General features: G+C 68.3%; 55 protein-coding genes and 1 pseudogene (1 of these 56 running past the window's edge). 23 read left to right on the forward strand and 33 right to left on the reverse strand.

The window, feature by feature from the left end; genetic code table 11:
• Nucleotides 1-102: 102 nt before the first annotated feature.
• Nucleotides 103-936: a class I SAM-dependent methyltransferase gene (locus ACZ5ZX_RS31575; RefSeq protein WP_465505627.1), complete on the reverse strand. Its 834-nt coding sequence runs from the start codon at nt 934-936 to the stop codon at nt 103-105.
• A gap of 129 nt (nt 937-1,065) precedes the next feature.
• Between ACZ5ZX_RS31575 and ACZ5ZX_RS31580 the strand changes: the two genes are divergently transcribed.
• Nucleotides 1,066-1,320: a hypothetical protein gene (locus ACZ5ZX_RS31580; protein ID WP_465505628.1), complete on the forward strand. Its 255-nt coding sequence runs from the start codon at nt 1,066-1,068 to the stop codon at nt 1,318-1,320.
• A 35-nt stretch (nt 1,321-1,355) separates the two neighbouring features.
• Nucleotides 1,356-1,820, forward strand: a complete 465-nt coding sequence (locus tag ACZ5ZX_RS31585; RefSeq protein ID WP_465505629.1) for a peroxiredoxin — start codon at nt 1,356-1,358, stop codon at nt 1,818-1,820.
• 5 nt (nt 1,821-1,825) lie between these two features.
• Here the strand turns inward: ACZ5ZX_RS31585 and ACZ5ZX_RS31590 are convergent, their stop codons facing one another.
• Complete coding sequence (locus ACZ5ZX_RS31590; protein WP_465505630.1) at nt 1,826-2,557, reverse strand: MerR family transcriptional regulator; 732 nt, start codon at nt 2,555-2,557, stop codon at nt 1,826-1,828.
• Nucleotides 2,558-2,619: 62 nt separating this feature from the next.
• Here ACZ5ZX_RS31590 and ACZ5ZX_RS31595 point away from each other — a divergent pair, with 62 nt between their 5' ends.
• Nucleotides 2,620-3,090, forward strand: a complete 471-nt coding sequence (locus tag ACZ5ZX_RS31595) for a DUF6194 family protein (RefSeq protein ID WP_465505631.1) — start codon at nt 2,620-2,622, stop codon at nt 3,088-3,090.
• Between the two features lie 6 nt (nt 3,091-3,096).
• Here ACZ5ZX_RS31595 and ACZ5ZX_RS31600 read toward each other — a convergent pair whose 3' ends face one another.
• Entirely contained in the window at nt 3,097-3,648 is a 552-nt protein-coding gene (locus ACZ5ZX_RS31600) for a putative immunity protein (RefSeq protein ID WP_465505632.1), read from the reverse strand.
• A 58-nt stretch (nt 3,649-3,706) separates the two neighbouring features.
• Here ACZ5ZX_RS31600 and ACZ5ZX_RS31605 point away from each other — a divergent pair, with 58 nt between their 5' ends.
• Together ACZ5ZX_RS31605 and ACZ5ZX_RS31610 are read left to right on the forward strand one after the other, a co-directional pair.
• Entirely contained in the window at nt 3,707-4,432 is a 726-nt protein-coding gene (locus ACZ5ZX_RS31605) for a TioE family transcriptional regulator (protein ID WP_465505633.1), read from the forward strand.
• A gap of 218 nt (nt 4,433-4,650) precedes the next feature.
• Nucleotides 4,651-5,799 (forward strand): S1 family peptidase, encoded by a 1,149-nt coding sequence (locus ACZ5ZX_RS31610; protein WP_465505634.1) that lies wholly within the window; start codon nt 4,651-4,653, stop codon nt 5,797-5,799.
• 47 nt (nt 5,800-5,846) lie between these two features.
• Here ACZ5ZX_RS31610 and ACZ5ZX_RS31615 read toward each other — a convergent pair whose 3' ends face one another.
• The 4 genes from ACZ5ZX_RS31615 to ACZ5ZX_RS31630 are packed head-to-tail and all read right to left on the reverse strand — an operon-like array spanning nt 5,847 to nt 8,438.
• Nucleotides 5,847-6,284: an SRPBCC family protein gene (locus ACZ5ZX_RS31615; RefSeq protein WP_465505635.1), complete on the reverse strand. Its 438-nt coding sequence runs from the start codon at nt 6,282-6,284 to the stop codon at nt 5,847-5,849.
• A 51-nt stretch (nt 6,285-6,335) separates the two neighbouring features.
• Nucleotides 6,336-7,328, reverse strand: a complete 993-nt coding sequence (locus ACZ5ZX_RS31620; protein ID WP_465505636.1) for an alpha/beta fold hydrolase — start codon at nt 7,326-7,328, stop codon at nt 6,336-6,338.
• Between the two features lie 22 nt (nt 7,329-7,350).
• Nucleotides 7,351-7,821 (reverse strand): DinB family protein, encoded by a 471-nt coding sequence (locus ACZ5ZX_RS31625; protein ID WP_465505637.1) that lies wholly within the window; start codon nt 7,819-7,821, stop codon nt 7,351-7,353.
• Nucleotides 7,818-8,438, reverse strand: coding sequence for a class I SAM-dependent methyltransferase (locus ACZ5ZX_RS31630; protein WP_465505638.1), 621 nt, complete (start codon nt 8,436-8,438; stop codon nt 7,818-7,820). The genes ACZ5ZX_RS31625 and ACZ5ZX_RS31630 overlap by 4 nt, the downstream gene beginning before the upstream one ends.
• Before the next feature lie 89 nt (nt 8,439-8,527).
• Here ACZ5ZX_RS31630 and ACZ5ZX_RS31635 point away from each other — a divergent pair, with 89 nt between their 5' ends.
• Entirely contained in the window at nt 8,528-9,109 is a 582-nt protein-coding gene (locus ACZ5ZX_RS31635) for a helix-turn-helix domain-containing protein (protein WP_465505639.1), read from the forward strand.
• Here the strand turns inward: ACZ5ZX_RS31635 and ACZ5ZX_RS31640 are convergent.
• Nucleotides 9,106-10,569: an alpha/beta hydrolase gene (locus tag ACZ5ZX_RS31640; RefSeq protein ID WP_465505640.1), complete on the reverse strand. Its 1,464-nt coding sequence runs from the start codon at nt 10,567-10,569 to the stop codon at nt 9,106-9,108. The genes ACZ5ZX_RS31635 and ACZ5ZX_RS31640 overlap by 4 nt on opposite strands.
• Nucleotides 10,570-10,845: 276 nt before the next feature.
• Nucleotides 10,846-11,154 (reverse strand): DUF2695 domain-containing protein, encoded by a 309-nt coding sequence (locus ACZ5ZX_RS31645; protein ID WP_465505641.1) that lies wholly within the window; start codon nt 11,152-11,154, stop codon nt 10,846-10,848.
• Between the two features lie 135 nt (nt 11,155-11,289).
• Here ACZ5ZX_RS31645 and ACZ5ZX_RS31650 point away from each other — a divergent pair.
• Nucleotides 11,290-12,470: pseudogene (locus ACZ5ZX_RS31650) on the forward strand (IS256 family transposase); the annotation flags it as partial.
• A 100-nt stretch (nt 12,471-12,570) separates the two neighbouring features.
• Here the strand turns inward: ACZ5ZX_RS31650 and ACZ5ZX_RS31655 are convergent.
• From ACZ5ZX_RS31655 to ACZ5ZX_RS31680, 6 genes are all read right to left on the reverse strand, one after another.
• Nucleotides 12,571-13,827 (reverse strand): HNH endonuclease signature motif containing protein, encoded by a 1,257-nt coding sequence (locus ACZ5ZX_RS31655; RefSeq protein ID WP_465505642.1) that lies wholly within the window; start codon nt 13,825-13,827, stop codon nt 12,571-12,573.
• Between the two features lie 514 nt (nt 13,828-14,341).
• A complete protein-coding gene (locus ACZ5ZX_RS31660) occupies nt 14,342-15,130 on the reverse strand; it encodes an ABC transporter permease (RefSeq protein WP_465505643.1) in 789 nt (262 codons plus the stop codon).
• Nucleotides 15,127-16,077 carry an ATP-binding cassette domain-containing protein gene (locus ACZ5ZX_RS31665; RefSeq protein ID WP_465505644.1) on the reverse strand — a complete coding sequence of 317 codons (951 nt, stop codon included), beginning with the start codon at nt 16,075-16,077 and terminating at the stop codon, nt 15,127-15,129. Before ACZ5ZX_RS31665 ends, ACZ5ZX_RS31660 begins: the two co-directional genes overlap by 4 nt.
• 33 nt (nt 16,078-16,110) lie before the next feature.
• Entirely contained in the window at nt 16,111-16,956 is an 846-nt protein-coding gene (locus ACZ5ZX_RS31670) for a DUF4097 family beta strand repeat-containing protein (RefSeq protein ID WP_465505645.1), read from the reverse strand.
• 62 nt (nt 16,957-17,018) lie between these two features.
• Entirely contained in the window at nt 17,019-17,537 is a 519-nt protein-coding gene (locus ACZ5ZX_RS31675) for a toxin-antitoxin system HicB family antitoxin (RefSeq protein ID WP_465505646.1), read from the reverse strand.
• A 271-nt stretch (nt 17,538-17,808) separates the two neighbouring features.
• The gene (locus tag ACZ5ZX_RS31680) at nt 17,809-18,453 is read right to left on the reverse strand and encodes a helix-turn-helix transcriptional regulator (protein ID WP_465505647.1); all 645 of its coding nucleotides are present in this window, start codon (nt 18,451-18,453) and stop codon (nt 17,809-17,811) included.
• A gap of 92 nt (nt 18,454-18,545) precedes the next feature.
• Between ACZ5ZX_RS31680 and ACZ5ZX_RS31685 the strand changes: the two genes are divergently transcribed.
• The 4 genes from ACZ5ZX_RS31685 to ACZ5ZX_RS31700 all read left to right on the forward strand — a co-directional run bounded on the left by ACZ5ZX_RS31685 (nt 18,546) and on the right by ACZ5ZX_RS31700 (nt 23,785).
• Nucleotides 18,546-20,786, forward strand: coding sequence for an ATP-binding protein (locus ACZ5ZX_RS31685; RefSeq protein ID WP_465505648.1), 2,241 nt, complete (start codon nt 18,546-18,548; stop codon nt 20,784-20,786).
• 46 nt (nt 20,787-20,832) lie between these two features.
• Nucleotides 20,833-21,480, forward strand: coding sequence for a TetR/AcrR family transcriptional regulator (locus ACZ5ZX_RS31690; RefSeq protein WP_465505649.1), 648 nt, complete (start codon nt 20,833-20,835; stop codon nt 21,478-21,480).
• A 223-nt stretch (nt 21,481-21,703) separates the two neighbouring features.
• Nucleotides 21,704-22,369, forward strand: coding sequence for a helix-turn-helix transcriptional regulator (locus ACZ5ZX_RS31695; RefSeq protein ID WP_465505650.1), 666 nt, complete (start codon nt 21,704-21,706; stop codon nt 22,367-22,369).
• Between the two features lie 198 nt (nt 22,370-22,567).
• Nucleotides 22,568-23,785 (forward strand): glycosyltransferase, encoded by a 1,218-nt coding sequence (locus tag ACZ5ZX_RS31700; protein ID WP_465505651.1) that lies wholly within the window; start codon nt 22,568-22,570, stop codon nt 23,783-23,785.
• Between the two features lie 574 nt (nt 23,786-24,359).
• Here the strand turns inward: ACZ5ZX_RS31700 and ACZ5ZX_RS31705 are convergent.
• A complete protein-coding gene (locus ACZ5ZX_RS31705; RefSeq protein WP_465505744.1) occupies nt 24,360-25,235 on the reverse strand; it encodes an NAD(P)H-binding protein in 876 nt (291 codons plus the stop codon).
• A 101-nt stretch (nt 25,236-25,336) separates the two neighbouring features.
• Here ACZ5ZX_RS31705 and ACZ5ZX_RS31710 point away from each other — a divergent pair, with 101 nt between their 5' ends.
• Complete coding sequence (locus ACZ5ZX_RS31710) at nt 25,337-26,227, forward strand: LysR family transcriptional regulator (protein WP_465505652.1); 891 nt, start codon at nt 25,337-25,339, stop codon at nt 26,225-26,227.
• On the opposite strand, the gene ACZ5ZX_RS31715 is transcribed toward ACZ5ZX_RS31710, so the two are convergent.
• On the reverse strand, nt 26,215-26,796 hold the full coding sequence (locus ACZ5ZX_RS31715; RefSeq protein WP_465505653.1) for a TetR/AcrR family transcriptional regulator: 582 nt from the start codon (nt 26,794-26,796) through the stop codon (nt 26,215-26,217). The two genes, ACZ5ZX_RS31710 and ACZ5ZX_RS31715, sit on opposite strands and share 13 nt — an antisense overlap.
• 85 nt (nt 26,797-26,881) lie before the next feature.
• Here ACZ5ZX_RS31715 and ACZ5ZX_RS31720 point away from each other — a divergent pair, with 85 nt between their 5' ends.
• Both ACZ5ZX_RS31720 and ACZ5ZX_RS31725 read left to right on the forward strand, forming a co-directional pair.
• Nucleotides 26,882-28,453, forward strand: coding sequence for an MDR family MFS transporter (locus tag ACZ5ZX_RS31720; protein ID WP_465505654.1), 1,572 nt, complete (start codon nt 26,882-26,884; stop codon nt 28,451-28,453).
• 7 nt (nt 28,454-28,460) lie between these two features.
• A complete protein-coding gene (locus ACZ5ZX_RS31725; protein ID WP_465505655.1) occupies nt 28,461-28,946 on the forward strand; it encodes a universal stress protein in 486 nt (161 codons plus the stop codon).
• 76 nt (nt 28,947-29,022) lie between these two features.
• On the opposite strand, the gene ACZ5ZX_RS31730 is transcribed toward ACZ5ZX_RS31725, so the two are convergent.
• Together ACZ5ZX_RS31730 and ACZ5ZX_RS31735 are read right to left on the reverse strand one after the other, a co-directional pair.
• Entirely contained in the window at nt 29,023-30,192 is a 1,170-nt protein-coding gene (locus ACZ5ZX_RS31730) for a serine hydrolase domain-containing protein (protein ID WP_465505656.1), read from the reverse strand.
• Nucleotides 30,193-30,351: 159 nt separating this feature from the next.
• A complete protein-coding gene (locus ACZ5ZX_RS31735) occupies nt 30,352-30,987 on the reverse strand; it encodes a TetR/AcrR family transcriptional regulator (RefSeq protein ID WP_465505657.1) in 636 nt (211 codons plus the stop codon).
• Between the two features lie 77 nt (nt 30,988-31,064).
• Between ACZ5ZX_RS31735 and ACZ5ZX_RS31740 the strand changes: the two genes are divergently transcribed.
• Nucleotides 31,065-32,027, forward strand: a complete 963-nt coding sequence (locus ACZ5ZX_RS31740) for a zinc-binding dehydrogenase (protein WP_465505658.1) — start codon at nt 31,065-31,067, stop codon at nt 32,025-32,027.
• A gap of 126 nt (nt 32,028-32,153) precedes the next feature.
• Here the strand turns inward: ACZ5ZX_RS31740 and ACZ5ZX_RS31745 are convergent, their stop codons facing one another.
• The 3 genes from ACZ5ZX_RS31745 to ACZ5ZX_RS31755 all read right to left on the reverse strand — a co-directional run bounded on the left by ACZ5ZX_RS31745 (nt 32,154) and on the right by ACZ5ZX_RS31755 (nt 35,201).
• Entirely contained in the window at nt 32,154-33,035 is an 882-nt protein-coding gene (locus ACZ5ZX_RS31745) for a manganese catalase (RefSeq protein ID WP_465505659.1), read from the reverse strand.
• Nucleotides 33,036-33,200: 165 nt separating this feature from the next.
• Nucleotides 33,201-34,250, reverse strand: coding sequence for a tartrate dehydrogenase (locus ACZ5ZX_RS31750; RefSeq protein WP_465505660.1), 1,050 nt, complete (start codon nt 34,248-34,250; stop codon nt 33,201-33,203).
• Nucleotides 34,251-34,319: 69 nt separating this feature from the next.
• On the reverse strand, nt 34,320-35,201 hold the full coding sequence (locus ACZ5ZX_RS31755) for a LysR family transcriptional regulator (RefSeq protein ID WP_465505661.1): 882 nt from the start codon (nt 35,199-35,201) through the stop codon (nt 34,320-34,322).
• A 145-nt stretch (nt 35,202-35,346) separates the two neighbouring features.
• Here ACZ5ZX_RS31755 and ACZ5ZX_RS31760 point away from each other — a divergent pair, with 145 nt between their 5' ends.
• Nucleotides 35,347-36,693: a GntP family permease gene (locus ACZ5ZX_RS31760; RefSeq protein WP_465505662.1), complete on the forward strand. Its 1,347-nt coding sequence runs from the start codon at nt 35,347-35,349 to the stop codon at nt 36,691-36,693.
• 4 nt (nt 36,694-36,697) lie between these two features.
• Here ACZ5ZX_RS31760 and ACZ5ZX_RS31765 read toward each other — a convergent pair whose 3' ends face one another.
• The 6 genes from ACZ5ZX_RS31765 to ACZ5ZX_RS31790 all read right to left on the reverse strand — a co-directional run bounded on the left by ACZ5ZX_RS31765 (nt 36,698) and on the right by ACZ5ZX_RS31790 (nt 43,221).
• Nucleotides 36,698-37,099, reverse strand: coding sequence for a hypothetical protein (locus tag ACZ5ZX_RS31765; protein ID WP_465505663.1), 402 nt, complete (start codon nt 37,097-37,099; stop codon nt 36,698-36,700).
• Nucleotides 37,100-37,119: 20 nt separating this feature from the next.
• Nucleotides 37,120-39,987, reverse strand: a complete 2,868-nt coding sequence (locus tag ACZ5ZX_RS31770) for a WXG100 family type VII secretion target (RefSeq protein ID WP_465505664.1) — start codon at nt 39,985-39,987, stop codon at nt 37,120-37,122.
• Nucleotides 39,987-40,298: a hypothetical protein gene (locus ACZ5ZX_RS31775; protein WP_016333370.1), complete on the reverse strand. Its 312-nt coding sequence runs from the start codon at nt 40,296-40,298 to the stop codon at nt 39,987-39,989. Before ACZ5ZX_RS31775 ends, ACZ5ZX_RS31770 begins: the two co-directional genes overlap by 1 nt.
• Nucleotides 40,299-40,303: 5 nt before the next feature.
• The gene (locus ACZ5ZX_RS31780) at nt 40,304-40,567 is read right to left on the reverse strand and encodes an acyl carrier protein (protein WP_465505665.1); all 264 of its coding nucleotides are present in this window, start codon (nt 40,565-40,567) and stop codon (nt 40,304-40,306) included.
• Nucleotides 40,560-42,194 (reverse strand): fatty acyl-AMP ligase, encoded by a 1,635-nt coding sequence (locus ACZ5ZX_RS31785; protein ID WP_465505666.1) that lies wholly within the window; start codon nt 42,192-42,194, stop codon nt 40,560-40,562. Before ACZ5ZX_RS31785 ends, ACZ5ZX_RS31780 begins: the two co-directional genes overlap by 8 nt.
• A gap of 766 nt (nt 42,195-42,960) precedes the next feature.
• On the reverse strand, nt 42,961-43,221 hold the full coding sequence (locus ACZ5ZX_RS31790) for a hypothetical protein (RefSeq protein ID WP_465505667.1): 261 nt from the start codon (nt 43,219-43,221) through the stop codon (nt 42,961-42,963).
• A gap of 795 nt (nt 43,222-44,016) precedes the next feature.
• Here ACZ5ZX_RS31790 and ACZ5ZX_RS31795 point away from each other — a divergent pair.
• The 3 genes from ACZ5ZX_RS31795 (at nt 44,017) to ACZ5ZX_RS31805 (ending at nt 46,377) form a co-directional block, all read left to right on the forward strand.
• Entirely contained in the window at nt 44,017-44,367 is a 351-nt protein-coding gene (locus ACZ5ZX_RS31795) for a helix-turn-helix domain-containing protein (protein WP_465505668.1), read from the forward strand.
• 202 nt (nt 44,368-44,569) lie between these two features.
• Nucleotides 44,570-45,511 carry a hypothetical protein gene (locus ACZ5ZX_RS31800; protein WP_465505669.1) on the forward strand — a complete coding sequence of 314 codons (942 nt, stop codon included), beginning with the start codon at nt 44,570-44,572 and terminating at the stop codon, nt 45,509-45,511.
• Nucleotides 45,512-45,678: 167 nt separating this feature from the next.
• Nucleotides 45,679-46,377 (forward strand): esterase/lipase family protein, encoded by a 699-nt coding sequence (locus tag ACZ5ZX_RS31805; RefSeq protein ID WP_465505670.1) that lies wholly within the window; start codon nt 45,679-45,681, stop codon nt 46,375-46,377.
• A 24-nt stretch (nt 46,378-46,401) separates the two neighbouring features.
• Here ACZ5ZX_RS31805 and ACZ5ZX_RS31810 read toward each other — a convergent pair whose 3' ends face one another.
• The 3 genes from ACZ5ZX_RS31810 to ACZ5ZX_RS31820 all read right to left on the reverse strand — a co-directional run bounded on the left by ACZ5ZX_RS31810 (nt 46,402) and on the right by ACZ5ZX_RS31820 (nt 50,242).
• Entirely contained in the window at nt 46,402-48,690 is a 2,289-nt protein-coding gene (locus ACZ5ZX_RS31810; RefSeq protein WP_465505671.1) for an ATP-binding protein, read from the reverse strand.
• A 6-nt stretch (nt 48,691-48,696) separates the two neighbouring features.
• A complete protein-coding gene (locus ACZ5ZX_RS31815) occupies nt 48,697-49,323 on the reverse strand; it encodes a TetR/AcrR family transcriptional regulator (RefSeq protein ID WP_465505672.1) in 627 nt (208 codons plus the stop codon).
• A gap of 70 nt (nt 49,324-49,393) precedes the next feature.
• Nucleotides 49,394-50,242 (reverse strand): poly(ethylene terephthalate) hydrolase family protein, encoded by an 849-nt coding sequence (locus tag ACZ5ZX_RS31820; protein WP_465505673.1) that lies wholly within the window; start codon nt 50,240-50,242, stop codon nt 49,394-49,396.
• A 128-nt stretch (nt 50,243-50,370) separates the two neighbouring features.
• On the opposite strand from ACZ5ZX_RS31820, the gene ACZ5ZX_RS31825 reads away from it, so the two are divergent.
• The 3 genes from ACZ5ZX_RS31825 to ACZ5ZX_RS31835 all read left to right on the forward strand — a co-directional run bounded on the left by ACZ5ZX_RS31825 (nt 50,371) and on the right by ACZ5ZX_RS31835 (nt 52,173).
• Nucleotides 50,371-50,958: a TetR/AcrR family transcriptional regulator gene (locus ACZ5ZX_RS31825; protein WP_465505674.1), complete on the forward strand. Its 588-nt coding sequence runs from the start codon at nt 50,371-50,373 to the stop codon at nt 50,956-50,958.
• Nucleotides 50,959-50,973: 15 nt separating this feature from the next.
• Nucleotides 50,974-51,525 (forward strand): carboxymuconolactone decarboxylase family protein, encoded by a 552-nt coding sequence (locus ACZ5ZX_RS31830; protein WP_465505675.1) that lies wholly within the window; start codon nt 50,974-50,976, stop codon nt 51,523-51,525.
• Between the two features lie 264 nt (nt 51,526-51,789).
• The gene (locus ACZ5ZX_RS31835) at nt 51,790-52,173 is read left to right on the forward strand and encodes a hypothetical protein (RefSeq protein ID WP_465505676.1); all 384 of its coding nucleotides are present in this window, start codon (nt 51,790-51,792) and stop codon (nt 52,171-52,173) included.
• A gap of 389 nt (nt 52,174-52,562) precedes the next feature.
• Here the strand turns inward: ACZ5ZX_RS31835 and ACZ5ZX_RS31840 are convergent, their stop codons facing one another.
• Nucleotides 52,563-53,039: a hypothetical protein gene (locus tag ACZ5ZX_RS31840; protein WP_465505677.1), complete on the reverse strand. Its 477-nt coding sequence runs from the start codon at nt 53,037-53,039 to the stop codon at nt 52,563-52,565.
• Between the two features lie 71 nt (nt 53,040-53,110).
• On the reverse strand, nt 53,111-54,034 hold the full coding sequence (locus tag ACZ5ZX_RS31845; protein ID WP_465505678.1) for an alpha/beta hydrolase: 924 nt from the start codon (nt 54,032-54,034) through the stop codon (nt 53,111-53,113).
• A gap of 155 nt (nt 54,035-54,189) precedes the next feature.
• Here ACZ5ZX_RS31845 and ACZ5ZX_RS31850 point away from each other — a divergent pair, with 155 nt between their 5' ends.
• Nucleotides 54,190-54,663, forward strand: the 5' portion of a protein-coding gene (locus ACZ5ZX_RS31850; protein ID WP_465505679.1) for a helix-turn-helix domain-containing protein. It continues 414 nt past the right edge of the window; 474 of the gene's 888 nt are visible here — the first part of the coding sequence; its start codon is at nt 54,190-54,192; the stop codon falls past the right edge of the window.

The following is a 54,663-nucleotide window of genomic DNA, read 5'->3' on the forward strand; positions in this document are numbered from 1 at the left end:
TGCCGCCCTCCCCCGGGGGGGGGGGGGGGGGGTTGGGGGTTGTGGGCCCTTGGGTTTAAACCCCCCAACCCCCACTCACGACCAACCCGGCCCACCTTTGACTTACCCCTCGATAACTCGCCGAGTCCCGGACCGGACGGTGCCGGAGCCGATCAGGGTGGTGGCGTCGAGTTCGGTCACGCCGTCGGCACGCAGGGATTCGAGGTAGCGCTCACGCACCTTCTCGACGACAGCGGGTTCGAGGTCGGCGAGAGCGCCTCGAAAACCGGAGCCGATGATGACCAGCCACGCCACTTCCGGGGTCATGGGCAGCCGCAGCTCGTTGACTTCGACGTCCACATCGGACAGACCACGGCCGGTAAGCCAGTCGGCGTAACTGTCCGCCTGGTTGATCCGGTCGATCAAGCCGGGCTCGCGTTCCGGCTGCGGCGCGGACTCGGTCACCGCGGCCACGGCACGCCCGACGTGTCGGCCCGCCGTCGCCATCGCCCCCTCGCGCCAGATCGTGAACACGGCCCGCCCGCCGGGGCGCACCCGGCTGATCAGCCGTTCGGTACCGGCCGTCATGTCGGGAAAGAAGAAGATGCCGAGCGCGGACTGCACGACGTCGTAGCCGTCGGTGTCCCACTCCATCGCGTCGGCCCGGTGCGCGCGAAGCTGCGGCAAATCCGCGGACAACCGGCGCAACTGGTCGATCATCGGACCGGAAAGGTCGATCGCGTCGACCACGCCGCCCTCACCGACCGCGTGCGCCGCCGGGATCGCCGAGGCCCCGGTGCCACAGCAGGCGTCGAGAACACGTGCTCCTGGACCGGGCCCGGCGGCAGCCACGGTGGCCGCGCCGATCGGTTCCCACAGATGGTGACCCAGCGTGGCGAAGTCGGCTGCGGCGGCGTCGAACGCGCGCTGGGTGCTTATCTTGCGAGAAGAAGACATGACGCGACGATAACCGTTTTCACCCTCGCGGATCGCATATCGTGCGAACCCACCTACGACGGATGGAGGCCGCGTCAGCGCCCATCCAGCGGGCGAACCGCGGACCGGTCTCGCTCTAGCGTGGTCATCATGAGGAAGACATTGCTCGCCCTGATCGGCGCGGCCATCGTCATGGGCACGCTCACCACTCCGGCTTCCGCGAGTGTGCTGGAGACCAGGGAATTCGTCGGCCACGGGTCGAGCGACTTCGGCCTCGCGCTCTTCTATGCCCGTCAGGACGCCCGGGGCCAGGCGGAGCGAGCCGGTTTCTCGGACTGCGAGGAATACTTCAAGCTCGTCATCTCGCCGTATGACGCGACGGTGTTCTGGCGCTGCACCCGCTGACCAATCCGCGTGTGGTCCGGCTCCGAAAACCCGTCATGGACATAGGAGACCTCGCTCCGGACTTCACCCTGCCCGACGACACCGGCCTGGACCGCAGGCTGGCCGACTTCCTGTCCACCGGCCCCGTCGTGCTGTTCTTCTATCCCGCCGCGATGACCGGTGGCTGTACCGCCGAGAGCTGTCACTTCCGCGATCTGGCCGCGGAATTCGGCGAAGTCGGGGCCCACCGGGTGGGAATCAGCCCGGACGGCATCACCAAACAGCGCGCATTCTCCGCCCAGCACGGCTTCGACTATCCGCTGTTGTCCGATGTGGACGGCGCGGTGGCCAAGCAGTTCGGTGTATGGCGCAGGTTCAGCCCGCTGCACACCAAGCGGCGCACCTTCGTGATCGACACCGATCGCGAAGTACTGGCGGTGATCAAGAGCGAGCTGAAATTCGATGTCCACGCCGACAGGGCACTCGCGGCCCTGCGCGAGCGGACGCCCAAGGAGGCTTGAGTCCTTCATTCGTGGCCATGGGTGTCGGGTGCGAGGGACAACACGGCGGAAAGCGCGGCGGTGCCGTCGAAAAGGGCTCGCGAGCGGACCGTGATGGCCTCGTCCCGGACGGCCAGCGCGGCGGCCACGTCCTCCAGCCGCCGGGATCGCCGTAGCTCCGGCATCAGTGCCCGCAGCGGCTCGACGCGGTACCCGGCCAGCCGCAACTGGTGCACGATCCGCGCGTCCCGTACCTGCGCCGGGGTGTACCGCCGCGTTCCCCGCGAGTCGCGGCCGGGAACGACGAGCCGTTCCGCGTCCCAGTGCCGCAACGTCGAGGGGCGCAGGCCGAGCGCCGTCGCGAGTTCGGAGACGCTCATCGCGTCCGAACCGCGTACGTCGTCGATCGGTTCGCCGGAGATCACCCGGACGGCTTCCCTGGCCTCCCGCAGCTCCGCGCGCTCGGTGTCGAGCGCGGCGTGTGCCGCGTCGAGGAGGGCCAGCACCCGCGCGACCGGTTCCCGATGCACGGCGCGGACGATCTTCTTGGCCTCGACCGGCCCCACCCCGGCGGCGAGCGCGCGGTAGGCCAGCGCGGACCGGAGATGGATCTCCCCGTAGCTCCGGTAGCCCGACGGCGTCCGCGCCGCCGGCGGGAGGACGCCGTCACGCTCCAGGTTGCGTACCTGCTGGACGGAATATCCCGCCCGGCGCGCGACCTCGGCCGTACGCAATCCGGCTGAGTTGAGACTTGGCACCTTCACTCCATGGACAATGGCCTTGAACCCTCCAATACCACTTTAATGTGACGCTTGAGCACATGAACATCGACGAGATCATCGGCTTCGTGTCCGGCTTCGACGGCGTCCTGACTCTCACCCCCGCGCCCGGCGACGACTGGCCGGAGCTCAGCTGGGGCGACGCGTTCTTCTACTACTCCCCCGATGGTGTCGTGCCGACGAACGTCCAGCCCTTCGCCACGGTGGTGACCAAGAACTACCCCGGCGACGAGACCTCGCGCCTCGACCGGCCGGACACCTTCCGCGTGAACATCCACGCCGGGAAGGAGGAGTTCATCCGGCGGCTCGGCCGCTCGCCCCGAGAAGCGGCCGAGACCGACGCCGCCGTCACCGACACCGTGATCGCCCACCCCGTCTACGGAACCGCGGGCTGGCTGGCCGTGGTGAACCCCGGACCGAAGACCGAAGTGGCCACCCGGGAACTGCTCGGCACCGCCCACCGGCTGGCCCGTACCCGCTACGAGCGAAAGGCGGAGTCCGCGCGTGAGTGAGCAGTTTCAGCGCGCCCGCCGCAGCGAGACGTCCAGCTCTCGCAGCAGTTCACCCGCCCGGCCCCCGCCGCCCGGGGCATCCGGATACCGCGTCAGGACGCTCACCACGACCGGACCGGCGAGCTCCCTCGCCTTCTCGATGTAGCGCGCGCCGACGTCCGGATCGCCGTCCGCGTCGAGTTCGAACGCGCGGGCGGCGTCGGCGGCGGCTCCCAGGATGTGCGGCACCTGAGTCGCTTTCGCCAGTGGGTGCAGGTACGCGGACGCTCCCGCGTGACCGGCGGCGCGCGCCGCCTCGAAAGCGGCTTCACAGCCCGCTTCCCTGGCCATCCGCGCCGCCCGGTGCGCGTCCAGCGCGGTCACGCGCAAGGCCTTCGTCCGCTTGCCACCGGCAGCGAACATCCGCGCTTCCTCGAGTACGGCACGCGGGCGTGGATCCTCCGCGAAGTCACGTTCGAAAAGGGCCAAGGCCGGCTCCGCGCAAGCGACGGCGAAGGCCGTGATCTCGCGCAGCTCCGCGAGGTCGAGTTCGATCGTCAGGTTTCCGTCCACCGTCATTGCCTCGACTGTATCGTTGAACCGCCGCTTGGCACCTTCCAGCGACAATGGCAGGACAGTGGGGCGAAACCTTCAAAACCGCGAGCGGCTGCGGCCGGTCGACCTGGCGCGCGAGCACGGGTTGTCCACGCAGGCCGTCCGCAACTACGAAGCGGACGGCATCCTCCCCGCCGCCGAACGCAGCCCCCACGGATACCGTGCCTACACGCCCTTGCACGCGCGAGCCCTCCGCGCCTTCCTCGCCCTGGTCCCCGGACACGGCCATGCGACGGCGACATCGATCATGGAGGCGGTCAACCGGGGCGCGATCGAAGACGCGCTCCGCCTCATCGACGAGAGTCACGCCCAGCTGCTCGACGACCGCCGCACCCTCCAGGCCGTCACCGCCGCGCTCCGTGATCTCGAACCCGTGCCGCAGGAACGCGGTGACCTGTTCGTCGGGCCGCTGGCCGGGAAGCTCGGGGTCCGGCCCGCCACCCTGCGCAAATGGGAACGCGCCGGTCTCCTGCGGCCGGAGCGTGATCCGCGGACGGGCTACCGCGTCTACGGCGCGGCCGACGTGCGCGACGCCAAGCTGGCCCGTCAGCTCAGGCGCGGCGGCTACCCGCTGGAGCGGATCGCGCCGCTGATCGAGCAGGTCCGCTCGGCGGGCGGTGTCGTGCCGCTCGAAGCGGCGCTGCGCGACTGGCACGACCGTCTCGCGGCCAGGGGCCGTGCCCTGCTCTCCGGCGCCGCCGCGCTGGACGCCTACCTTGAATCGCGGCTGACACTTTCCGGACAATGACACTTTCGCGCGAAGCGAATGCGCGAAGCAATTCCCGCATACGAAAGTAGGACCTCGATCATGGAACCTACTTTCGGCGCTACGACGCGATAGCCGAGCGCTCGTAATGTGCGTCTCGTCGAGATGAACCGCCCGGTCCCTGCCATTCCCGAATATCCGGCGGTTCGTCGTCCCCTCCTTTACCGAAGGAAATTCGCATGCGAATTCGCGGACCCGTCATGCTCACTCTCTTGAGTGTCTGCGCCGGAATCGGTGCCCTCGCCGTCCCGGCGACCGCCGCTCCCACGCAGCCGTCCACCGCCTACGACCAGACGATGCTCGAGACCCTCGCCGCCCAGCTGCGGGTCAGCCCGCTCCAGGCCGCGCAGAAGCTCGACCACGAGAAGAACCTGATCTCGTCGCTGGAGAACATCAGAGCACGCGGCCTCCGCACCGACGGCGCGTACTTCGACGACGCGGGCGCGCTCGTGGTCAACGCCTCCGACCCCGGGTCCGCGCAGGCGCTCCGCTCCGCCGGGCTGACGCCGCGCACCGCCCTCCGCGGGGAAAAGGCGCTGGACGCCTTGTCCGCCCGCGTCGGTGACGTCATCGGCGCCGACGTCACCCAGGTGCAGTCCTGGGGCCCGGAGCTCGCGGCTGACCAGGTCGTCGTCACCGTGGCGCCCAACGCCGACCGCGCCCTCGTCCGGCGGCTTTCGGCACTGTCCGGGGTGACCGTCCGAACCGGAATCGCCAACGGCAACACCACGCAGGCGGACGTCATCCCCGGCCAGATCATGGACCTCGACCCCGGCACGAACTGCTCCCTCGGCTTCCCCGGTACCACCAGCGACGGCGACAATGTGCTGCTCACCGCCGGACACTGCGTCGAGGGGAATCCCGACATCCTCAACCGCGACGGCGTCCACATCGGCCGTGGCGTCGCCACCGAGTTCCCCTCGGTCGACATGGGCCTGATGGACATCGACGACGAGGACACCGGCCGGGGCTACGTCGACACCCGCAAGGGCACCACGGTCCGGATCACCGGCAGCTCGAAGGCGCCGGTCGGCACCACGCTCTGCAAGGCGGGCAACACCACCGGCTGGACCTGCGGCAAGATCTCCGCCTACAACCAGACCGTCCGCTACAGCGGCGAAAGCGTCGCCACCACGGGGCTGGCCAAGTCGACCGTCTGCACCGAAGGCGGTGACAGCGGCGGTGCCTACATCGCGGGCAACACCGCGCAGGGGATGACCTCCGGCGGTCCCAACGACGGGCACGACTGCGGCTACAACCAGGGCTCCAACGCCACCGGTTCGTACTCGTACTACCAGCCCGTCGTGGACGCGGCGAACAACTACGGGGTCACGCTGACCCGGTCCTGAGCCACACCGCGATGGCGGGGAGCGGCCGCTCCCCGCCATCGTCGTCTTCAGCGCCCGGTCCAGCCGCCCTCTTCTTCGGCGGCCTCGACATCGGAATCCGCGACCGCCGTATGCGCCAGCGCGGCGACCGTCTCCTCCAGCCCCCGCTGAACCTCCTTGTCGTCGGCGTCGCGGACGCTGTGCAGGGTCACCGTCAGGCGAGACGACGCGGGTCCGGCGTCCTCGATCGCCAGCTCTCCCTGGTAGTCGTGCGGCCCCTGGGCGCCCCAGCGCAGTGAGCGGCTCTTTTCGTCGACCTTCAGCCACGCCTCGCCCTCGACGTGCTCGCCGTGGACGTCGGCTTCCACGTGGACGGCATCGCCGCCCTCGGGTTCGGCCTGACTCATTTGCGGAAAGTAGCGCGGCAGATTGCGCGGCTCGCGCAGGAAAGCGAACAACTCGGCGGCCGGCATGTCGATCGTGGCGGTATGGCTGTAGTCGGTCATGCCAACGCATACCCTTTGCCCGGCGCGCGAAACTCACTCACGAGACGGAACTCAACCCTTCAGGAAGCCGACCAATTCCGCGGTCACGAACTCCGGGTTTTCTTCGGCGAGCCAATGTCCCGCCCGGGGCACCTCGACCGCGCGGGCGAGATTGGCGACGCGGGGTGTGAGCGTGGCCTTCTGCGGTTCGAGCAGCCCTTCGGCGGTCATCAGCAGGGTCGGGGTGGTGATCGGTTTCGCGCCGACGTTCGCCGTCACGTCCTGGCCGAGCGTGCGGTAGAGCTCGAATCCTCCGTGCAGCACCTCGGGCCTGCCGTAGGTGCGAGCGTATTCGCCGATCTCGGCTTCGCCGAAGGGCGACGGCGCTCCCGGGCCGCCGAAAGCCGTCCCGGAGTACGCGACCTGGGGATAGAACAGGGAAAGGTATTCGCGGACGTCGTCACCGACGACGGCTTCGGGAACCGTTTTCTGTGAATGGAAAGCGATATGCCAGCTCAGGTTCCGGTAGGCGGTCGCGTCGAGCGCGGGTCCCGGCAGCGGCAGGTCGAGATAGGCGAGGTGGGTGAGGTCGCCGGGGAACTGCGCGGCGTACTGGAAGGCGACCGCGGCACCGAGGTCGTGCCCGACGATCCGGGCGTCGCGCAGGCCGAGCCGTCCGGCGACGAGACCGTGCACGTAGCGGGCGAGAGTGGCCTTGTCGTAGCCGGGCGGCGCGCCGGTGCTGTCGCCGAGGCCGGGCAGGTCGAGGGCGTACACCGTGAAGTGCTCGGCCAGTGCGGGCATGACGCGGTGCCAGCCGTACCAGGTCTGCGGCCAGCCGTGCAGCAGGACGAGCGGAGCTCCCCTGCCGCCGGTGACGTAATGCATCTTCACCCCGTCGACGTCGGCGAACTCATGGCGGAACCGCTGCGCGAAAGCCGCGTCGCCGCGGGTGATGTCCTCGTAGGCGGGCGACGAATCGGTGGCCGTTCCGCACGCCGCCGTCATCAGGATGAGGGCGGCGCCGAACGCGGCGGCGGTTCGCCGGAAGGTCCGGTGAAACATGGGTGGTTCTCCGTTTCGGTGGTCAGCGTCCGGTGGAGCCGTCGATCAGCTCGCGCAGGATGTCGGCGTGTCCCGCGTGCCGCGCGGTCTCCTCGATCAGGTGGGTCAGCGTCCATCGCCGCGACGCCGAACGCGGGGCGGCTTCGGCGAGGTCGTCCCATGAGGCGATCTCGGCCTTCGTCTCGGCGACGGTCTCCCGGTAGGCGGCGAGAACGGTCGCGGCCGTGGCGTCCGGGGCCGGATGGAACGTCGCTTTCCAGTCGGCGACGCGCTCGCCGAGCAGCCAATGCCGTTCCACCGCGGTCAGATGGCTGATCAAACCGAGCAGGTTCGTCCCGGACGGCACGCCGGGGACCCGCGCCTGGGCTTCCGGCGCGCCTTCGGCCTTGGCCGCGACGGAGGCGCGCAAATAGTCGAGGAACCCCGCGAGGACGTCCTTCTCGCCGGGCCCCGTCGCGGGCGGGCCGGTGTCGCGTTTCCGCCTGGCGCTCATCGCGGGGGCTCCGGAATCCGCCGGAGCACCAGGACGTGGTCGACCACGGTCGCGGTCCGGCCGCCCGGCCCGGTGGCTCGCCGTTCCGCGGCGTCCGCGCGTTCGATCGACCACACCGCCGGATCGAGGGCCAGGTCCGCGGCCACTTCGCGCGGGGCAGGGAACCAGAGGTCCGGGTCCTGGTTCCATGACCACGGCGCGGTGGAGCCGTGATCGACGACGACCAGCCGGCCGCCCGGATTCAGCGCCAGGGCCGCGGTCCGCAGCACGCGTGCGCGGTCCAGCGCGAACGGGGTGTGGAGGTACTGCGCGGACACCAGATCGAAGGTGCCGTCAGGGAAGTCTCCGGCGAGATCGACGCGGAGCGCCGTGATCGGCTCGCCGCGCTCACGGAGCGAGCGCACCGCCGAGCCGGAGATGTCGACCGCGGTCACCCGCCATCCCCGCCTCGCCAGCCACAACGCGTCTCCCCCGCCGCCGCAACCGAGGTCGAGCGCGGTCCCCGGCGTCAGGGAGCCGGCGATCTCGGCCAGTCTCGGGTTCACCTTCGGCGACGCCGTGGCCCGCCGGTCGTAAAGCTCGTCCCAGAATTCCGTGGCCCGGTCTGGAGCGTTCATCCTCACCTCACATGGTCTGTTCGGGACCACCTTCACCTCGGCCGCCGGGAAAACGCACGAAAACTTGCCGACCTGGCAAGATCGACGGCATGGCGGACGAGACGGACGAAGTACTGGACGCGGTGGGGCCGAGACTGCGTGCCCTGCGCAAGCACCGGGGCCTGACCTTGGCCGACCTGTCGACGTCGACCGGGATTTCGGAAAGCACGTTGTCCCGGCTGGAAAGCGGTGGTCGGCGGCCGACGCTGGAGCTGCTCTTGCCGCTGGCACGCGTGCACGGCGTCCCCCTCGACGACCTCGTCGGTGCCCCGCGCACCGGCGATCCGCGCGTCCATCTGCAACCGATCCACCGGCACGGCATGACCTTCCTGCCGCTCACCCGCCGCGCCGGTGGGGTGCAGGCCTTCAAGATGCTCATTCCCAGCCGTGACGAACCTGCGGAACCCACGCCGAAGACCCATGGCGGCTACGAATGGGTGTATGTCCTCAATGGACGGCTCCGGCTGGTGGTCGGCGACCGCGACCTGGTCCTGCCGCCCGGCGAGGCCGCCGAGTTCGACACCTCGCTGCCGCACTGGCTCGGTTCGGCCGACGGCGGCGCCGTCGAAACCCTCGTCCTGTTCGGACCTCAGGGCGAGCGCGCGCACGTCCGGGCGCGGACACAGCGCTAGCGGCAGGTGCGGTCCGCGGGGAGTTCACCACCCAGCAGGTAGTCCCGGACCGCCGTGTCGACGCATTTGCCGCCTTTGAGGAACACGGAATGCCGGTAGACGCCTTCCACCGTGACCAAGCGCGAACCGCCGAGTGCCCGGTGCATGGCGAGTTGGCCGGCGTAGGGTGTCGCGGGGTCACCGGTCGAGCCGAGAAGCAGGGCCGGTGCGGTGTTGTGGATCCGGGTGGCGGGTTCGGCGGGCGTCACGGGCCAGAACGCGCACGGCGTGATGTTGCGGGCCAGCGGACCGAACAACGGCTCGGCGGATCGATGCGCCTGGATGTCCCGGTAGTACGACCCCGGGTCACGGGAAGCCGCGCGATCCGCGCAGATGATCGGCGTCCCCGCCCGATCGGTCGCGTCGCCCGATCCTGTCGTCAAGCCGTCGAGGAGCGCGCTCAGTGCCTTCGAAGGCGTGGCTGGAAGACCGGCCGCGGCGTCGCGGAGCGTCCGCACGGTGTCGGCGAACTCGGCCTGTGAAGCGGGTCGGTCGTCATACAGGTTCGCGAAGTACAGATACGGCACGGTATGACCGTCCACTGTGTACTTCCCGACCGCGAACGGCCGCCGCTCCGCCGAGCGCGCGACGTCCCGCACCGTCTCGAGCACCTGATCCGTGGTCTCCCCCAGACCTCGGCCCACCGCGCCACGCGCCCAGTTCCGCAACGCCGCGTCGAGCGCCGGGGCGGTCGGGCGGAGCAGACCAGGCCCGTACGCCTCGGGATCCACCGACGAGTCGAGCACGAACCGGTCGGCTCGCGAGCCGAACATCTGCAGGTAGACCGCGCCGAGGTAGGTCCCGTACGACGCACCGATGTAGGAGATCTTCCGTTCCCCGAGCGCGGCGCGCACGACGTCCATGTCCCTGGCGGTTTCGCGGGTCGACGCGGCCCGCAGCAACTCGGGATCGTTGCCGGAGCAGCCACGCGCCAGCTCCTTCGCCAGTGCCACGCTTTCTCCGAACGTCTTGCGGTCCGGCCCGGCCGACCGCGTGAACGTGTCGGTCGGCCAAGCGCACCGCAACGGCGAACTGCGTCCGACGAAGCGGGGGTCCATGCCGACAAGGTCGTACTGTGCCGCGATCTCCGGCATGAAGGGTCCGGCCAGGACCATTTCCCTCGCCGGACCGCCAGGCCCACCCGGATTGAGCAGCACCACACCACGTCGGCGCGCGGGGTCGGTGGCCTTCACCCGGGCCAGCGCGACGGTGATCTGACGCCCCCGCGGACGGCGATGGTCGACCGGCACGACGACGTCGCCGCACTGCGCTCCAGCCTTGTCCAGCTCCGCGCCCAGGTCGTCGCCGGGGCCTGTCACGCAGCCGTGCCAGGTGATCGATGGTGTCGCGACGGCGGCCGTCGCCGGTGTCAACGCGCCGGCGACGAGAAGTGCCACCGTGACGACTGTTTTCCTGAGCAACCCGAACTCCTTGTTATCGAACGAAATTCTCGATATCAGGCTAGGAGCGGGGCACGTTGGGGGCGTCCGTCTGCGGTCTGAACCGGCTAGCCCGCTGGGGGGCTTTTTCGGGGTTGACGCCTGAGCGGAAGGCAGCCGTGGCGTGGGTATCGACACTGAGCCCGACGACCACGGACACGGCGGTTGATCCCAAGACGGCGGCCCTCGACAAGGCTGTCCACCGTAAGTACCGGAGCCCGAAGGGCGGCAAGCCGAAAAGCCCGCCGACCAAGCGGCCTACGCCGTCTGATCCGGGTCCGTGTTGGCCAAGACCTCACAGTCGCAATATCCGCCGGCATCCCCAAGAGCCTCGCGCAGCGTCGGCCAGTCCATACCGCGCTCCAAAGCCCATACCTCGGTCAGCCGGACGCTGTGGTCGCAGCCTTCCGCGTCAAGCCGCGCATCCAGCCAGTCGTACAACGAGTCCAGCTCAGCACGATCAAGCCCCAGAGCAGCCCAGGCGGCGACACGCTGTTGCTCCTTGTACGCGTTGCGCAACGCCTTGCGCCGCGCCTTCTCACCCGAATCCACGAACACAGTGTTCACCACACCTATGTTCAACGCTGGGAAGAGGCCCTAGTCGGGACTGTAAAACATTCGGTGTAACTCCCGATCATGGAAGTGCACCTGATGACCGACATGATGTCCGGCGTGGAGAACGCCGCGGACTCGAAGCCCAAGATGGGTTTGGATGGCCTGGACGACCAGCTCGTCGCGCAGCTGCTGTGCAGCGCGAAGGCCAGCGGGCTGAAGCTTACCGGTGAGGGCGGGGTGCTGCAGCAGCTGACCAAGCGGTTGCTGGAGTCCGCGCTGGACGGCGAGATCGCCGATCACCTGGGCTATGACGAGCACGCCCAACTGGTCGCGGAACCGGCAATTCACGTAACGGCACCCACGCGAAGACTGTCCTGACCGACGTCGGGCCTGTGCAGGTCGACGTGCTCCGGGACCGGGACGCCGGCTTCGAACCGAAGATCGTCGCGAAGCGGCAGAAACGCCTGACCGGTGTCGACGAGATGGTGATTTCTTTGGCTGCCAAGGGATTGACCACCGGAGAGGGTTCCGCGCATCTAGCCGAGGTTTATGGTGCCGAGGTGTCGCGGCAGACCATCTCCACCATCACCGACAAGGTGGTCGAGGGCATGGTCGAGCGGCAGAACCGGCCGCAGGACCCGGTCTATCCGGTGATCTTCATCGACGCGATCCACGTGAAGATCCGCGACGGGAAGGTCGCCAACCGGCCGAGCTACGTCGCGCTGGCAGTCACCTACGAGGGCTGCCGCGACATCATCGGCTGTGGGCAGGCGAGGGTGCCAAGCGCCGGTTGCACGTGCTCACCGAACTGAAGAACCGCGGCGTGGCCGACGTGCTCATGGTCGTCTGCGACGGTCTGCCCGACGCGACCACCACCGTCTGGCCACAGACGATCACTCAGACCTGTGTTGTTCACTTGCGGCGCAACAGTTTCCGCTATGCCGGGCGCCAGCACCGGGACGCGGTCGCCAAGGCACTCAAACCGGTCTACACCGCGTCGGCCGAGGCCGCCGCGCGCGAGCGGTTCGCCGAGGCCTGGGGCAGCCGGTAGCCGGCCATCGTGCGGTTGTGGGACAACGCCTGGGCCGAGTTCGTGCCGTTCCTCGCCCTCGACCCGAAGACCTGCCGGGCGATCTGCTCCACCAACGCCATCGAAAGCGTCAACGCCCGCATCCGCCGCGCCGTCAAAGCCCGTGGCCACTTCCGCAGGCGAGCAAGCAGCGCTCAAGTGCGTCTACATGGCGATCATGAGCCTCGACCCGACCGGCACCGGCACCGGCACCGGCACCGGCAGCAAACGCTGGACCATGCGCTGGAAACCCGCCGTTCGTTTGACAGACCCTTTCGATTGTCGCCGGGTGCCGGTCTGTGGGCATGCCGAGGGGCCCGTCGCCGGTGTGGCTGGCGGGCTCCTCGGGTCGTGCGGGATCAGGCGGCGCGGTGGAGGGTGTTGCGCCGGGGTCTTCGTAACGGATCCAGATACTGCGGCGGTGTGAACTCCGGTAGCCCGTCGGGGGCCATCCGGACTTCCCAGTCGCCGTGGTGGATCAGCCGGTGATGAAAACCGCAGAGCAGGGTGAGATTCCGCAGATCGGTAGGTCCGCCATCGGCCCAGTGATCGATATGGTGGGCGTGGCAATGCTTCGGCTGCCGATGACAGCCCGGGAACGCACAACCCCGGTCCCGGATGTTCAACGCCCGCCGTTGCCCCGGAGTGACGAACCGTCGCAGCCGCCCCATGTCCAACGGTTCCCCAGCGGCGCTCAACACCACCGGCAACATCAGGCAATCACAGGCGGCCAGTCGGGCTTCGCGGGCGGTGATCTCACCGACGAAATCCAGACACGCCGTGCCGATCCCGGACTTCAGCTCTTCGAGCCCGACGGTGACGTGCACCAAGGTCCGGTAGCCGCTGGTGCCGGGCTGGTCCGGGCACGCGATCGCCAGATCCAGGACCTCGGCGAAGGCGTCGCCTTGCCGTTCGGCTTTCGTGCGAGGGTCGGCCTGGCCGAACTCGTCCACTGGTCGTGGTTTGGCGTAGGCGTCGAGTATGGCGGCGGTGCGGGCGCCGAGTTCGTCATCCAGCAACCCCGAGAGTTTCCAGAAGCCGTCCTTGCGGCGCTCCAGGCTGACTTCCCGCGAGGGCTGGGCGGGTTCGGGGTCTTTGGGTTCCTTGCCGTCGGGGTCGAGCCAGCCGAGCAGGTTCTCTTCGGCCTTCCCGAGCTGTTTCGGTCCCGCCTCCCGGGCCAGATCAGCCAGGACCTTCTCCGCATACTCCCGATCCTCCAGGGCCGTATCCGCCGGGATCTTCTTCAAGATCTCCAGGATCTGATCGATCCGATGCTCCCCGATCACACCCTCAGCAGCCGCCGCCGCGGTCGCCGGAGCCAACGCCGGAATCTCCGTGCCATCAAGAGCACGCGTCGGGTTCAACGCGATCGCCCGCCGCACAATCGCACCCGCCTCACCCCGGGTCAACCCCGCCACATCAGCAAGCCACGACGCCGTCGAACCATAGCCATACAAGTCTTTCGGACCCCGCGACTCGACCTCCGCCACAAACCGCCCCAACGCAGCCGACGCGATCCGGATCACCTGCAGAGTCTGCTGCACACCATGAGCAAGCTCCAGCCCGCCGGCACGCCACAACTCCTGCGGGAGTTCAGGAAGAAAAGTCTCGGACACCCCTCAATAATACCAAAACTGAACCGAACATGTGTTCGCATTCGTGACTTACTGTGGAGTATCTTAAATCAATTGGAGCTCCATCTTCAGTCCCGCAACGCTTCGACGAGCTCGAGCCGCCCAAGCGCCTGCCGCGGCTCACCGTCGAATTCATCCACCCTTCAAGGAGACACAGACGCAGCAATCCATCACCACACCCACACACCACCACCAGCCCCACAACACTTCACACGACCCCACCCGCCCAAGCACCCACCACCACTCACCGTCGAATCCATCCACCCTTCAAGGAGACACAGCAACCCATCACCACACCCAAGCACCACCGCAACATTTCACCCAAAGCCTGCCGCGACACCAACTCCAGACTTGGAAAAGTCCACCAAATGCAATGTCGCGATCCGGAATTGATCTCTCACGCCGACAATCAACTCGCCTCCCTCGAAACCCTCGCATGAAGACCAACGCCCCGGACCGGAACACCACGGCGTTCCAGCCCGGGGCGACCCCCAGCTCAGCGGTCACGTTCCTTCGCGAAGAGGGACTTCGACCACCCGTATCCCACGAGCGCGAGCACCGCGCACCAGCCGACGGCGAGCCAGCCGCTGCCGCCGATCGGAGTGCCGAGCAGCAATCCCCGGATCGTCTCGATGACCGGGGTGAACGGCTGGTAGTCGGCGAACCAGCGCAACCACGCCGGCATCGAGTCGGTGGGGACGAACCCGCTGCCGAGGAAGGGGAGCAACATGAAGATCATGGGTGTGTTGCTGGCCGTCTCCACGCTTTTGGCCGCCAGTCCCAGCGCCACCGACAACCAGGTGAGGGCGATCGTCAGCAGCAACAGCAGCCCGGCGGTCGCGAACCATTCACCGGCTCCGGCCGTCGGCGAGAAACCGATCAGCAGCGTCACCGCGAACACCACGGCGAGGGCGAACGCCGTCTGGATGAGCGCGCCGACGACGTGCCCGGTCAGTACCGAGGCCTTGCTGATCGCCATGGTGCGGAAGCGGGCGATGATGCCCTCGGTCATGTCGGTCGCGACCGAGATGGCGGTACCGAGCGCGGCACTGCACACGGTGATGAGCAGGATCGCCGGTGTCACATAGCCGACGTACTCGGCGCGGCCGCCGCCACCGCCGAGCCCGTTACCGAGTGTGCCGCCGAAAACGTAGACGAACAGCAGCAGGAACACGATCGGCTGACCGATGAGCATGATGGTGAGCGACGGATAGCGGCGCATATGCCGGATGTTGCGGCGCAGCATGGTCGCCGAGTCGCGCATCGACAGGGACAGAGTGGTCATCGGGCCGGCTCCTTGGTCGTTTCGGTCCGGTGACCGGTGAGGCTGAGGAACACGTCGTCGAGATCCGGGGTGTGCACGGTGAGACTGTCGACAGCGACGGCTTCGGCGTCGAGCCGGTCCAGCACCGCGCGCAGGGCGGTGACGGTGCCGTCGGTCGGCACGCGCAGCGCCAGGGCTCCTTCGTCCGAAGTGGACACTTGAAGCGCACGGCTCGCGTCGCGCAGCGCGACGGCGTCGGCGAACTTCAGCTGCATGTGCCCGCCGGGAACGCGCCGCTTCAGTTCGTCGGGTGTGCCCAGTGCGACGACCCGGCCGCCGTCGAGGACGGCGACCCGGTCGGCGAGCTGGTCGGCCTCCTCCAGATACTGCGTGGTGAGGAAGATCGTCACGCCGCCGTCGACGAGGTCGCGGATGATCTGCCACATCGTGCGGCGGCTGCGCGGGTCGAGACCGGTGGTCGGTTCGTCGAGGAAGATGACCTTGGGGTCGCCGATCAGCGTCATCGCCAGATCGAGTTTGCGGCGCATGCCGCCCGAGAACGTCGCCGGTGTCTTTTTCGCCGCGTCGGTCAGTTCGAACCGTTCCAGCAGCTCAGCGGCGCGCACGCGACCGGCACGGCGCGGCAGATGGTGCAGATCCGCCATGAGGAACAGGTTCTCCTCACCGGTGAGGAGGTTGTCGACCGCGGAGAACTGGCCGGTGAGGCCGATGGCGGCGCGGACGCCGTCCGGATCGGTGGCCAGATCGGCCCCGGCGATGGTCGCCGTGCCCGCGTCCGGACTGACCAAAGTGGACAGGATGTTGACGGTGGTGGTCTTGCCCGCGCCGTTGGGGCCGAGCAACGAGAAGACGGTGCCGGGCGGGACGTGCAGATCGATGCCGTCCAGCACGACCTTGTCGCCGTAGGACTTGCGCAGTCCGGTCGCGGAAATGGCCGGGTGTCTCATGTGGATTCCCCCTGGTGTTTATGGACCCGTGGGTCAGGAACGGCGGACGACGATGTCACCGACGGAGGTGCCCGCGTGGACTTCGACCTTGTCGGTCGCGGCGTCGGGGCCGGTGGCGGTGTCCATCTCGTTGATGACGCGGCCGAAGCCGGTTTTCACGTCGAGCCAGGCCGCGCTGCCCTCGCGGATGCCGATCTCGACATCGCCCATCGACGTCTCGAGGGTGAGCGTTCCCCTGGCGGCGTCGAGCACGCGGACCGAACCGTTGGCCGTCTTGGCTTCGACGCCGGACTCGGCCTTGTCGACGGTGATGTCGCCGTTGGCCGAGCGGATCCGGACCGAGTCACCGGCCGCTTCGATCGTCGTGGTGCCGTTGGAGTTCTTGATCACCCCGGTGCCCTCGAGCGCACCGATCTGGACACGACCGGAACTCGTGGTGACGTCGGCGTTGCCCGCGACGTGGTCGACGACGATGCTTCCGGAGGCGGTGTGCAGTTTCAGCTCGCCGGTGTGGTCGAGCCGGAGGTGCCCGGTGCCGGATTTGTAGCGGCAGGCGCCGAGCCGTCCGGTCGCGGTGAGGTCACCGAGACCGGTGCTGCCCTGCACCCGGGAGCCGGTGGGCAGTTCGATGGTGACGTCGATCGACCTCGTCCGGTTGGAGAAGTCGAGCAGGCGCATTTTCGGCGCGCGGACGGTCAGCGTGCCGCCGGAGAACTCGACGACGGTCCGCTTCGCGGCGTCCACGTCGGACTCGTTGTTCTCGTCGACCGGAGCGACTTCGACGACCGTGTCCGTGCGGTCGGTGGCGACGATGCGGACGTTGCCGACGACCGGTTCGAGATCGGCCAGAATGGGTTCCGGGGTGGCGAAAGTAGGCATGGTTGTCCCCTCGAAGGTGGTGTGATGGGTGTTTGTGCTGGTCTAGCTGGTGCGGCCGGGTGCTAGCTGACCCAGCCGGTGTAGCGCTGCGCGGCGCGACGACCGCCGCTTGCCGGGTTCGGCGTGGTGGGCCGTTCCGCCGGCTGCAGCGCGGCGGACGCGGCACGGACGAGCCACGCGTTGACCGAACGGCCTTGTGCGGCCGCGGCCTCCTCGACTCGCGCCTTCAGGTGTTCCGGCAGCCGGAAGTTGATCCGGGCCGTGGCCCCTTCTTCGTCCGCCGGTGAAGCCACCGGGGGTTCCGGCGCCGATGCGGTGACAGGACCGACAGGCTCGACCGTGGGCGGCGTGACGGCGAAACTGGCTTCCCCGGCGCGCAGCCGGACTTCGACCGAACCGGGCGCGAGGTCTCGCGTGATCTCGTCCGACGCGGCGGACAGCGCGTCCAGCAGCGCGAGACGGATGGCCGACGCCAGCGGCGCGGTCAAGCGTTCGGCGAGGGCGCTCGCCTCGGCTCCGCCCGCCTCGGCGGCGACAGCGAGTTCCCGGCGAACGTTGTCCACAAAGGGCGTCAAATCCATGATGCCATCATGGCACCACTGTGGCGCCATTGCAAGGCCAGAGTGGTGCCATCTTGTGCCAAAGTGGCGTTTTCGCAGGTAGGAGCGGAGAGACGGGAAGCGGCCCGCCGTCAGGTGTGGGGGTTCACCGAGGCAGGCCGCTACCCGGGTACCGAGGTCCCCAGGCGAATTCCACGCTACAAGAACGCCTGCCGGCCGCGCGGGCACGACTTTGTGCCCGCACCGCTCTTGACAATCGACGTTCCACAGTGGACAAGTCGCGGGACGACCGTCAGATAAGGCCTTCGCGCAGCGCGTACGCCACGACGTGTGTGCGGTTGCGCAAACCGAATCGGCTGAGCAGGCCGTGCAGGATGTTCTTCACCGTCCGGTCGGAATACGCCACCCTCCTGGCGATCTCGCCGGTGTCGTATCCCTCGGCGAGCAGCCGGAGCACCTCGGTCTCGCGCGGTGACAGTCCACTGAGGGTGATCTCGCGCGGTTCGAGAACTTCCTTGTGCAGCCGCGAAATTCCCCGGAGCAGGGTGCCGAGCTGATCGGCGGGGAGATCGCCCCGGCCGGCGTGGGCGTCGGCGACCGCGCGCCGCAGCCGCGCGGGCGTCGCCTCGGCACGCGCGACGACGACGGCGAGGCCGCGTTCCACCGCGGCCCACAGGTCGGCCTGTTTCGGCCGATCCGCGACGAGCACCAGCCGCGCGGGCCCGGCCGGGATCCGGTGCGGCTCGGTCCCCGCGACCGCGACGAGGACGTCGGCCGTCTCCGGATCGTCCCGCAAGGTGATGCCCTGGCCGGAGCCGAGGGCGCTGCGCAGCCCCGCCCGGACGAGCGGGTCCGTGGCGTGCACCGCGACCCGGATCTCCCGGCGTTCCTCGGCACGGACGCTCGCCCGTGCCGTCGTCGTCATGATCGTCGACATGTTTCCAGGTAACCGGCTCCGGAGAAGGCGGGACAAGCGCAAGGAGGGGGCAGCTTTTCGCCACCGGAAGCCTGCCGGTTGAATGGACCGCGGTGAAACCGGTGGAGACGGACGACAAGCGGTCGGTGTTCGGAAAGCTCCTGCTCGAACACCGGCGGGCCGCGGGGTGGACACAGGAACGGCTGGCCGAGGCCTCCGGGCTCAGCGTCCGCGCCCTGCGCGAATTGGAGCACGGCCGCGCGCGAGCCGCCCAGCAGCGCTCCGCCGAGGTGCTCGCCGACGCGCTCGGCCTGACCGAAGGTGACCGGGAGTTCTTCCTGACCGTCGCCAAACAGGGGCGCCGCCGGAACCCGGCGCTGGCCGCACAGGCCGCGGCGACCTGCGCGCTGCCCGCTCCGCTGGCGGATCTGTGCGGCCGGGAAAACGAATTGGCGCAACTGTCCGCGAAAGTCGCCGAGGGCGGCGGCGTGGTCGCGATCGTCGGGCAGGCCGGGGTCGGGAAGACCGCGCTCGCGGTGACGGCGGCGGACCGGGTGCGCGGGGACTTCCCCGACGGCTGCTTCGCGGTGAATCTGCGCGGGATGGACGAAGAACCGTTGAGCGCCCGTGCCGCGCTCGACCGGCTGCTGCGCGCGCTGGACGTCGCGCCAGGGCAGGTACCCGCCTCCGAAAGCGAACGGTCGGCCTTGCTGCGGATGCTGCTCGACGGGCGGAAGGTCCTGCTGCTGCTCGACAACGCCGCCGACGAGGCGCAGGTCCGGCCGCTGCTGGTCACCGGCCCCGGCAGCCTCACCCTGATCACCTGCCGCCGTACGCTCGCCGGGCTGGAGGGCGCCCGCTGGCTGGGGCTCGAACCGCTTTCGGACGACGGCGCGACCGGCCTGCTCGCCATGATCACCGGAGCGGACCGGGTGCGCGCGGAGCCCGCCGCGGCGCGGGAACTGGTCGAGCTGTGCGGGTATCTGCCGCTCGCGGTCCGGATCGCGGGCAACCGGCTCGCGACCCGCACGCAGTGGTCACTGGCGCAACTGGCCGACCGGCTGCGCGACGAAGGCACCCGGCTGCGCGCGCTCGCGGCGGGTGACCTGCAACTGCGCTCGGCGTTCGATCTGTCCTATCGCGCGGTTTCGGCAGGCGCGAGACGGTTGTTCCGACGGCTGGCGACCGTGCCGGGCGCCGACTTCGGTCTCGAACTCGCGTGCGTCGTGTCCGGCGCGGCCCCCGCCGACGTCCGTGAGCACCTCGACGAACTCGTCGACGCCAGTCTCCTGCAGGCCACGGCCGAACCGGAACGCCACCAGTTCCACGACCTGATCCGCCTGTTCGCCGAGGAACGGCTCGAAGCCGAGGAGGATCCGTCCGTACGGGACCTCGTGCTCGCTCATCTGCTCGGCAAAGCGGCCGAGGCGGCCAGGTTGTTCTACCCCAAGGCGCCGGACGCCGGCCGGTTCGGCTCACGGGACGAGGTCGCCCGCTGGCTGGATGTCGAAGGCGACAACTGGGTCGCCGCGCAACGGGTGGCGGCGCGGAAGGGCTGGCACCGGGAGGTCAGCGAGCTCGCCGTCGCACTGCACTGGTACTCCGACGGGCGGAGCGGGCAGCGGCCGTGGTGGGAGATCTTCTCCCTCGGCGCGGCGGCGGCGAACGCGCTCGGCAACGCCGCGGACGAGGCGAAACTGCTCAACTTCGTCGGCTGGGCGGCCAATGTCTGCCTCGACGACGCCCAAGGCGCCGTCGACGCGCACCGTCGCGCGCTCGACATCGCCACCCGGATCGGTGACCGCACGGAGCGGACCTGGGCGACGATCTACCTTGGCCAGGTGCTGCGGTATGCCGGGGAAGACGCCGAAGCGTTCGAATACGCGAAACGCGGGTACGAATCGGCGGGCGAGCTACCGTTCTGGGAGGGGCAGAGCTCGGCCAGGAATGTCTACGGCTATTCGCTGCTCGCGGCCGGACGGCACGCCGAAGCGCTCGCCGTCCACCGCGGCGTACTCGCCGACGCCGAACGGCTCGCGGGCGACACGTACCCCGGGCTCCACCGGATGCTGAAGGCGCTGACCCTGCGCGCGATCGGCGACGTGCTCGGAGGGCTCGCCGAATGGCGCGAAGCGGCGGGCTACTACCGCACCAGCCGATGGCTTTCGTGGGAAGGCGGATTCGGCTCCATGGAGGCGATCTGCGCACTCCGCGAGGGACGCGCCTGGCGGGAAGCGGGCGCCTTCGAGGAGGCCAGGGAATGCCTCACCTTGGCCGTCGAACTCTCCCCCGAGCCCGGTCTCCGTGCCCGGCGGGAACAGGCGCTCGCCGAACTCGCGCTCCTCCCAGGGTGAACATGTCCTCGTGGGTAAGCTTCGGGCCGATGGAGCGGGAGGGCCGATGAGGGACGCGGACGGGCAGAGCCCGCGGGAGCGCTATCGCGACCAGGTGCGCGCGGAGATCAAGCAGCACGCCTGGGAGCAGATCGCCACCGCCGGGGTCTCCGCGCTGTCGCTCAACGCGATCGCCAAACAGGTCGGCATGAGCGGCCCGGCCCTGTACCGGTACTTCGCCAGCCGCGACGACCTCATCACCGCGCTCATCCGCGACGCCTACCGGAGCCTCGCCGACACCGTCCGTGCGGCGTTCGACGCCGGCGCCGATCTGGCCGGGCTGGCCGTCACCATCCGGGACTGGGCCCGGAGCGATCCGCAGCGCTACTTCCTCATCTACGGCACACCCGTCCCCGGTTACCACGCGCCGGAGGACACCACCGCCATCTCGAAGGAGGTCATGGCGGTCCTGCTCGAAGCGTGCGGCGCGATCACCGTGGACAAGCCGGAAACGCCGTTCGACGCGCATCTGGACAGCCATCGCGCATGGGCGGGCGACCATCCGGCCCCGTCCGCGACCCTGCATCGCGCGCTCGCCTTCTGGACCCGCCTGCACGGTGTGCTCTCCCTCGAACTCGCGGGCCACTTCACCGGGATGAAGTTCGACCCCGACCTGCTGATCGCGGACGAACTGGACGACCTCACCGCGCGGTGACCGGCGTTTCGCCGAACCGATCGCGTCCGCGCTGAACCTTTTCCGCCCGCCGGGCGTCTTGCTGTGTGCCGGTTGACATACAACGTTGGAACGTTATAGCTTCTAAGCAAAGCTAGAGCCATTCACGAGCCGGATCGGCCGCTGTTCGCCACCCGACGGCGGACGGCCGGGTCCGCCTGCCCGGTTCCGGGTTTCCGAATGCTTCGGATGGGGACTTCGATCAATGAATCGCGAAGGGAAGAGCGCGGGGGGAACCGGCCGCGTCAGAGTCGCCGTCCATGCCCCGGACCTCTTGGCCGGACTGGGCGCGACGGCCATCATCGGCGCCGACGCGCGGCTGGAAGTGCTCTCCGAGACCGACCTCGGGTCGGCCGAAGTGATCGTGACGATCGGGAATTCGATCGGCGACGCGGTTTTCACGTTCCTGCGCCGGATTCGGTCCGCGTCCACCCTCGAGTCGCCTCCCCGGTGCGTGATCGTCACCGACCATTTCCCGGTCCAGGTCCTGATGACGGCGATCGAATGCGGGATGGCCGCGTTGCTGCCGCGGCGTGACCTCGACGGCGAGCATCTGGTGCGGACCATTCTCGCGGTCAGCCAGGGCGCCGGCGCCTTGCCGCCTCGTTTGCAGGGCAGCCTCCTCTCCCAGCTCGAACGGCTGCAGGAGGACCTGCTGACCCCCAACGGGCTCGCGTTGTCCGGATTGTCCGACCGGGAACGCGAGGTCCTCCGGCTGCTGGCCGACGGGTACGGCACGGAGGAGATCGCGGCCAAGCTCGCCTATTCGGAGAGCACGGTCAAGAACGTTCTTCATCGGGTGATGACGCGCTACGGCCTGCACAACCGCACGCACGCGGTGGCGTTCGCCCTGCGCACGGGGTCCATCTGAAATCCGTCCGAAAAGGAAAAGCCGGAAGGTTTCGCGGCTTCCGGGAGCGGCTGTCGGTCCAGAGTGGACACGGCTGAAGAGAAGTCTTTTCCCCGCCCCCTTCAATTTATAGCGGACATGGGGGCTTGCGGCAAGGCCGGGGTGATCCCCCAGAATTGCCGCCCTGAAGCAGAAACCTGCGGAAATGGGAGTCGCGAAGTGCGTGTTTTGATGACGTCGTGGGGGTCACGCGGGGATGTCGAGCCCTTGGTCGGGCTCGCGATGGCCTTGCGGGAACTGGGCGCGGAAGCGCGGATCAGCGCGCCGCCGGACGACGAGTTCGTGGCTTTGCTGGAGCGGGCCGACGTGCCGCTGGTACCGCTGGGGCCGTCGGTGCACTCGGTGGTCGCCGGTCCGAAGCCGCCGACGGGGGAAGACGCGCTTAAGCTCGCCCCGGCGTTGGTCGCCGCGAGGTTCGAAACGCTGACCACGGCGGCGGAGGGGTGTGACGTGCTCCTGGCGACCGGTCTGCTGCCCGCCGGCGCGCGGGACGTGGCCGAGAAACTGGGTATCCCGTACGTGTACGCGGCTTTCCACATCTTCGGCCATCCGTCACGGCACTTCCCGCCGGGGGCGCGTCCCGGCACGCCGTCGCCGGAGGGCGAGACCGACAACCGGACGCTGTGGCGGCAGGACGCGCAACGGGTGAACGCCCTGTACGGCGGGGCGCTCAACACACACCGGGCGGCGATCGGGCTGCCACCGGTGGACGACGTCCGCGGCCACGTCTTCACCGACCGGCCGTGGCTGGCGGCGGACGCGACATTGTGTCCGTCGGAAGGGATGACCGACGCCGAACTCGTCCAAACAGGAGCGTGGATCCGGCCCGACGACCGTCCCCTCCCGGACGACCTGGAGAAGTTCCTGGCTGCCGGTTCGCCGCCGGTCTACGTGGGCTTCGGCAGCATGGCCGCGCACGCGCCGAAGGACATCGCGCGGGTAGCCGTCGAGGCGATCCGGGCGAGGGGCAGGCGGATCGTGCTCGGCCGAGGCTGGGCCGGATTGACCTCGATCGACGACGCCGACGACTGCTTCGTCGTCGGCGAGGGCAACCAGCAAGCCCTGTTCCGGCGGGTGGCCGCCGTCGTGCACCACGGCGGTGCGGGCACCACGACGACGGCCTCCCTGGCGGGCGCGCCACAGGTGGTCGTCCCCCGGATCGCGGACCAGCCGTACTGGGCCGCCCGGGTGGCCGAACTGGGAATCGGGGTGGCACACCAGGATCCGACCCCGACCGTCGAATCCCTGTCCGCCGCGCTCGCGACGGTCCTGACCGCCGGAACACGGGACCAGGCGAAGGCCGTGGCCGGCACGATGCGGACCGACGGGGCGACCGTGGCCGCGAAGATGCTCTTCGACCTGGTCAAGACGGCGTAAGGCAGACGTGGCGTGATCGGCTCACTGCCACGAAAGTCACCCCTTGATCAACGGAAGTTCCGGGACACTCAACGTCCACAATCCTCCGTTGATCAAGCGCGTGCCGATCACGACCTGTGGACCGGCAGGTCGCGGGCTCGTGAGTGGTAAGTGTCGTTTGGCCAAGGGTGTTTTAGGTACCTACGGTGGGTGGGTCCGGCAGCGGCTGAGCCGTGAAGAGCCTCAGCAGCACCACCAGTCACAAGCGCTGCGCGTGAAGGCCCCCTTCCCTCGGCTGAGCCGAGGGAAGGGGGCCTTCACGCGCTTCCCCCACGAGCCAGGCCCGCAGGTGACGAGTAAGTACCTAAGAGAGGTTCGCTCTAACGCTCTGCATCCGGAAATGTGTCTCTTGTGGACACCCGCAGTCCCTATTGCGAGCCGGAACACCCGAGTGCGGGACCCAGGCACGCGAGTTACGCGCCTGAGCACGCGCGTTACGTCTGCGAATAGACCACCCACAATCACGAGACGTTGGGCTTACCCCTCGGCTGAGCCGAGGAAACGAACCTTCACCCTTGGCCAGAACCGTCATCACTCACGAGACGGCCGGTTTGAGCACCTCCTCGCACCACTGGCGGAAGGTCGTCGGCGTGGTGGCCTCCGGGGTCCGCGGTTCGGCGTTGTCCAGTCCCGCGTCCTTGGCGGCCATCATGTCGGCCATCCCTTGTGCCATCGCCTCGGACCGCCCGTTTTCGAGCAGCGTCGCCCGGAAGGCGTCCAGCGGAACCCGCCGGTAGCGGACCGGGCGCCCGAGCACCTCGGTCATGATTTCCGCGAGGTCGTTCTGGGACAGGTCTTCCGGGCCGAGCACGGGGACGTCGGCGACGCCGTGCCACGACCGGTCGAGCAGCAATCCGGCGGCGACCGCGGCGATGTCGCGGGTGGCACAGGTCGGCGCTTTACGGTCACCCGAGACGGGCGCGAAGAAGACGCCGTCCTTCCCGATCGACCCGGCCTGCCACAGCAGGTTGTCCATGAAGGTGGGCATCGTCAACGCCCGATAGCTCACGCCCGTGCCCGCGATCAGGTCGTCCATGGCCAGCGACGCGGAAACGTGCCCGGCGTTCTTCGCGACGCCACGGCCGAGGGCCGAGATCCCGACCACCCGGGCGACGCCTTGCTTTTCGAAGGCCTCGCAAGCAGGCCGGGTGAAGTTGACGAAGGCGGCTTCGAGACTCTCGGCGCGGGGGTCCGCGGCGACGAGCCAGAACACGGCGTCGGCACCGGCGAAGGCTTCGTTGACGACGTCGATGTCGCCGTGCGAGCCCTTGACGACCTCGACACGTTCACGGACACGATCGGGAAGACGGGCGGGATCGCGGGCGATCACACGGACGGCCTCGCCGCTTTCGAGGAGGGTGCCGAGCACCTGGCTGCCGATCTGTCCGGTCGGCGCGGTGACGACGATCATGAAGACTCCGAGGTGATAGGGGATTTTCGACGTCATCCAGTCAAGGCGGGACGGCCGTCGGACTGAAGGACCGGCTCGGTCGCCATTGATACCCTGGCGATATGAGTGACCTGGAGACGCGGCAGCTCCGCTATTTCGTGGCGGTCGCGGAGGAGCTTCACTTCGGGCGGGCGGCCGAGCGGCTTTCGATGGCGCAGCCGCCGTTGTCCAGGGCGATCCGGGACCTGGAACGACGACTGGACGTCCGACTGCTCGAACGCACCACCCGCCAGGTCACGCTGACCGCGGCGGGCGAGGTTTTCTTGCGGGACGCCAGAACCGCGCTCGAAGCGGTCGCCGCGGCGGAGCGACGGGCACGGCAGGCGGGCCGCCCCGATCCGCGGCTGCGGCTGGCACTCAAGGCCGACCATGACGCCGGTCTGCTGCCGAAGATCATCGAGGCCTACGAGGCCGAGGACGGCGCGCTGCCGATCGAACTGATCCTCGGCGGCCGGGGCGAACAGCCGAGGCAACTCCGTGACGGGCGAGCGGACGTGGCGCTCGTCCCCAGTCCGTTCGACGCGCGCCGTCTGGACTTCGAACCGTTGCTGACCGAACCCCGGCTGGTGGCGCTGGCCGCGAACGACCCGCTGGCGGCCAGGTCGCGGCTGACCCTGGCGGATCTGGCTGGACGCCACCTGCCCGACGGCGCACCCGCCGATCAGGGCCCTTCGGACGGCCCGCCCGCCACCGTGGCGCCCCACGGTCCCGTGTCGGATCTGACGCAGATCTTCAAACTGGTCGAACTGGGCACCCTCGTCTGTTTCCTGCCGGTGTCGGTGGCGGATCGCTACCGCAGGCCGGGCATCACGTATCTGGCCGTCGACGACCTGGAGCCCACGACGCTCACCGTGATGTGGCCGCAGGACTCCCGTTCACCGGCCGTCGCCGCCTTCGTCCGCGCGGCCACCACGGTGGTGACGACCGCCTACGCGATCGGTCAGCGGACCTGAACGCGGCTCAGCACCCGGTCCACGACGTCGGGCAACGGCTCATCGCCCGGACCTTCCAGCCACAGCACGTTCCCGGTCCGTAAAGCGGCAAGGAAGGTCGCAGCCGTGAGACGGGCCAGCTCCTGATCGAGACCGTGCCCCCTGGCGAGCAGCACGGCCGTCAGGTCGCGTTCCAGCGCGAAGTGATCGCTGGCCTGCTGGGCGAGCAACGACGGGTGCCGCCGCAGCAGCCGTAACTGCGCCACCCATTCACGGTCGGGGACGGGACGCGCCCGGTACAGCTCGCGGCACGCCGCGCGCAGCGCCTGCCGCGGCTTCTCACCGGACGGCCTGCCTTCGACCAGCGACACGAGCAGGCCGGTCCGCTCGCGGTCGGCGTGCAGGATCGCCTCCTCCTTGTTCGCGAAGTAGTTCGAGAACGTCCGCCGGGACACCCCGGCCGCGTCGGCGATCTCCTCCACGGTCACGCCGTCGAGACCGTGCTCCATCGCCAGGCGCAGCGCGGCCTCGTGCAGTGATTGCCGCGTCGCCGCCTTCTTGCGGGTGCGGAGCGTGTCGAGGGTGTCCACCAAGACAGCGTAGCGAGGGGAATAAAGTACCCACTGTGCAAGTTTGCACAATGAGCAATAATTGTCCGAAGCCCGAAGGGACGCCATGAAGACCGAAGGAACGACGGCGCCGCCCGGCGCGATGGGGCACCGCCAGGTGCTCGAATCGCTGTCCGGATTGCTGCTGGCGCTGCTCGTGGCGATGATCAGCTCGACGGTCGTCTCGACCGCCCTGCCGTTGATCATCGGCTCGCTGAACGGCACGCAGACCCAGTACACCTGGGTGGTCACGGCCACCCTCCTCGCCGCGACGGCCACCACCCCGATCTGGGGCAAGCTCGCCGACCTGTTCAACAAGAAGACACTGGTCCAGATCGCGATCGTGATCTTCGTGATCGGGTCGATGATCAGCGGGTTCAGCCAGAACACCGGGCAGCTGATCGCCGCCCGCGCCTTCCAGGGCATCGGCGTCGGCGGTCTGCAGGCGTTGGTCCAGGTCGTGATCGCGGCGATCATCCCGCCACGGGAACGCGGCCGCTACAACGGCTACCTCGGCGCCGTCATGGCCGTCGCCACCGTCGGCGGTCCGCTGCTCGGCGGGCTGATCGTGGACGTGCCGTGGCTGGGCTGGCGGTGGTGCTTCTTCGTCGGCGTGCCGATCGCGGTGGCGGCGTTCCTCGTGCTGCAGCGGACCCTGAAGCTGGAGACCGTGCGCCGGGAGAACGTGCGTGTCGACTACCTCGGCGCCGGGCTCATCGCCGCGGGCGTGAGTGTCCTGCTGATCTGGGTCTCGTTCGTCGGCAACACCTTCGACTGGCTTTCGTGGCAGACGGCCGTCATGGTGGCCGGCGGCGTCGTGCTCCTCGTCTTCGCCGTGCTGGTGGAGCGGAAGGTCCGCGAACCCGTCGTCCCGTTGCACATCGTCACCCAGCGCACCCCCGCACTGGCGATCATCGCGAGTCTCGCGGTCGGCATGGCGATGTTCGGCGGCGCGGTGTTCCTCGGCCAGTACTTCCAGATCGGCCGCGGCTACTCCCCCACCGAGGCGGGTCTGCTCACCATCCCGATGATGGCGGGCGTGCTCGTGTCCTCGACCGTGTCCGGCCGCCTGATCAGCCGCACCGGCCGGATCAAGCCGTACATCGTGGCGGGCACGATCATCCTGGTCGCCGGTTTCCTCGGGCTGGGCACGGTCGACCACGCCTCGCCGCTGTGGCTGGTCGGCATCGCGATGGCCGTCGTCGGCATCGGTGTCGGCATGACGATGCAGAACCTCGTCCTCGCCGTGCAGAACACCGTGCCGTTGCGGGACCTCGGCGCGGCGAGCGCGTCGGTGACCTTCTTCCGGTCGCTCGGCGGCACCATCGGGGTTTCGGTGCTGGGCGCGGTGCTCGCGAACCGGGTCACCGCCGATCTGTCCACCGCGTTGCACGTACCGGAAGGGCAGGCGTCGACGGGAAGTGTCAGCGCGCTGAACCTCAAGGCACTGCCGCCGGAGGTCCAGACGATCGTGCACACCGTGTACGGCGACGCGACCGCGCACATCTTCCTGATCTCCGCGGCGGTGGGCGTCGTCGGCGTGATCGCGGCTCTCCTGCTGAAGCCGCTCACCCTGCGCACCACCCTCGACGTGGAGACGAAGGCGGAAGCCCCGGTGTCCGACGCGGTCGCCGGGTAGGCGCGCGATGAACGGCGACGCGACCAGGGCCTTCGAGTCCACTGTGGAGCGTTTCGGCCCGCCCCGGCACCACTCGGGGCGGGCCATCCTGGCCGGGGTCGACGGCTCCGACACGGCGATGCGGGCGGCCGCCTTCGCTTTCGGCATGGCACGGCGCGAGGGCGGCAGGCTGATCGTCGCCTTCGTCGTCTCCCGCACCGCGCTGACGAGTCTCGGCCCGGCGGTGGCGGCGACCGTGGAACACGACACGACACTGCAGCTGTACGCCGAACTCCGTGAGCAGATCCGCGCGTCGGCCGAGGAACTGGAAGTGCCGGTCAGTTTCCTGAAGACCTACGGCGATCCGTACACCGCGCTCCGCGACACCGCCGACCGTGGCCAGGTCGACACGGTGGTGGTCGGCGCCTCACAGAAGGCGGGTCACCGGTTCGCGGGCTCGGTCGCGACGAAGCTCATCAAGGCCGGGCACTGGCCGGTGCTGGTGGTTCCCTGACCGCCGCCGAGCTCCGTGAGGCGCCCAGGCCTTGATCGGTACGAGCTTGATCAACGGACGAATCGCCACGGAAAGATCAGCCGCGGCCGCAGAGGGCGTGGTCGATCACGGACGCGAAGGGGCCTCCCTCCGGCGGCTCGGCGCCGGGACTGTAGGGAGTGCTGCTGTTCAGCGACACCATCACACTGCGCCGTCCGTCCTCGGTCACGCCGTTGCCCGTCAGAAAGCCGGGCAGCGCGCCATTGTGGCTCCAGTAGTCGCCGCAGGAGCCCGCCGTCCGGACGAGCCCCAGCCCGTACGCGCCGAGTCCCGGCGCGGGCACGGTCTTCTTCATCTCGGCCAGCAAAGCGGGTTCGAGTACCTTGCCGCTCATCAACGCCCGGAGGAACTTGTTGCCGTCCTCGGTGGTGCTGTTGAGCGAACCGTCGGCACCGCCGCCCATCGCCGGATTCATCAGCGTGACGTCCACTTGCCGTCCGAGCCGCGGCGGATTCGAGCCCTCCACCACGAACCGGGCGTAGCCCCGCATCGACGGCGCCGGCAGGAACGGTGAAGTGTAAGGGAACGAGGTCTCCCGCAGGCCCAGCGGACGGATGATCCGCTCGGTGATCTCCTGCTGCCAGCTTCGGCCGGTCACTTTCTCGGTCACCAGCCCTGCGAGCACGTAATTGGTGTTGGAATACCCCCAGCTCGTCCCCGGCGCGAAATCGGGCGCCTTGCCGACCGCCAGCTTCACCGCGTCGGACGCGCTGAGCCGGTCGAATCGGTGCCGCAGAAAGCCTTTCTCGGTGAAGATGTCCAGTTCCGCCATGTAGTCGTGCAGGCCACTGGTGTGCTGCAGCAACTGCCGGACGGTGATGGCGCGGCCGTCGTTGCCGTTGCCGCTCACCACCCCGGGCAGCCACCGATCCACCTTGTCCGCCAAGGAAAGCCGGCCCTCTCCGACGAGCTGGAGCATCGTCGCGGCCAGGAAGGTCTTGCTGAAACTGGCGATCCGGAAGTGCCCGTTCCACGGCATCGGGGTCATGGCCCGCAGATCGCCGTGGCCGCTGCGCACCTTGACACCGCCGTCGGCGGTGGCCAGTTCGACCAGCGCCCCTGGCGAACCGCCGTCCACCAACGCGTCGGCGTCACGCTGCAACGTCGTCCTCAGCGGACTCGCGGTGTCCGGGGCCGCGGTCGCGAGGCCAGGGGAAGCCACCGTGGCCACGCAAAGAGCGGCGGCGATCACTGAAGTTCTTTTCATACCGGCAAAACTACGAAGCATCGCCTCATCCGGCATCGGCCTCAAGGACTATGCCCCTACCTCTGAAGAAGTAGCGACGGGCAGGGGTCGCCTCAGGGTTTCAGCTCGCGACCACGTCCTTTCGAGGGGTTGCGCCATCATGACGACGGCGGAAGTGACTCAACGCGTCAGCCCCGGCGCCACCAGTGCCAGCCGTGCCACCGGCGGCAGCGGCGCGTTTTCCGGCGTGGCCTGGAAGGCCTGGATCACGAGCGCGGCGAACCGCCGGGATGCCGCGACCTGGGCCACCGGCGACGCGGCCTGGATTCCGTTGTTGGCCATGAGCATGAGGATGAGGTCGTCGAGGACGAAGTCGGGGCGCAGCTTCCCGGTGCCCTTGGCGCGGGCCGACAGCTCGGCGATCGCTTTGAGCGCGTAGTCGCGGTCCGCGGTGAAATCCCCCGCCTTCGGGAACGTCGAAACGAATGCCGCGGTGAAACCCCTGTCCCGAGCGTGCAATTCGCAGATCTTCTCGATGACGGAACAGAAACCGCGCCACGGATCCGGATCGGCGAGCCCCTCCTCGACGACGGAATGGCAGCTGCGCATCTGGTCGGCGAAGGCCTCGGTCGCCAGGATCTCCTTGGTCGGGAAATGGCGATACAGCGTGGCGGGTCCGACTTCGGCGCGGCGCGCGACTTCCCGCAGCGGCACGTTCAGGCCTTCGGTGGCGAACAGCGCGCGAGCCGCTTCGAGGATGCGTTCGCGGTTGTCCAGGGCGTCGGAGCGCGGGATCCGAGGCAAACGACTGGTCACCACTCTCACTTTAGCCAAAACGGACGGGGGCGTCCGTTAGCGTCCGCCTGGTCAGCGAGCAAAGATCAGGAGACACCATGCGAGCAGTCGAGATCCGGGAGTTCGGCGGCCCAGAAGGACTGGCGGTCATCGATCGTCCCTCCCCCGTTCCCACCGAGGGCGAGGTGCTGATCAGCGTCGAAGCGATCGGCGTCGGCGGCGTCGACACCGTGATCCGGAGCGGGGCTCTCGCCGGCTTCGGTTTCCAGGAAGGACACGTTCCCGGCAACGAGGTGGCAGGCACCGTCACCTCGGTCGGCGACGGCGTCGACCCGGCGTGGATCGGGCGCCGCGTATGGGCGTCCACCGGCGAGGGCGGCGGGTATGTCGAGCGGAAGACGGTCCCCGCCGAGGCCGTCCTGCCGCTCCCCGAGAACCTGCCGGCCGCCGACGCGGTGGCGCTCGGGACTTCCGGCATGGTCGCCCATTTCGCCCTCGCCCACGCGCGCTTCGCTCCCGGCGAGTCGGTGCTGGTGCGCGGCGCGGCGGGCAGCATCGGGATCATGACGGTGCAGCTCGCGGCCGCCGGTGGCGCGAGCGCCGTGGCGGTCACGACGTCCTCGGCCGGACGAGGTGAGCGCCTGCGCGAACTGGGCGCGACGCACGTACTGGACCGCTCTGGCCACGGAGACGGTCCCGAGGGCTACGACGTCATCATCGACATCGTCGGCGGACCGGACCTGCCGTCCTTTGTGGACAAACTGGACCCGAACGGCCGGATGGTACTCGTCGGCGTGGTCGCCGGGATGCCACCGGCGGACTTCGGCGCGAAGATACTGGCGACGTTCCGGAAGTCCTTGTCGTTCGGGGCTTTCAGCGCCGACTCGGTGCCCGGAACCGATCGGCGCTCCGTGAGCGCCGCGCAGTTCGCCGCCGCGGCACGAGGCGAACTGCGCGCGGTGGTGCACGAACTCCTGCCGTTGGAGGAAGCCGTGCTGGCGCACCGGAAGATGGACGACGGCGAGGTGTTCGGCCGGATCGTGCTGAGGCCAAGCCAGTAAAAAACTCGACGGTTCTGGCCGAGGGTAAGCCGGAGGTGGCGTGTCCGTGAAGGCCTCCTTCCCTACGCTCAAGGTAGGGAAGGAGGCCTTCACGGACTTTCCTGACTTGAGGCTACGCGGATTCGCTTAACGCTTGCTCTTCTTGGCGGCCTTGGCCTTCGCCTCCTTGGCCTTGCCCTTGACCGTGCCGACGGCGTCCTGGATCGGCGCGTAGGTGCCGTACAGGGCCGGATCGGGTTTGGGCGCTGTACCCGGACCGCCGAGTGGCTCCGGATCGGTCAGGTATTCGATCCCTTCGCCACCGAAGCTCCAGTCTGCGGTGCTTCCGTCCGTGCCATCGGAGAGGCCCCACACGGTGTTGTTGTGTTCCTGGTTCTCTTCGTCGAACAACGCGTTCGGCGCGAGCGGGCCTTCCAGGCCGTCCGCTTCGAGTTCTTCGATGGCCGCCAGCCACTGCTTCTGGTGCACGGTGTCACGGGCGAGGTTGAACTGCAGCATCGCCTTCACGCCGGGGTCGTCGGTCATGTTGTACAACCGCGCCGTCTGCAACCGGCCCTGCGCCTCCGCCGCCGCGTTCGCGCGGAAATCGGCGAGCAGGTTCCCGCTCGCCACGATGTAGCCCCCGTTCCACGGCACCCCTTGGCTGTTGTTGGGCAGCGCGCCGCCGCCGGCGACGATCGCCTGCTGCGGATCCATCCCGCCGAGGATGGCCGCCGTCACCGGATCCTTGGCCGCTTCGGCCATCGTCGTCGCCGGAGCGCCCTCCAGCAGCCGGGCGACCATCGTCGCGAGCATCTCCACGTGCCCGATCTCCTCGGTGGCCGTGTCCATGATCAGGTCCTTGTACTTGCCCTCGATCCGGCAATTCCACCCTTGGAACAGGTACTGCATGGTCACGGTCAGCTCGCCGTACGCGCCGCCGATCAGTTCCTGGAGCTTGCGGGCGTAGACGGGGTCGGGCTTCTCGGGCTTGGCTTCGAACTGAAGAAGTTTGGTATGGCGGAACATGAACACCTCCATGAGCGCTCGCCGGGGCGCACCGCGACGACGCGGTTCACTCCGGTACGAGCGCCGGTGAAAAGTCGGGGACGGCTCCGGGACGGCTGTCTCCAGCCCGGAACCAGGCGAACAGTCCGCCGGGTACCCAGGGCACGCCCCTTCACACCAAGGTGTTCATCCCACCCGGTCGAGCACCGCGCGGGTGTACCCGGCGGTGTCCGCGGTACCGCCCAGGTCAGCGGTGCTGATGCCGTCGGCCAAGGCGCCGGACGCGGCGGTCAGCACTTCCTCACCCGCCTCAGGATGACCCAGATGGTCGAGCATCATCGCCGCCGACCACATGGCGCCCAGCGGATTGGCCTTGCCCTGCCCGGCGATGTCGGGAGCGGAACCGTGCACCGGCTCGAACATCGACGGGAATTCCCGCTCCGGATTGAGGTTCGCCGCCGGCGCGACGCCGATGCTCCCGGCCACCGCGGCGGCCAGATCGCTGAGGATGTCGCCGAAGAGGTTGGAAGCGACGATCACGTCGAACCGCTCCGGGGCCAGGACGAGCTTGGCGGCGAGCGCGTCGATGTGCTCCTTGTCGGTGCGTACGTCCTCGTGCCGCCGGGCCACTTCTTCCACCAGTTCGTCCCAGAACGGCATGGTGTGGACGATCCCGTTGCTCTTCGTCGCCGACGTCACGTGGTGCCCGCGCCCGCCGGCCAGCGCGTAGGCGTACTCGACGACGCGAGTGACTCCCTTGCGGGTGAACACCGCCTCCTGCACCGCCAGTTCGTCGTCGGTGCCACGGCCGAGACGTCCGCCGATCTCGGAGTACTCGCCCTCGACGTTTTCCCGCACCACCACCAGATCGACGGCTCCGGCGCCGCGCACCGGGCTGGGCACCCCGTCGAGCACTTTCACCGGACGCAGGTTGACGTACTGCCGGAAGCCGCGCCGGATGGGGATCAGCAGCCCCCACAGCGAAACGTGGTCCGGCACGCCGGGCCAGCCGACCGCGCCCAGGAGGATCGCGTCGTGCCGCCGGATCCGGTCGAGGCCGTCGGCCGGCATCATCGCGCCCTCGGCGAGGTAGCGCTCACAGGACCAGTCGAAGGAGTCGTAGGTGAACTCGATCCCGTGCCGCCTGCCGACGGCGGCGAGCACCGCCTGAGCCGGGGGAAGCACCTCGGTGCCGATGCCGTCGCCGGGGATGAGCGCGATGCGGTAGCTGATCATGGGTCCAGTGGACGACGAGCCGGGCGGGTACGTCCAAGACGCAGTTCTTGCTTCACTGAGAGGCTGCGCCTATCGGTTGCCGTCCGCCAGACCGTGAAAAGCCGCGGCGGCCGGGCTCAGCCGCCCCGGCCGGGACACCAGGGACACCTCCAGGGAATCGGCGTGGTCCAGCGCACGGACGACGGCACCCGCCGCCTGCGCCAGCGCGCGCCAGGAGTCGCTGACCACCGCGATCCCCACTCCGGCGAGGACGAGCGGCAGGACGGCTTCCCGGTGTTCCACCTCGACCACGAACCGGCTGCCTGTGGCCGCACGGAGCACGGCGTCGGCGACCGCGCGCATGCCCGTGCCCTGCTGGCCGACGATGAGCGCCGCACCGGCGAGGTCGGCCGGCCGGACCGGATCCCCGGGAGGCAGAGCCGCCTCGTCGCGGCCCAGTACGGCGAAGCGCTGGGTCTCCAGGTGTAGTGCCACCAAGCCGGGCAACGGCGTTGTCGACGGCGATGCCGCCACCACACCGAGTTCGGCGTCGCCGGTCGTGAGCATCCTCCCGACGTCGGCGGGGGTGCTCGCCGCGCGGACCGAGATCCGCACGAGCGGGTTGACGGCGGTGAAAGCGGCGATCAGGCCGGTGAGCGGACTGACCGACTGCGACGGCATCGAGGCGATGACCAGCTCCCCGCCGAGCAGACCGTCGACGGCCTCCACCGTGGCGCGGGCGAGATCCAGCCCGCGCATGACCTCGCGGGCGGGCTCGACGAGGGCGTGTCCCGCGGCGGTCAGCACCAGCCGACGGCCGGTCCGGTGGAACAGCAGGCTACCCAGGTCGCGCTCGAGTGCGCGCAGGGCTTGGGAGACCGACGGCTGGGCGACGTAAAGCCGTTCCGCGGCCCGGTGGACGCTTCCGGCGTCGACGACGGCCAGGAAATACCTCAACTGACGAGCGTCCACGCCGGGCCTCCTCGTGGTCGATAGCCGGGGCCTATCACCTTGCCAGCATCCCGGTCTTGGACCGGCGACCCGGCGGCGGGGCTTACTGGGTCGCCATGAGGGACGGCACCGGCGCCGTCCCGTCGCGAGTTCCGAGGAGGGCACCGTGTCCGATGCCTGGCTGCTTGCCCACACCGGTATCGCCATCGTGGGCATCGTCGTGCTGATCACCTGGCTCAAGACCCCGCCGATCTTCGGCCTGGTGCTCGGCGCCACCTATCTGGGGCTGGCCACCGGACTCGGGGCGAGCGGGACGACCGAAGCACTGGCCACCGGATTCGGCGACGTGCTGGCCGAGATCGGCCTGCTCATCACCTTCGGCGTGGTCATCGGCTCGCTGCTCACCGCCACGAACACCCTGAACCGCGTCCTGGAACGGCTGCTGGGGATCTTCGGCGAGAAACGTGTCCCGATGGTGTTCGCCGTGTCGCTGTCGACCTTGTTCACCTCCATCTATTCCGACGTCGTGCTGGTGCTCACCGCGCCGTTGGCCCGGCGCCTCGGCGTCCGTCTGGGGCCCCGGGGCGTCGCACTCATGGGTGGTGCGCTGACCGCCGGGATCGAGGTCGGCCTGGTCTTCGTCGTGCCGGGGGTGGCCGCGCTGGCCGTCGCGGGCCTGCTCGGCGTGCCACTCGGGGAAATGTTCCTGCTCGGGCTGGCCGTCGGCCTCCCCACGGCCGTGCTCACCACGCTGCTCTTCAGCCTGCTGCTGCGCCGGGCGCTGCGCTGGAATCCGGCCGCGGACGAACTGGAAGCGGCGAGCGATCACGCTGTCGCCGTCGTCCAGGAACCGGACGGGGAGGGACACCGGCTACCTCTCGCACTGTCCGTCTCGCCGGTGCTGGTGACGCTTTCGCTGATCGCCCTCGGCGCGCTCGCCAAAGCCTTCCGGTTCCCGCTGGGACCGGTCGCACTGCTGAGCGAGCCGATGATCGCCATGGCGATCGGCGCCGGGCTCGCGTTGCTGCTCGCCCGGCGCGTCCTCCCCCGTCAGCAGGCCGACGCGGCCGTCGGCAAGGCGCTGGCGATGGCCGGACCCATTCTCGTGCTGTCCGGGCTCTCCGGCTCGGTCGCCGAGGTGATCGGGAAATCGGGACTGCGAGACGTGCTGGCGAGTTCGTTCAGCACCGGATTCCTGCCACCCTTGGTACTCGTCTGGCTGATCGCCGCCATCCTGCACATCGCGATGGGGTCCATCTCGATCTCGGCGATCACCGCGGCCGGCATCCTCGCGCCGATCGCGGGCTCACTGGGCGTCCCGGTGGTGCTGGTCGCCCTCGCGGCCTGCTCTGGCGCGTTGTTCCTCCCGCACGTCAGCAGCAACTTCTTCTGGATGTTCCACTCGCTGCTCGGACTGAGCACCCGGGGCACGTTCAAGACCCATACCGTCGCCATGTCACTGGCCTCGGTGATCTCGCTCCCGATCGTCCTGCTGCTCGACGTCGCCATCTGACGGGTCATTCACGCCAACGGTTGTTGAGGAAGGCGTCGTCTTCGTCGTCCGCCGGCATCGGCCGAGGCCGGGGAGCCCGCCGGGGCGCGTCCCGCCCTGTGCGGGCAGGAGCCGGCTCCGGGGTGAACGGGGCGTCGTCGAACCTCGGCGTGTCGTCGAACGCCGACCCGGCGCCCGGCTCCGCGTGCGACCGATCGGTGCTCCAGCCGGACTTCGTCTTGCGCTGTCCCAGTTCCCGCCGGTGCTCGACGTAGCGCTGGGCGGTCTGGACCTGTTTGGTCATGAACTCCTGCGAGCGGGCCTTGATCTCCTCGGCCCGTTGATCCCGCAGTGCCCGGCGCTCCGCCTGCTCACGGACGAGACCGTCGAGGGTTGCCTTCATCCCGGAGGTGTCATCGGCGCTCATCTGTTCTCCCCTGCTCCGGCTCACCGCTTGCGGGCGGCAGGCTGATCCTCGTCGTCCAGCAGTGAACCGGTGATCCGGCCGGTGGGCTCGTTGAGCTGGTCGAAGACCTCGCCCTCGATCCGGTACGCGCGGTTGGTGCGCTCCTGGTCGCCGCCTCCGCCGCCCGCGCCACCGCCGCCCATACCGCCCATCGGCGGCATCGCACCGCCGCCGAACGACTGCCCCGCCGGTCCGCCCATCGCGGCGGGCGCGGCTGCCGAAGCCACGTGCTGCGGCTGCTGCGTCCCGCCGCCGGTGTGCACGCCTTCGGTCAACGGCTGGCTCGCCGCGGGGGTCCCGGTTTCGAACGGGGTCGCGACCGCGGAACCACCGCCACCACCGCCTCCGGCACCGCCGCCACCGCTACCGCCGCTGTCACCGTTGAGACCGACAGGGGGAGCGACGTCGTGCGAGGCCAGACCGGGACGAGGCTCCGACTGCACCGTTCCGGTCAGGGGACTGAGCGGGTGTGCGGCCTTGTCCGTGCGGGGATTGTCCTCACCGAGGGTGTAGGTGGTCGGTTTGCCGGTGCCGTCGTCGACGGTGACGACCGTCGGACCGGACGGACCGTCAGGACGTTCGGCCGTGATCTTCACATCGCCGTCCTGGATGTGGATCTTGCCGTCCGGACCGGGGCGGTGCACACCGTCCTTGTCCGGTTTCCCGTCGTCGGACCCGGGAGCGGAGCCCAGCTTGGACTCGTCACCGTCGCCGGTCCAGTCGAGCTTGAAGTCCTTGGCCGGTCCGGAACCGTCGCCGACCTTGATCTCCATCTCGCCGTCTTTGTCCGGCTCGGTCATTTCGAAGGTCTTGTCGCCCTGTTTGACCTTGAGGGTTTCGCGTTCGCCGTCTTCGGCCTTGTCGCCGTCCGCACCGGGTTTGTCGCCTGCCGCCTTGTCGCCGTCCGCGCCGGGCAGATCGTCGCCGAGCTTGTCCAGCTGTTCGGAGGCCTTCTTTTTCGCGTCGTCAGCGGCCTTTTCGGCGGACTCCTCGGCATCGCCGTCGCCCATGCCGCCGGGGGCGTCACCGAGTTTGCCGAGCGCCTCGGAAGCCTGCTTCTTCGCCTCTTCAGTGGCCTTCTCGGCCGCTGCCTTGGCTTCGGCGGCCGCGTCGGTGCTGCCACCGGGACCGCCTGGCTCGCCACCGGCGGGACCGTCGCCCAGCTTGCCCAACGCCTCGGCAGCCTGTTTCTTCGCGTTTTCGGCAGCCGCCGCGGCCTGCTTCTTCGCTTCTTCGGCGGCCGCTTTCTGCTCGTCGCCGGACGACGGCGGCGGAGCCGAACTAGAGGGTGACGTCTCGTCCTTGGGCACGTCCGGCCCGGAACCGGATCCGCCACCGCCCGGCGTTCCACCGCCGGGACCGCCGCCCTGCGGAAGGTTCACTTCCGGGATCGGCGGAGGCTTGGGCTGGCCCGCCGGACCGGCGCCACCACCCGGACCGCCACCGGGACTACCTTCCGAGCCACTGCCGGGGCCACCGCCCGGTCCTCCATCGGTACCGCCCGAGCCGCCACCGGTGAAGTCCGGGCCACCGCCGGAGCCACCACCAGGACCGCCGCCGGCGCCACCGCCCTGACCGCCGCCCTTACCGGACCCACCTGGACCGCCGCCGGAACCACCGGTGAAGTCGGGACCACCGTTGCCCGAACCGCCGGGGCCACCGCCCTGACCGCCGGCACCGCCCTTGTCCCCGCCTTCGAACTCGTTCTTGACCTTGCCCATGATCTTGTCGAGCTCGTCGTAGGCCTGGTTGACGAAATCCTTGGTTTCCTTGCAGGACTTGGCGAATCCCTGGTAGATGATGTCCCACATCTCCGGGATGAACTGCCTCTGGATCCACTGCTTGGCGAGATTCTGGCCGGCCTTCTTGAACTCGTCGTCGTCGCAGCAGCCGTCGTTGTTCAGCTGCTGGACCAGGTTGGAGCCGAAGTTGACGTCCATCCAGCCCGCGATCGCGCCGAGGTCCTCTTTACCGCTCTTCTCTCCGGCGGCGATGGCGATGACCTTCTGCGCCATCGGGAAGTCCGCTTTGCCGACGATCTCCTTGTAGAGGTCGATGACCGTGTCGGCCTTGCCCTTGCACAGTTTGAACACCGTGGCGGTGGTGTGCAGCGTCGCTTCGCTCGCGTTGTCCAGTGTCTGCGCGAGTTTCCTGGCCTTGGGCAGGATCTTCTCGTTGTAGTTCTCCGACGAAGCGTCGGCGGCCTTCCCGGTCCACGTCCCGTAAAGGGTGTTCAGCTGGGAACCGGTGTCGTCGATGGCCTTCTGGACGGTCTTCGAACCGGTCTTGAAGTGGGCGGCGTCGTCGACGAAGTTCTTGAAGCTGATACCGCGCTGCTCGTCGAAGGGCTTCTTGATGTCCTTCTCGAAATCGAGCGCGCGAGTGGTGCCCCGGCAGTCCTCCGGGAGCTTCGCCAGCAGTGAGCCGAAGGTCTCGAAGACCTTGAGCGCGGGCGCGGCGGCGTCGAAGATCTCGTCCGACGTCTTGGTCCCGGCGCCTTCCGCGGTGGGTTCCTTGGTGCCGTCGAGTTTCTTGTTGCCTTCGTCGACGGCCTTCTTCTCCGCCTTCCGGTTGAAGCTGGCCTGATCGCCCGCGCCTTTCGCGTCCTTGAAGACCTTGTCGACGTCGTCGTCGTAGGGCATGAACGGATAGGCGTTGTAGGAAGCCATGTACTTCTCGGCTTCCTTGCGCTTCTGCTTGATCTCCTCCGGCTCCTGGTCCGCCGTCCACGGCGGGGGCGCCGGATGCGTCCGCATCCACGAGCCGATGAGCTGGGTCTTCTTCTCGGCGGGAACGGCCGGGTCGTCGAGGACGGCTTTGACGTCGGTCCAGGAGGTTTCGATGGCCACTAGCGCATCCCCGTCTTGGTGATCTTGTTCTTCTGCTCGTCCTCATTGGTGCCGTAGGCGGTGCCGGCGGTGCCGAGGTTCGTGCCGAACGAGCCGAGCGTGGTGCTGTACCCCTGGACCGACGCCCACAACGCCGCCACGCCGTCGGTGTACTTCTTCGCGTGATCGCCGTGCGCCTGGCCGAAGCCGGCCGCGTTCACCGGTGTGCTCGACAGATCCGGGTTGTCTTCCAACAACTGTTCCGTCAGTTTTCCGATGTTCTTCGACGCCGATGAAAGCGCATCGGTCGCCGCGGTGAAGCCCCCGCTCATTCTTTTCAGCGCCCTTCGTCGGATCCGCCGGCCTTGCCGCCGAGTGCCTCGGCGAGTACTTCGGCCACCGACCCGATGTCGGTGAACCGGTCCAGCTGGTCGAGGTCGATTCTCACGTCGTGGTAGATCTCCAGCGCCGACAGGAGTTTTATCCGTCCCTTGGAGTCGACACCCAGCTCTTCCAGCGGTGCGTCGAGCTCGATTTCGGCGGGATCAAGCCGAAAAGTCTCGCTGACGACCTTCACGACCTCCGCGCGGTGATCAACCACGGCGCCGACTATAACGTGCCTTCGCCGCCGCACGCGCCACCTTGCCACTGGAAGTACGCGGAAGGTCACCGGAGGGGACCAGACGGACAGAACGCAACGTCAGATCATGTTCGCGGGAGACTTTCCGCAATACCATCCTGGTGACTTCCTTGACATCGGCTTCGGCGTTTTTTGCCCATTCGGCCACCACCATTGCCCCTTCGCCCATTTCGTCCCGCACACCGAAAGCGGCGACGCGGTCGCGGCGGATCGCCGGATGCGCTTCACCGACGACGGCCTCGATGTCCTGCGGATGGAAATTGCGTCCGTCGATGACGATGAGATCCTTGAGCCTGCCGGTGATGTAGAGGTCGCCGCGGTGGAAGACCCCCAGGTCCCCGGTCCGCAGCCAGCCGCTGCTCCCTTCGAGTTCGGCCTCGAACGCGGCGGCGTCGCCGCGCCCCCAGTAGCCTGCCGCGACGTTCGGGCCGTGGATCCAGATCTCCCCCGCCGTCCCGTCCGGCTGCGCCACCCCGTCGCGGACGATCCGGACCCGCTGTCCGAGCGGGCGGCCGACCGAGACGAGTTCCTTGCCGTCCGGTACCTCCATCGCCCGGCCTTGCGCGAGGGCCTCGCGGTCGAACACCGCGCTCCGAGGTCCCGTCTCGTCCGCGCTCGCCACGTACACGGTCGCCTCGGCGAGGCCGTAGGACGGCCGGTGGGCTTCGGGCCGGAACCCTCGCGGTCCGAAGACCTCGTGAAACCGCGCGATCGTGCCCGGCCGGACCGGTTCGCTGCCGTTGAGCGCGACACGCACGCCCGAAAGGTCGAGGTCGTCTCCCGCCTCCCCGGCGGCGTCGGCGGCGAGGTCGAACGCGAAGTTCGGCGCGGCGGTGAACACGGCCGGATGATCCGCCAGCTGACGCAGCCATCTCGCGGGCCTGTGCACGAATTCCGCGGGGGCCATGAAAACCGATCGCGCGCCGGCGAAGACCGGCAGGCACAGAAGCTGGATCAGGCCCATGTCGTGGAAGAACGGAATCCAGCCGGCACAGGTCGTGCCCTCGTCGACGGCGTAGGCCCGGCTCGCCTGCCAGCAGGCCGCGGCGACCGCGCGATGCGGGATCACCGCACCGGCGGGTTCCCGCGTCGACCCGGACGTGTACTGCAGATACGCGGGGCTTTCCGGCGCGACCGGGAGCGGATCGGCGCCAGGCCCGGAAAGTTCGTCGACCACCACGAGATGTTCGGGCGTCCCGGCTTCCCGTGTTTTCGCGGCGGCGGCCGAGGAAGTCAGCCAGACCCGTGCGTCGCAGTCGGCGAGGACACCGGTGAGCCTGCCTCGCTGAGCGTGGCTGCCCGGCGCCATCAACGGCACGGCCACCAGCCCGGCGGCGAGTGCCCCGTAGAAGGCGAGAGGGTAATTCAGGTCCTGCCCGGTGAGCACGGCGACGCGATCACCCGGCCGCGTGATCCGGCGCAGCGTCCCCGCGACTTCCCGCACCCGGGAGACGAACTCCGTCCAGGTGAACGTGGTGTCCACCCCGGCGCTGTGGTCCTGATGTGTGAACAGCGGGCGCGGATCGGCGGCACGGGCGAACAACCGCTCGATGATCGAGGTGCGCAGAACCTGCTCCGGAACATCCACCGGCGGCAACCTACTCGTGAGCGGTCCGGGCCGGTCCCGCGAGGGGTGGGCCGAACCCGGCTCGTGCCGCGATCCGATGTCCCTGATTTGGCATTGGGGGCGCTGAGCGTCTCCCATGCCACATTGGCGGCCGCAACGGTGGCGCGGTCGCGTGTCGGACCTGTTCGCCCAGGTCGGGTAGCCCGGCTCCAGCAAGTACCGTCCGTTCGGGCAGTGACTGTTCGCCGACGAAGGTCGATGGTGTCGATGGTCCGTGAAGGCCTCCTTGGCGAGCACTGATTTGTTGACCTACTGATGGAGGTCTCGCACCCGTACCGGCGACCTGAGTGAGGTGCCCTTGATCAGCCTCCGAACCGGTGACGATCCCCGCTGTCTATGAAGGATTTGGGACACTCAACGTCCCAAATCCTTCACAGACACGCTCGACCGCCCGCCGAATCACTACTCATCTGCTGGTCAGACGTAGGTACACAAGACCACGCCTCCTTGAGGGACCCAGAGTCCCTCAAGGAGGCCTTCACGGACTCGATAACACGGGCAAAGGGTGATCAATCGGACGAATCGCCCCCTCGGCGAATCCTTTATGGACAGTTGGAGAGCCTCGGGAACACCGCTGCCCCAGCGTCGAAGCGTGATGTCCTGAAGGACCCCTTTGAGACGTTGAAGGTCTCAAAGGGGTCCTTCAGGACACCCCACATTTGAGTTACCCCTCAAATAAGTTCCTGGCACTGCGGCTGAGCCGAGGGAAGGGGGCCTTCACGGAGCGTCAGGCACCGAGACGGCTGTAGAGACGGCTCGCCAGTGACGCGGCCAGCTGGTTCAGCGCACCCCGGGGGTCGAGCTGCGCGAAGCGGCCCAGCAGCTCCGCCGCCGCGTAGGCCTCGGCCTCCGACAGCAACGCCGCGAACCGTTCCCGGCGTCCCCGCTCCAGCAGCAGGGTCAGGGCTTCGGCGTACTCCTCCAGGTCACGCACACCGACGAGGCCGTAGCGCTCGTCGAGCGGATCCCGCATGACCTCGTCACTCATGGCCGTGAGCCCCTCTTCCCGTACTCCGTCCGACACGCCGCAGAAAATCTATGCTGACGGGAGTAGACATTCAACGACGGGTGTGTGTAGTGTTCTCCTTGTACCGAGAGAGACAACGTCAAGCAGGCGCGGGAGAGAACGTAACTACCCGCGAGGTGAGACAAGGCGGTCAGGCAGGACGGAGCCGATCAAGGAACAGGTTCCGGCTGGTGACCGGGAGCAGTACTCCAGGACCGTGTTGTGAAGAGGTTTTGCCAGGTAGTACCGGTCCTGGAGCAGCAATATCAGCAGTTGCAGTACCAGAAGTGCAGTACCAGTAGTTGAGCAGTATCAGCAGTAGGCAAGTGCAGTTGCAGGACCGGTCAGGTGGCCGGAGCCGATCAGTGAACGGGGCTCCGGCCAGTGACCAGCGGCGTCAGCGTGCTGGGACCGATCAGTGAAAGGGTTCCAGCAGTGACGCTCGCAGTAGGTGAAATCGCAGTACCAGCAGTACCAGTAGTTGAAGTTGCAGTACCAGCAGTTGCAGTACCCAGTAAGTGGAAAACACAGGAAAGAAGGGAACGGCATCATCATTGGATCGCCCGCAGCGACCACGTAGCGCCGCGCGGGTGCCGTAGTTCCATCGAGTTCGGAGGTGGTTCTCGGTCACGAATGAGCGATCCCCGCAAGGTCCGGTTTTCCGACGGACGCGGGTGCAGGAAGCCGGCCGAAACGCCGGTTGACAATGGTGAAACCCAACCCTGAGGGCCCCGGGTGCCGTTCGGCACCCGGGGCCCTTCGTGATGTGGAGGTGGAATGATCCCTGACCAAGAAGGACCGGCCACGCCCAGCGGGGCCGACAGGTTCGACGACGAGCACTACCCCGCGTACACCATGGGCCGGGCCGCCGACATGCTCGGCACGACCCAAGGGTTCCTGCGCAGCCTCGACGAGGCCGGTTTGATCACCCCGCAACGGTCCGCCGGCGGGCACCGCCGCTACTCCCGGCATCAGCTGCGCCTGGCGGCCAGGGTGCGGGAAATGGTCGACCAGGGCACCGCCATCGACGCCGCCTGCCGCATCGTCACCCTCGAAGACCAGCTCCACGAAGCCCAGAACCTCAACCGGTCTCAAGGCCTCGCCAACGAGGGCAACACGCGCGACTGACGAACCACCTCTCTCCACCCCTTCGGCACGCGGCTCCAGCGCCGCGTGCCGTTCGCATGTCCGGGGGTTCACTCCTCCGTACGCCGCCGTAACACCTGGGCCGTCCAGTCGTACACGAAGCGATATCATTGAGACGACGGTGCCGAGTAGGAGACACTTTCCGTCTTGACCCACGGAAGTCCTACCGTGAACCGAGGTCTTCATGCGCCGCGAATTCCGCGTTTCACTGCTGTCCGCTTGCCTCGCCTTGTCCCTCGTCCAGTTTCCCGTCGCCGCCGCACAACCCGCTTCGAACCCCGGCGGGACGCGCGCCGCGTTCTGCTACGAAGAACCCGTGCAGCCAAAGGCCGATGTAAGCGACATCAAGGCCGCTTTCCAGTCTTCGAAGTGGTTGCAGACGATCCAAGCCGTGTACAAACGCCGCTGGCCCAGCGGTGAAGGCCTCGCGACCGCTCAAGCCAATGACAAGTATTTCAGCCAGTTCGTCGAGAAATCCAGTTTCAACGCCCTCGCCGAATCACTGATGGTGGCGATTCACGAGGAAACCCATATGTGGGACCTGGATCCGTCGAGAACTTCTTGGGACGTCTACCTGTCCGCGTGGATCAACGCGTCCCGGAAGGCGATGAAGGTGCCTCTGCACGGCGGATTCCCCCGTCGCGAAATCCTGCCGCTGATCACGGACAAGCTCACCTCCTCCATGGACGACATCTACCTGCGGGACGCGCAGCAGGGAACGTATCGCCTCCAGGGAGTCCTCGCCGAACTCAACGCCGGGCTCATGGGACTGCCCGCGGCGACGGTCGTCGCCGAGTACATCCAGGGCGTGGGAGCGAGCAATTCCAGGGACATCGTCGCCACCAACATCCGTTATCTCCTGCTCTACCTGCGCACGGCCAAGACGAAGCACGCCGACTACTGGACCAGGATCAAAGCCGAACCCGCGCTGCGCGAACTGGTGCTCATCGAGTTCCTGCGGTCGGCGTACTGGCTCGATCAATCCGCGGCCTATGCCACCAAACTCGGCAGCGCGGACGTGGACAAGATCGTCGCCAAGAACTACGCCCCGGAGAACATCGCGATACTCGAGGAGTTCACCGGAGCCAAGGTCAATGTGAGTTCACCCAGGAACTGTACGACCTGATTTCCCTCAGCCGTCCTGTTCGTGATCCTGGGCGCAAGGAAGGGGCCTTCACGTACGTAGGGACAACTCCGTAGTTCTGCCGATGTCCCGGCCGCGCGATCACGAGACGGTGTGTGCCTGTGACCGAGATCGCGAGGGTCTTGGCCAGGTGCGAGGAGAAAAGTCTCATGAAGCGTGCGCGCCGCAGTGTGGCGGCCATCGCGGTGGCCGCCATGGCCACCGCCGGGGTCCTTGTCCAGTCCTGGGTTCCGGCCGCGGCGGATTCGCCGGTGGCCGCCGAACGCGATCCGGTGATCCTGATCCACGGGTTGTTCGGCAGCCCGGGCAACTGGACCGAGTTCACTGCCTCGTTGAAGCAGGCCGGGTACCGCGACGATCAGATCTTCACGTTCGGCTACAACACCATCACGCAGTCCAACGTCCTCACCGCGGAACAACTCGGCGCGAAGGTCGATGAGGTGCTGAGCCGCACCGGTGCGTCGAAAGTGGACTTGGTCGGTCATTCGATGGGCAGCCTCAACAGCCGTTACTGCGTCAAGTACGGCGCGTGCGCCGGCAAGGTGGACGACTGGGTGTCGCTGGCCGGACCGAACAACGGCACGGCCAACGCCGGACTCTGCGCGTGGCAGGTCACCTGCCGTGAAATGCAGCCCGGCTCCGGGTTCCTCACCAAACTCAACGCGGGCGAGGCGGTGCCCGGTGACGTGGCGGGCACCGTCATCTGGTCGCCGAACGACGGCGTGGTCACCCCGGCCACCAGTTCGAAACTGGACGGCGTGCACAACATCGAGGTGCCCGGCGTCAGTCATCTCGCGATGCTGCGCGACGACAAGGTCGCCGACCTGGTGGTGCGGGCGCTGTCATGACCGGACGCCGCGCGGCCCGCGGGATCAGTTCCCGTGGGCCGCGCGGCGTTCGATGACCCAGACCGTGAGCTGGGTGCGGTTCGCGAAACCCAGCTTCGTCAGGATGTGCTGGACGTGCGTGTCGGCCGTGCGCTGGGCGATGACCAGACGGCGCGCGATCTCCCGGTTCGTCATTCCTTCGGCGACCAGATCCGCGACCTCGGCTTCCCGGCGGGTCAGCGGGGACGACGAGCGCGGGAGCCGCAGGGACTCCTCGACGCGGTCGTCGCCGGCGGCTTCGGCCGGGGTCATCGACCGTCCCTCGGCGAACGCGCGCTCGAACCGGTCGACGCCGAGGGCGTCGCGAGTGGCGTCGCGGAAGCATCGGTGCGGAATCGACACGGCGACGTCGGGAGTCGCTCCGCAGCGCTCCCACATGGTGGCCGCCGCGCCGAAAAGCCTTGCCGCCCGCGTGTTCCCGCCCTGCCGCGACGCGACCCAGGCCAGCCCGTCGACCCGGTACGCGGCGGAGAGCCTGTCGCGGGCACGCAGGTCGATCCGCAGCGCCTCGCGCATCGCCGTCTCAGCGACCCCGGCGTCGCCGAACCACACCTCGACGACACCGATTCCGAAGAGGGCCATCGAACGGTAGTGGCTGTCACCGGCGTCCTCGCACAGCGACAGCATCCAGCGCAGCAGGGCCCGCGCGAGGTCGAGGTCGCCGCGGTAGGCCACCGAGATCCCGAGGATGAACAGCGGATGCATCTGCCTGCGGACCTCGCCGCGTTCGGCGAAGGCCCGCACCGCCTTCGCGGCCAGCTCCACCGTCGGCTCGGTACACAGCATCGCGGCGAAGCTCCGGACATAGTCGAGATGCGCGTCGGCCTCCGCGGTGTCGAGGGCCGCCGCTTCGTCCAGCCGGGCGCGGGCCAAGGGCAGGTCGGAATGGAACAACGCGCACAGTGCCGACGTGCTCAGCGCGAGCGCCCGCCCAGGTTCGTCCTCGTCCACGGCCGCCAGCGCGCGATCGATCCACTCCCTGGCCTCGCGCGCGGCCCCGCTCATCACGAAGTACTCGGAGACGCGGGTCGCCATGCGCAGCGCCACAGCGGCTTCGCCGGGTTCAGTGAGTGACCACGTCAGCGCGACGCGGAGGTTCGCGTGCTCGGCGCGCAGCCGGTCGCTCCACTCGGGCTGGCGTGGCCCGAACCATTCGGTGTCGGCGTCGAAGGTCAGCCGGTCATAGTGATCCCGGTGCCTGCGGGCGGCCTCGCGATCCGCGTTCTGGGCCACCAGCTGCTCGTGACCGTAGTCGCGCAACGTCTCCAGCATTCGGTAACGCACGGTCGTACCGGCGTCTTCTCGCTGCAGCACCGACATGTCGATAAGACCGTCGACGGCGGCGAGGACGTCCTCACCGCGTACACCGCCCGCGCAGACGTACTCCGCCGCGGCCAGGTCGAAGGATCCGGCGAACACCGAGCACCGCGCCCAGACCGCTCGCTCCGCCTCGGTGCACAACGCGAAACTCCAGTCCGCCGTCGCCCGCAGGGTGCGCTGCCGTTCGGGCACGGTGGGTGAGCCGGTGCTCAGCACCGCCAAACGGTCTTCGAGCCGCTGTGCGATCTGGTGCGGCGAAAGCGCCCGGATCCGGGCCGCGGCGAGTTCGATGCCCAGCGGCAGCCCGTCCACCTGACGGCACACCCTGGCCACGTCCGGTCCGTTGGCGTCGGTGAGCCGGAACGATGGCAATACCGAGCGGGCGCGATCGACGAACAGCTGGACGGCCTCGCCGGCCGCGAGCTCCCGCGCGGAGGTGATGTGTCCGGATGGGACGGTCAGCGGCGGCACGGCGTGAACGTGTTCACCGGTCACACCGAGGGACCGCCGGCTGGTGCACAACACCACCAGCCGCGGGCAGTGGCGCAAGAGCGTGGTGACCAGCTCGGCGCAGCCCGCGACGAGATGCTCGCAGTTGTCGAGCACGAGCAGAAGCTGTTTCTCGCGCAGATAGCCGGCGACCGTGTGCAGGGTGGGCTCGAGCGACCGGTCGTGCAGCCCGAGCCGGTGCGCGATCAAACCGGCGAGCAAGCGCTCGTCGCGCGCTTCGGCGAGCGACACTCCGATCACCCCGTCGGCGAACGCCCGGCAGATCCTGGCCGCGACCTGTTCGGCGAGGCGGGTCTTCCCCACCCCGCCCGGACCGGTCAACGTGACCAGACGCGCGGACCCGAGCAGCCTGCGTACTTCGGCATCCTCCTCCTGCCTGCCGACGTAGGTGGCCAGTTCCGTCCAGGCAGGGGACGCGTCACCGGTGCGGGAGTCGGTCCACACGGCCGGTCACCTCGGCCGGTCCGGCCCCGAGGGGTCACCGGGCCGCAGCATCCGGATGGCCAGCTCGGCGTAGGCGTCGGCGAGGTCGGCGGGTCCGTAGCCGGCGGTGGGAACGAACCAGTACGGCGCCCGGACACCCATGCTCGCGATCGCCGCCGTGGTCGCGACGACCTCGGAGCCGTCGAACACTCCTTGTTCGACACCACGGATACCCGCCTGGAGGGCGATCTGTTCGGTACGTTGCCGCAAGGCGAGGACCTCCTCGGCACGCGCCGGGGAAAGGTGGTGCAACTCGTCGTTGGTGACGATGGCCAGCAGCGGGTACGTGACGTGGTTGAGCACATGGGTGCGCACCAGTTCCCGGATCTGGCTCACCGGGTCGGGGTCACATTCGGCGATCGTCCGCTCGAACGAGGTCAGCAGCGCGCTGTGTCCGATGTGGACTATCCGCGTCAGGATGTCCTCCTTGGCGGAGAAATGCTCGTACAGACTGGGCGCCTTGATCCCGATCGCGGTGGCGATCTTCCGCACGCTGGTGGCCGGATAGCCGTGGTAGGCGAACAGGCGCAGCGATTCCAGGAGGATGCGCAGCTCGGTACCCGTACTGGTCCCCGGCGGCAGTTTCGGCTCCACCGCGCGAACCCTGGTCAATGCGGTGAGATCGCGGGTTTTCGGGTTCTCGTTCAGCGTGGTGGCCCTTTCCTCAGACCTGGCCGCTCTCGGCCTTGTCGTTGCGCCGCACGTCGCTCCACTCGGGATCCGTGCACAGCCCACAGGATGGGCCGTCGAACTCGGCCTTGGCTCGCTCGTCTCCCTGGAGACGATAGGCGAACCACGCCGTGAGGACACCACGGAACCTGCCGCCGTCGAGCGCCGGTTCGAAATGGCCCGCACCCTTCAGTTCGGCGTAGACCGCGGGAATCCGGTCAGCGGCCGCATAGAACGGCAGCACGATCAAGCCGGGTTTGACGATAGTGTCCGTCTGTCCGGCGAGGAAGAGCGTGGACCCGTGCAGCTTGCCCACGTCGGCCAGCGGTCCGGGCTGCAGCGCGATCGTCGTGGTGATCAACGGATCGGCCCCGGCGTTGATCGCGCCGGCACCGCCCTGCGAATGCCCCGCCGACCCGATCGCCGTCACGGCGACCTTGCGGTAGTAACGACTTCCCGGTCGCTGATTCTCTCCGACGAGCCACCGCGCGCCGCCCAGCATCGCCTTGCCGTCATTGGCGAACGGCGTGTTGGCCGCCGCGACGATGAACCCGTACGAGGCCCAGTGCCGCAACAGACCGTCGTAGGCCGCCGGAGTCGCCCCGGTGCCGTTCCCCCAGACGATCACCGGATGCGGGGCGCCTTGGTCGAGCGCCGCCGGCCGGTAGAACGTGTGGCTCAGCCCGGCGTCGACCGCGACGGCGAACGGCCCGGGATCCGCCCAATGCGGGTCGACCGAGGAAGCCGCCGGATCGGTGGCCTCGGCGGCGTGCGTGGCCGGCGCGACCAGAACCGCCGCGACCGCGACCAGGACGGCGAGAAGGACGCGAGCAGGGAACTTCATTGTTTCCTCCCTAACGATTGTTAGGGAGAATCGCAGCACCTCCCACCGCTGTCAACCCACCCCCACTTGCGGTAGGCGCAAGCAGACCGCTAACTTGGAATGGACGTTCCAAGTTAGCGAGGGTGGTCATGCCCGATGTGAAACACTTCGATCCGGACGCGGCGCTCGACTCCGTCGTGCGGCTGTTCTGGCGCCAGGGCGTGGATTCGACCGGCGTCCAGGACATCGTGACCGCGACCGGCGTCAACCGGTCGAGCCTGTACTCGACCTTCGGCGGGAAGCGGGATCTCTACGTCGCGGCGCTGCGGCACTATGTCGAGCGGCGTTCCGAGCCGATCCTGCGACGGCTCACCGAAGACACCCGTGGCCTGCCCGCCATCTCGGCCTTTTTCGACGGGCTGATCACGACCCGCTGTTCGGGCGAGTACGCGCGCTGGGGCTGCATGATCTCCAACGCCCACGCGAACGGGGAAAACGACGATCCCGACGTGCGAGCGGTCCTGCACCTGCACCACGACCGGCTCCGTGCGGCAATGCTCACCGCCTTGGAGCACGCGACGGATTCCGGGCAAGTACGTCCGGAGGTCACCTCGGCCACGGCCGCCGACATGCTGGCCCTCCTGGCCTATGGCGTCAACCTCCGGTCCCGCGCGGGAGCGGAACCGGAAACGCTCGAGAAAACCGTAACGGCCACGATCAGCTTGCTGGCCGCCTGAGAGGAGACAGTCCCGATGACCCGGTTCACGGTCCATGACGAAGCGAGCGCACCGGAGAACTCCCGGCCCCACCTGGCATCCGCGAAACGCCGCATGGGTTTCGTCACCACGCTGAACGCGGTGATGGCCGAGTCGCCGGAACTGCTCGCCGGGTACAACACCCTGGCCGAGCTGTTCGGCAAGTCCTCCTTGCCCGCCAAGGCCAAGCACGTCGTCTGGATCACGGCCAGTGTTCAGAACGGCTGCGAGTACTGTGTGGCCGCCCACTCCACACTGGCCCTGAAGTCCGGAGTGGACAGTGCAACGGTCACTGCCTTGCGTGAGGGCGAACCGCTGCCCGATGAAACACTGGACGCGGCGCGGCGCTTCACCGCGTCGATGGTCGCCGACCAAGGCTGGGTCCCCGACGACGAGGTCGCGCGGTTCCTGGCCGCGGGCTACACGAAACGCCACGTGATGGACGTGATCCTCGGCGTCGGCATGAAGACGTTGTCCAACTACACCAACCACATCGCGCACACCCCACTCGATCCCGCGTGGCGGGAGCAGGAGTGGAAGCGCCCCTGAACCCCCGGCTCCGCCAGGAACGACATGGTTGCGGCCACGGGCGCGAAGTGCTAAGAGAGAATTAGCACTCTGCGACTCCGAGTGCTAATGATCCTCTGACCGTTTGAGCATCACCGGAGCACGTGACATGACAGTCGTGATCATCTTCAGCGCCGTGGTCACCGGCATCGTCGGCATGGTCGCCGCCGCCGCACGGAGATATCACCTTGACGATCTCAGCCGGGACTGACACCGAACCCCGCGAACTGGAACGAAGGGCTTTTCATGGGGCTGGACAAGGTTTGGATCCGTACGCTCAGCGATGGCCTCCTGCGCGCAGATCAGATCATCGGCCTGACCGCGCATGCCACACCTTCGATACCCGGCAAATCCCCGCGATGGCTGCTCGACGTCACCATCGCCGTGCCGGCGGGCAGCGGCAACAGCAGTGGCTGGGACGTCGGGATCCTGCACCGCACGCTCATGCAGACCCCCACCGAACCCGTCGAGGCCCCTGAACTGCTGGCCGCTCTGCTGGCCCGCCTGGCAGGCTCCGGCTCGGCGGGGATCATCACGCCGGTGGCCACTCGTCCATCGGACGCCGCGAGCGTGATCCGGTTCGACTTCCGCTCCTTCACCACTGAAGATTCAGCACCGGAGGCGCCATAGAAGGGGAGGCTCGTCATCGACGAGTCAGGGGTGTGGGTGTCGTTCTAGCCAAGGGTGTTTTATCGAGGGGTAACTCAAAGGTGACGTGTCCTGAAGGCCCCTTGAGGGACTCGTATTTGTCTACCTATTGGTGTGGAGCTTGTGCGAGTTGCCGGTGCGGTCGAGTGGGGAAGATTCCGGCCGTTGAGCGTCCGGAATCTTCCCCGCTGATCAAGGGGTGAGACCGGGCGAATGCGGGTTCCCCTTTGGGACGTTGAAGGTCACAACGGCTGCGCGTGAAGGCCCCCTTCCCTCGGCTGAGCCGAGGGAAGGGGGCCTTCACGCGCTTCACCAGTACATGAAAGGGGAGCTTTCGGGCCCGGGGACGTGGGGCGGTGGCTTGGAAAGGCTCATTCCACCGGGAAGTACTCGCCGCCGATCCGAGCGGCGGCGAGATCGGCATACGTGGACATACTGCCGATGAAACGCCCCCGGGTGACGCGAACATAGGAATCGTCGCACGGAAAGACGACCACGAATTTCGCCCCGGCGTTTCCCCGGAGAACGACTCGCTTTCTCAAATTGTCGAGGAATTCGACGATGTCCCGTTCGATCTCCTCCGCGAATTCGCGCTGCGCGTCCTGCGCTATGTCATACAGGTCGGTGTCGATTTCGTAGGTGGCGCGCCTGCCGGTCACGGGATCCAGCGCCTCGAACGTCAACCCGAGCCAGCGCAGCGGCTCGACGACCACGGTCGCTCGCCATGTCGATCCGCCGAGTTCCCACGTCGAAGTACCGGCGTCTTCGGTGACCACCACCGTCCACGTGGTGGTCACCTGGATCTCGCGCAGAAAGGCCAGTAGCCGATGGCCTCTTTCGGATTTCATGTACCGGCCACCGTCGTCATAGCGCAAATCTTAGAGTCCCCGTCCTGGACCTCTGACGGTCAGGCGTTCGATCACGCGGCGGTGAGGTGGCCGGTGAAGAAGTCGGCGAGCTTGTCGATCGAGGGATCGATGTACTGCTTCTCGTCGTACAGGTCGACGTGGCTGGCACCCTCGATCCAGTGAAGTTCCTTGGGGCCGCCGGCGCGCTGGTGGACCTCGACGGCCATCCAGGAGGTGACCGCGCGGCTGCCGACGATCTGCAGCACCGGGCGCGGAGCGATGAGCGGAACCGCGTGGAAAGCGTCGAAGGAAGCCAGTTTGTCGACGCTTTCCCAGGCGAGTGACTTCGCGGAGCGTTCATGCCGTCCGCGCGGGGTGCAGTAGTACTCGAAGCCCTCGACGGCGTGCGGGCCACCGAGCGCCGCCGCCTGCTCCGCGGTTTCGGGGAACACGGCCATCGCCCCGGGGTCCTCGCCGCGGGCGACGGCGGAACGCGCGAGGGCGGCGGCGTCGAGGAGGCTCTGGAAGACCGCGCGGTCCTGGGTGCCGTCCGCGCCGAAGCGGAACTGGCGGCCGACGTCGACCCCGGAGACGGTCGCGACGGCCTTGACACGATGGTCGCCTCCGGCCGCGGCGAGCGAGTAGCCGCCGGAGGCGCAGATGCCCAGGAGGCCGATGCGGTCGGCGTCGACCTCTTCGTGAGTGCCGAGATAGGAGACGGCCGCTTTGAAGTCCTCCACGCGCTGGCCGGGGTCCTCCAGACCGCGGGGCAGACCGCCGGACTCGCCCTGGTAGGCGGCGTCGAAGGCAAGGGTGACGAAGCCACGCTGCGCCATACGACGCGCGTACGTGCCGGCGGCCTGTTCCTTCACACCGGTGCCGGGGTGACCGACGACGAGCGCCGGACGCGGGCCTGACGTCGACGTGTCGGGGAGGTAGAGGTGGGCGGCGAGCGGGATGCCGGCGCTGTCGAAACTGACGGTGGTCCTGGCCATGGGGCACTCTCCTGAGTCGGTGACGGACGCCCTTCCGGGCATGACTCCACCCTCCGTCGGCCTCGGCGGGCGTGGCAGAGCAGGTTTCTCCCTGGGAAAGAACCTGCCCCCGCAAACCCGTGCCGGGAACGTCGCGGTGGCCGCACACTGGAGTCATGAGTTCCGACCCCGACGCCAAGGCACTGGGAGCCTTCCTCAAGGCTCGCCGGGCCCAGCTGACACCGAAGGACTGCGGTCTCGCCGAGACGGACTCCGCCCGCAAGGTCGCCGGGTTGCGCCGTGAGGAAGCCGCTCAGCTCGCCGCTATCAGCGTCGACTACTACACGCGGCTGGAACAGGGCCGCGTGCGGGCGTCCGCACCCGTGCTGGCCACCCTCGCGCGTGCCTTGCGCCTCGACGACGATCAGCAGAAGTACCTCTACGAGCTCGCCGGTCGCGCCGACGCCCGCCCACACCGCAGGCGTCCTGCCCAACGGCTGCGTCCCGCGATGCGGCGTCTGCTCGACCAGCTCACCCAGACCCCGGCGCTCGTCCTCGGCGAACGGCTCGACATCCTGGCGTGGAATCCCGCCGCCGCGGCGCTCTACACCGACTTCGCCGCCATCCCGCCCGGCAGGCGCAACTATCTC

The sequence above is a fragment of the Amycolatopsis sp. NPDC033938 genome (assembly GCF_055575975.1).

What these genes read in the sequence shown, in the direction of transcription:
- ACZ5ZX_RS31575 (WP_465505627.1), bottom strand. Translation starts at nt 936, where the DNA reads ATGTCTTCTTCTCGCAAGATAAGCACCCAGCGCGCGTTCGACGCCGCC.
- ACZ5ZX_RS31580 (WP_465505628.1), top strand. Translation starts at nt 1,066, where the DNA reads ATGAGGAAGACATTGCTCGCCCTGATCGGCGCGGCCATCGTCATGGGC.
- ACZ5ZX_RS31585 (WP_465505629.1), top strand. Translation starts at nt 1,356, where the DNA reads ATGGACATAGGAGACCTCGCTCCGGACTTCACCCTGCCCGACGACACC.
- ACZ5ZX_RS31595 (WP_465505631.1), top strand. Translation starts at nt 2,620, where the DNA reads ATGAACATCGACGAGATCATCGGCTTCGTGTCCGGCTTCGACGGCGTC.
- ACZ5ZX_RS31600 (WP_465505632.1), bottom strand. Translation starts at nt 3,648, where the DNA reads ATGACGGTGGACGGAAACCTGACGATCGAACTCGACCTCGCGGAGCTG.
- ACZ5ZX_RS31610 (WP_465505634.1), top strand. Translation starts at nt 4,651, where the DNA reads ATGCTCACTCTCTTGAGTGTCTGCGCCGGAATCGGTGCCCTCGCCGTC.
- ACZ5ZX_RS31615 (WP_465505635.1), bottom strand. Translation starts at nt 6,284, where the DNA reads ATGACCGACTACAGCCATACCGCCACGATCGACATGCCGGCCGCCGAG.
- ACZ5ZX_RS31620 (WP_465505636.1), bottom strand. Translation starts at nt 7,328, where the DNA reads ATGTTTCACCGGACCTTCCGGCGAACCGCCGCCGCGTTCGGCGCCGCC.
- ACZ5ZX_RS31625 (WP_465505637.1), bottom strand. Translation starts at nt 7,821, where the DNA reads ATGAGCGCCAGGCGGAAACGCGACACCGGCCCGCCCGCGACGGGGCCC.
- ACZ5ZX_RS31630 (WP_465505638.1), bottom strand. Translation starts at nt 8,438, where the DNA reads ATGAACGCTCCAGACCGGGCCACGGAATTCTGGGACGAGCTTTACGAC.
- ACZ5ZX_RS31635 (WP_465505639.1), top strand. Translation starts at nt 8,528, where the DNA reads ATGGCGGACGAGACGGACGAAGTACTGGACGCGGTGGGGCCGAGACTG.
- ACZ5ZX_RS31660 (WP_465505643.1), bottom strand. Translation starts at nt 15,130, where the DNA reads ATGACCACTCTGTCCCTGTCGATGCGCGACTCGGCGACCATGCTGCGC.
- ACZ5ZX_RS31665 (WP_465505644.1), bottom strand. Translation starts at nt 16,077, where the DNA reads ATGAGACACCCGGCCATTTCCGCGACCGGACTGCGCAAGTCCTACGGC.
- ACZ5ZX_RS31670 (WP_465505645.1), bottom strand. Translation starts at nt 16,956, where the DNA reads ATGCCTACTTTCGCCACCCCGGAACCCATTCTGGCCGATCTCGAACCG.
- ACZ5ZX_RS31675 (WP_465505646.1), bottom strand. Translation starts at nt 17,537, where the DNA reads ATGGATTTGACGCCCTTTGTGGACAACGTTCGCCGGGAACTCGCTGTC.
- ACZ5ZX_RS31680 (WP_465505647.1), bottom strand. Translation starts at nt 18,453, where the DNA reads ATGTCGACGATCATGACGACGACGGCACGGGCGAGCGTCCGTGCCGAG.
- ACZ5ZX_RS31690 (WP_465505649.1), top strand. Translation starts at nt 20,833, where the DNA reads ATGAGGGACGCGGACGGGCAGAGCCCGCGGGAGCGCTATCGCGACCAG.
- ACZ5ZX_RS31695 (WP_465505650.1), top strand. Translation starts at nt 21,704, where the DNA reads ATGAATCGCGAAGGGAAGAGCGCGGGGGGAACCGGCCGCGTCAGAGTC.
- ACZ5ZX_RS31705 (WP_465505744.1), bottom strand. Translation starts at nt 25,235, where the DNA reads ATGATCGTCGTCACCGCGCCGACCGGACAGATCGGCAGCCAGGTGCTC.
- ACZ5ZX_RS31710 (WP_465505652.1), top strand. Translation starts at nt 25,337, where the DNA reads ATGAGTGACCTGGAGACGCGGCAGCTCCGCTATTTCGTGGCGGTCGCG.
- ACZ5ZX_RS31720 (WP_465505654.1), top strand. Translation starts at nt 26,882, where the DNA reads ATGAAGACCGAAGGAACGACGGCGCCGCCCGGCGCGATGGGGCACCGC.
- ACZ5ZX_RS31725 (WP_465505655.1), top strand. Translation starts at nt 28,461, where the DNA reads ATGAACGGCGACGCGACCAGGGCCTTCGAGTCCACTGTGGAGCGTTTC.
- ACZ5ZX_RS31730 (WP_465505656.1), bottom strand. Translation starts at nt 30,192, where the DNA reads ATGAAAAGAACTTCAGTGATCGCCGCCGCTCTTTGCGTGGCCACGGTG.
- ACZ5ZX_RS31740 (WP_465505658.1), top strand. Translation starts at nt 31,065, where the DNA reads ATGCGAGCAGTCGAGATCCGGGAGTTCGGCGGCCCAGAAGGACTGGCG.
- ACZ5ZX_RS31745 (WP_465505659.1), bottom strand. Translation starts at nt 33,035, where the DNA reads ATGTTCCGCCATACCAAACTTCTTCAGTTCGAAGCCAAGCCCGAGAAG.
- ACZ5ZX_RS31750 (WP_465505660.1), bottom strand. Translation starts at nt 34,250, where the DNA reads ATGATCAGCTACCGCATCGCGCTCATCCCCGGCGACGGCATCGGCACC.
- ACZ5ZX_RS31765 (WP_465505663.1), bottom strand. Translation starts at nt 37,099, where the DNA reads ATGAGCGCCGATGACACCTCCGGGATGAAGGCAACCCTCGACGGTCTC.
- ACZ5ZX_RS31775 (WP_016333370.1), bottom strand. Translation starts at nt 40,298, where the DNA reads ATGAGCGGGGGCTTCACCGCGGCGACCGATGCGCTTTCATCGGCGTCG.
- ACZ5ZX_RS31790 (WP_465505667.1), bottom strand. Translation starts at nt 43,221, where the DNA reads ATGAGTGACGAGGTCATGCGGGATCCGCTCGACGAGCGCTACGGCCTC.
- ACZ5ZX_RS31795 (WP_465505668.1), top strand. Translation starts at nt 44,017, where the DNA reads ATGATCCCTGACCAAGAAGGACCGGCCACGCCCAGCGGGGCCGACAGG.
- ACZ5ZX_RS31800 (WP_465505669.1), top strand. Translation starts at nt 44,570, where the DNA reads ATGCGCCGCGAATTCCGCGTTTCACTGCTGTCCGCTTGCCTCGCCTTG.
- ACZ5ZX_RS31805 (WP_465505670.1), top strand. Translation starts at nt 45,679, where the DNA reads ATGAAGCGTGCGCGCCGCAGTGTGGCGGCCATCGCGGTGGCCGCCATG.
- ACZ5ZX_RS31820 (WP_465505673.1), bottom strand. Translation starts at nt 50,242, where the DNA reads ATGAAGTTCCCTGCTCGCGTCCTTCTCGCCGTCCTGGTCGCGGTCGCG.
- ACZ5ZX_RS31825 (WP_465505674.1), top strand. Translation starts at nt 50,371, where the DNA reads ATGCCCGATGTGAAACACTTCGATCCGGACGCGGCGCTCGACTCCGTC.
- ACZ5ZX_RS31830 (WP_465505675.1), top strand. Translation starts at nt 50,974, where the DNA reads ATGACCCGGTTCACGGTCCATGACGAAGCGAGCGCACCGGAGAACTCC.
- ACZ5ZX_RS31835 (WP_465505676.1), top strand. Translation starts at nt 51,790, where the DNA reads ATGGGGCTGGACAAGGTTTGGATCCGTACGCTCAGCGATGGCCTCCTG.
- ACZ5ZX_RS31840 (WP_465505677.1), bottom strand. Translation starts at nt 53,039, where the DNA reads ATGAAATCCGAAAGAGGCCATCGGCTACTGGCCTTTCTGCGCGAGATC.
- ACZ5ZX_RS31845 (WP_465505678.1), bottom strand. Translation starts at nt 54,034, where the DNA reads ATGGCCAGGACCACCGTCAGTTTCGACAGCGCCGGCATCCCGCTCGCC.